The following is a 55,575-nucleotide window of genomic DNA, read 5'->3' as shown; positions in this document are numbered from 1 at the left end:
CAGAGTATGTTATGACTATGATCATGCGTACCAGCTGATTCATGATATTAAATCTAAGTACAGCGATTGCTGTATCGGTGGAGCTTGTTATCCAGAGGGCCACATTGAATGTGCCCGTCAGTCAGAAGATATCCTTCATCTCAAAGAAAAAGTGGATGCAGGCTGTGACTTCCTTACAACTCAGATGTTTTTTGATAATTCGACTTTATACCAGTTCCTCTATCGTATCAGAGAAAAAGGAATTGAGGTCCCTGTTCTTCCAGGCATCATGCCTATCACAAATGTGAAGCAGGTTTCACGAAGTGTGGCACTTTCTGGTTCAACCATTCCTCAGAAGATGAAGATAATGGTAGACAGATTTGCTGATGATCCTGACAAGCTTAGGGAAGCTGGAATCATATATGCAAGTGATCAGATCATTGATCTGATTTCAAATGGAGTAAGCCACATACACGTTTATTCTATGAACAAGCCGGAAATTGCTGCAGGAATTATGCGCAACCTGGCAACAATAATAAAGTAAAGGGAAAGATAAAATGGACGCAAAAAATAACATTAGTCAGGAAGATTTTAATTACTCACAAGAAGTGATCAAAAAGTTATCAGATTACTTCGATGCCAAAGTAGTTGGACAGAAGCAGCTTAAGTTCTCACTTATCGCTTCTATCATTGCTGATGGCCATATCTTGGTGGAGTCAGTTCCAGGACTTGCTAAGACAACAGCCGCCAAGGCTATTTCAGATGCTGTAGACGGAAAGTTTGCAAGAATTCAGTGTACACCAGATCTTTTACCTGGTGATATCGTAGGTACACAGATCTACAATCAGGCAACTAACAAGTTCGAGACAATCCTTGGACCTGTATTTGCTAACTTCGTACTCCTTGATGAGGTTAACCGTTCATCTGCCAAGACTCAGGCTGCTATGCTTGAGGCCATGCAGGAGAAACAGGTTACTATCGGCGGCGAGACATATCGTATGCCAGAAGATATCTTTATTGTAATCGCTACTCAGAACCCTATCGAGCAGGAGGGAACATATCCTCTTTCAGAGGCTCAGACAGATAGATTCCTTGTAAAAGAGGTTATTACATACCCTACAGCTGCAGAAGAGGTTGAAATCTTAAGCCGTATCGAGTCAGGTGTTATCTCAAGAGTTGATGATCCAGTTCTTACTATCAAGGACGTTGATAAGGTTCAGGATATCGTCGATCAGGTTTATGTAGATGATGCTGTTAAGTGGTACATCTCAAGCATCGTAGTTGCCAGCAGAAGAGCAAACCAGATTCCTGGCTTTGAACTTGGCAAGTATGTACGTATCGGTGTTTCACCTCGTGCATCTATTGCATTCCTTAAGATGGCTAAGGCAGCAGCTCTCATGCAGGGCAGAACTTATGCTACTCCAGAGGATGTCAAGCTCGTAAGACATCAGGTTCTCAGACATAGAATCGGTCTTAATTATTCTGCAGTTGCTGACAACATCACCATTGAACAGGTAATTGACGGAATCGTAAACTCTGTTAAGACACCTTGATGAGATGAAGCTATGAATATAGATTACGAGTATTTATCAAGAATTAGAAGAGCGGTGACTCTTTATACAAATAGAAAGACCTCTAATATTCTCGAAGGTGATTTCCACTCTATTCACAAAGGTAGGAGTATGGATTTTGAAGACCTCAAGGAATACACCCCTGGTGATGAGGTCCATGATATCGACTGGAAGTCTTCTTCCAGAATGGGAACAATCCTGGTTAGACGTTACATGACAGACAGAAGACACAACATGATGTTTGTATGCGACTGTGGTACCAAGATGACTGGTGATACTCCTTCAGGTGAGGCCAAAAAGGAACTTGCTCTTATGACTTTTGGAACAATGGCTTATATTGCAGGTAGAAACGGTGCGGATTACGCATTGTCTTTTCCAAATGCAAGCGGAGCCTTTATGAGCATGTTCAAGTCTGGGGCTGATCACCTTGAGAGGCTTCTCTATGAGTATCAGAAATGCGTAACAACTGACGGCGCTCAGGATATTACCAAGACTCTTAAGGACGTCATCAACAATGTTCATAAGAGAATGATCATTTTCCTTATTACTGATGTCAGCACTTTGGCTACCATCGACAAGAATCTCATCAGAGCTATTACCATGGACCATGATCTTGTGGCAATCGGAATTCAGGATGCTGGTCTTACTGGCCAGAGTGTATTTGACTTAGATGTTGGAAGATATGAGAGATTTTTCTTTTCACATAATGCTAAGTTAAGAGAGCTTGAACAGGGCATCAGAACTGAGGAAGCTGATATTATAAACGAAAACTGCAGACAGGGTAGGGCATCTGTCGTTTCCATTAAAAAGGAAAGCGAGATCATCGATAACATTATCCTTCTGCTAGAAAGGTACAGACATGGAAACTACGGTTACATTACAACCACCGTTTGAATTTTATCTGTGGGTATGGCTTTTTGCTATTGCAGCACTGCTCTTATCTGTGGCTTTTCTTTTGATAATGAGGCGTTTTTATAAAAAGGCTCAGACACAGGTAGAGGCTACAAAGGAAGGCCCAGTTTTCATCCAACCTTCACAGAGAGTTATCACAAACGCAAAGGGCAGATATGTTGGAATGATCCAGGCTGTTCTTGCGGATTATAATGCAAAGAAAATTACAAAAAGAGATGGCTATCAGAGGCTTAGTATCATAATTAGAGGATTTGTACAGGAAACTACAGGTATCAATGTGGAAAACTATACTCTCTATGAGATCAAGGGACTTGGGATTGAGAAGCTCAATAAGCTGATCGAGGAATACTATGTACCTGAATTTGCAGAAGATAACAGGGCTACCAAGATGAGCCTTGAGGCTTCATGCAATAGCGCTATGGGAGTGATAAAAACATGGAATTGATGCACAAAAGTGTTGTCATTATCGGCGGCATTATTCTTGCTGTGGTACTGTTTGCACTACTTGGTGTGCAGCGCCACAAGGCAAATTCATATTCCACAGGTATAAAGGCGGCAAACACTTCAAGAATCAGACAATCAGCTATTTATCAAAAGCTTGAGAAAAGATACAAGATCCTTAGATGCATTTTGGTAGCCAGTCTTGTGGGAAGTATCGTATCATCCCTTTTCCTTATAGCCAGGCCCTTTGAAACAAAAGAGATCGAGAGCACTATAAAGAAAAGAGATATTATCATTTGCTTGGATGTTTCTTATTCACTGTATGACCTCAACTACGAGGTTACAGATTACCTTGAGGAGCTTGTAAGGGGCCTTGAGGGAGATAGAATTGGAATCAATATATTCAATACTTCAACAGTTACCTATGTACCACTTACTGATGACTATGACTATGTTATAGACAAGCTTGATGAGCTCGAGCAGTACTTTGTTATGCAAAAAGAGTTTATGGAAACCTATAACGGTAAGAAATACTCTGATCTGACTGATGAAGAGTATGAAAAGTATGAGGAGATGGCAATCAAGCTGTCATACTTTGATGCTGGTACAGTTTATAATTCTGACACTAAGGGCTCATCACTTATTGGTGAAGGCCTTGCTACAGCTCTATATTCATTCCCATATCTTGGGGAATCAGAGAGAACAAGAGTTATCATCATGTGTACTGACAATGAGCTTAGTAACATTGCTCCACAGATCGTTGATGTGGAGAAGGCAGCAGAGGCTTGCGCTGTTAATGATGTAACTGTTTATGGCATTTATCCTAGAGAAGAGGTTTTCTATATGCCTGATCTCTATGATTACGAAGAGTGCAAGAGTGAGTTTGAGAACGCCATTAAGATAACAGGCGGTAAGCTCTATATCAGAACTACTGATAATTCAGTAAAAGATATTGTTGGAAACATTCAGAAGGAGGACGCACTCCTTGTTAAGACTGTTGCTTCCAAAGAATATACAGACATGCCATTTATACCATTTGTCACATTGCTTATGTGCCTTGTGGCTTCAATAACGGCAGGATTGGTGTTACAAAGATGAGACTATTACCTATTTTACCTATATTTTCACTGCTTGCTATATTCATCATTTTGATGACGGCAACGGTGATCATAATATGGAGAAATCAGTTAAAACTTAAAGAAAAGATCTTTTCGATAGCAAGATTATCCATCATCTACATTCTTGTGCTGTGCATAGGTCTTAGACCAGTTACAGTAGATGATAATGTTGAATTTGCTACCAAGAATCTGGATGTTCTCTTTGTTGTAGATACTACTCTTAGTATGTGGGCAGAAGACTACAGCGGCAAAAATACCAGAATGAGTGGCGCGCTTAAGGATGTTCAATATATTATCGATGAACTTGCAGGAAGTAACTTTGCTATCGTTACTTTTGATAACAAGTCAAAGGTAGTAAGCCCATTTACTCAGGATGTTAGATATATCGAAGATCTTATGGCTACCATAACTCAGATCGATTCATACGATGCAGCTGGAAGTAGTCTAAATCTTCCTTATTACGATATGAGATCACTTCTTTCATCATCTAGGAAAAAAGAGAACAGAAGGACAGTAGTTTTTTATATCAGTGATGGTGAGATCACAAATGGAGAAGAACTTCAGTCTTATGCAGAGCTTGCTGAATTTGTAGATACAGGTGCTGTTTTGGGATATGGTTCAGAAAAAGGTGGCAAGATGAAGGACGGCAGCTGGGGCTACGTATATGACAGTACAACTCACCAGGATGCTATTTCTATTATCAATGAAGAGAATCTTCAGCAGGTGGCTACAGACCTTAATCTCAGCTATCTTAACATGAACTCTGGACATGACCCTATCAAGGGAATCATCGAAGAGGTCAAGAATCAGTGCAAGACTGTTATGGATAAAGAGACAGGCGCTGAGAGATATATAGACATGTATTATTACTTTGCTATTCCACTGGCTCTTATGATGTTACTTGAACTGTACATAATAATAAGGAAGGGGAGATTATAATTTATGAAGAAGACACCTTTAAAGGTTATGATACCCTTTATTATTTCTATCGTACTTGTTGTAGCTTCAGGTTTTTTTGTGCTGAAGGTACTTTTAAACCATTTCTTTATTGTAGCATATGCTTCAGAAACTTATGCACCTCCAGTACAGAAATTCGAGGTTTTATTCAATCACCCTGAGAGTTACCTTCCTTATTACAATCTTGGTAATTGCTATTACCAGGGAGGAGACTATTCTACTGCAGCAGCTTATTATTATCAGGCTCTCTCATATGAGAATGTTCCAGAAGACAGGGATATTCCTATCAGAATAAACCTGGCGCTGGCTCTTTGCTATAGTATTGATTTTGATAATCTGAAAACTGATACGGATATTCAAGGGGCGCTTCAGATATTGTACAGTGCTAGAGATATCCTTATGGAAAAAGGGTATGCCAATGATGAAGGAACTGGAACAGATGCAACTGCTCAGCAGCTTAAGGAAGATATCGATAAGATGATCGAGAAACTCCAGCAACAGCAGAATAATAATGATAATTCTGATGATCAGGAGCAGCAACAACAGCAAGAGCAGCAGGAAGAACAAGATCAAGATGACCAGCAAAAGCAAGAACAGCCACAACCTATGACTCAGGAAGAAATTCAGGAGATTCAGGATAATAGAACTAAATCAGCTAGCGAAAGAGTTGAGGAACAGGAATATTACGGCAAATATGATGAAGATGGTGAGGAAACCGCTGGTGGTTCCGGGCCAGAACATCCATGGTAATCAGAAGCTCGCACATTGTGCGGGCTTCTTTTTTCTTGATAATTTGAGATACTATGCAACCTCTACTATATGATGTATAATAGAGTGTGGAAAAAGGAAGATGTTGTATGAAAGGGGTAAAAATATTATGAAAAAACGAATATCAATGATATTAAGCGTACTGTTGACGCTTCTACTGATATTAACTACAGCATTTACATATTCTGTTGATACTAAGGCGGCAGAGACCACCTTCTCAGGAACGGTTTCAGATAAAACAACTTCAGATATCCTGTATCTGTCCACAAGCGGCGGAACAATGGAGATCAAGATCGACAGCTCAACCCAGGTAAGCGGAACCAAGCTTATTCTTCCAGGAAGCAGTATTACAGCTTCATGTTATAGAGGAAGCGATGAGTACTGGCATGCATCTACTCTTACAGGAACAGCAAAGGTTGGTAAGGTTACAATTGATACAGGCAACAAAGCAACAGTAAAAGGTACTATTGCTAAAGGTACATCAGAAGAACTTCTATATTTAAATACAGACAACGGAACAATGCAGATCAAGATGGATGATGAGACAGATCTTTCAGGTGTTACAATGCTCATCATCGGTAAGAGTGTTCAGGTTGTAGTTGCACGAGGATCAGATGCATATATGCATGCTCTTTCAATTTCAAGTAACGGCGGTGCTTCTGCTACATCAAGTTCAGCAGCTGGTACTTCATCAGGAAGCGGTGTAACAGGAACAGTAGAGAAGGGTACTACTTCTTCAATCCTTTACCTCTCAACTTCAGCAGGAACAATGGAGTTTGTTCTTGACCTTGCAACAGATGCAAGTGCTTGCCGAGTGCTTATGCCAGGCGAGAGCATTACAGTTAACTTCTATAGAGGAAGCGATGCATGGAATCACACATCCAAGCTTGTAAATAATTCAGCTAGTGCTGCTTCTGAAGTTACACTTGATGCTTCATCCAAGACTACAGTTTCTGGTAAGGTAAGCTCAAGCACAACAGAGAATACTCTTTATCTTGAGACAAGCGGCGGAACAATGCAGATAAGACTTGATGCAGCTACAAACTTCTCAAGATGTCCAGTAATCCTTCAGGACAAGAACATATCAGTAGTAATTGAGCGTGGATCAGATGAATATTATCATGCAGTTTCAGTAAGTCTTAACTAAGGAATGATAAATAAAATGAAGGTTGGAAAATTCTAACCTTCATTTTTTATATATAGAAATATATTTTTATTTTGCTGTCCAGCGTCCACTTGCTCCGCATGGAAGTACAAGACCATTTCCTTTAACTGGAAGTCCAATCTCATTGGCCTCTACATTTCCTTCGTGAATAGGATCAAGAACTGTATGAAGCATATAAGAAAGTACTGCAGGCTGTAGACCTGTTGTGTATGAGTTGATAAGGAAGAACAGTGGGTTATCTGAAAGAAGCTTAGCAGATAACTGGATAAATGGGAAAACAGATTCCTCGATCTTCCAGATCTCACCCTTAGGACCTCTTCCATATGAAGGAGGATCCATGATGATGGCATCATATTTATTGCCACGTCTTATTTCTCTTTCAACAAACTTAACGCAGTCATCAACAAGATATCTGATAGGTGCATCAGCAAGTCCTGATGAAGCAGCATTCTCTTTTGCCCAAGCAACCATACCCTTAGCGGCATCAACGTGAGTTACACTTGCCCCAGCCTTAGCTGCTGAAACAGTAGCACCACCTGTATAAGCAAAGAGGTTAAGAACTTTAATTGGACGATCAGCTTCCTTTATTAATGAAGAGAACCAATCCCAGTTAGCTGCCTGCTCAGGGAAAAGACCTGTGTGCTTGAAGCTAAATGGTTTAAGATTAAATGTAAGTTCCTTATAATTAATAGTCCATTCTTCTGGAAGCTTATGGAACTCCCACTCACCGCCGCCTTTATTGCTGCGATGATAGTGTCCGTTGAACTTCTTCCATCCGTAATGCTTTTTTTCTGTATTCCAAATAACCTGTGGGTCTGGTCTTACGAGTAAATAGTCGCCCCAACGTTCAAGCTTCTCACCGCTTGAGGTGTCTAGTACTTCGTAGTCTTTCCATCCGTCTGCAATCCACATAGATTTAATTCCTTCCATATAATATATTCTTTATAATAGTTTAAACTCTGATAATAGTTTTTTCTATTAATAAATGCTATTATTTGCGTTGATGTGCAGGTCACATTGTACTACAGCACATGTTTATAGTCATCTAAATGAATAAAAAGATTAATTTTGATCAAGAAAAATAGCTAAAAAAGGCTGATTTTACCATAAAAGAGATTAATTTTTAAAAAGGTGTTGCATTAAATATCAAAATGTTTTATACTCATAAACGCTGTGACATGATAGCTATGAAGCGTGAGGTTGCTGCTTTATCCAGTTAAGCAGGTTTTCCGTGGAGCGAATGTCTAGAGGCCGAACCAAGGCCAACCAAACTGACGACAAGTCACTGTACAGTAATTAAAGAGTCTGCCGACTAACCCAAGGCAGAAACGACGTGTAGTAAAACTATGACCTTATTATGTATTAAGGTTTAGGACACACACGGGAGAGTGTACAGTCACCGCTTGTCGTACTTCATTAAAAGTGCGAAAAGGAGGCGACTTTTTTTATGGCAAATCAGGTAATGAGAATTACACTTAAGGCTTATGATCATCAGCTTGTTGATGCATCTGCCAAGAAGATTATCGAGACAGTCAAGAAGAACGGTTCTCAGGTAAGTGGACCAGTACCTCTTCCTACTAAGAAGGAAGTTGTTACTATCTTAAGAGCAGTTCACAAGTACAAAGATTCTAGAGAACAGTTCGAGCAGAGAACACATAAGAGACTTATCGATATCATCACACCTACATCAAAGACAGTTGAGGCTCTTCAGAGACTCGAGATGCCAGCTGGTGTAAACATAAACATCAAGATGAAATAATTTAAGTAACATTGACCTCTACTAGTATGATGCGAGACGCATGATGCCGTGAAAACTGGAGAATTGTCACGTTGCAGACAATTAAAGCGACATTGCGAACGAACCAAGCATCCGCTGTAGACGTAATAGGAGGTAAAAAACATGAAGAAGGCTATTTTAGCTACTAAAGTCGGAATGACTCAGATCTTCAAAGAAGATGGTTCACTTGTTCCTGTAACTGTTCTTCAGGCAGGACCATGTGTAGTAACACAGATCAAAACTGTAGAGAACGACGGTTATAGCGCTGTTCAGGTTGGATATGTTGACAAGAAGGAAAAGGTTGTTAACAAGGACAAGAACGGTAGCAAGACAATCTACCACCGTCATGGCGCTACAAAGGCTGAGCAGGGACATTTCAAGAAGGCTGGAGTTTCTTGCAAGAGATATGTAAGAGAGTTCAAGCTTGAGAATGCTGCAGAGTATGCTCTTGGCGCTGAGATCAAGGCTGATATCTTCGCAGAAGGCGACAAGATTGATGCTACAGCAGTTTCAAAGGGAAAAGGATTCCAGGGTGCTATTAAGAAGAATGGTCAGCACAGAGGACCTATGGCACACGGTTCCAAGTTCCACCGTCATCAGGGTTCTAATGGTTCAAGTTCAGATCCTAGCCGCGTATTCAAGGGCAAGGGAATGCCTGGTCACATGGGCAGTGTAAAAGTAACAGTTCAGAATCTTGAGGTTGTTAGAGTAGATGCTGACAAGAATCTTATTCTTGTTAAGGGTGCTATTCCAGGACCTAAGAAGGGACTTGTTGCTATCAAAGAAACAGTTAAGGCAATAGGCTAATAAGAACGCGAAAGGAGGACCATACAGATGGCTAATGTATCTGTTTACAATATGGAAGGCAAAGAAGTTGGCAAGATCGATTTAAACGATGCTATCTTCGGAGTTGAAGTAAATGAACATCTTGTGCACATGGCAGTTCTTCAGCAGCTCGCTGACAAGCGCCAGGGTACACAGAAAGCTAAGACACGTTCTGAAGTTTCAGGAGGCGGAAGAAAGCCTTGGAGACAGAAGGGAACAGGTCATGCAAGACAGGGATCTATCAGAGCTCCTCAGTGGAAGGGCGGCGGAGTTGTATTCGCTCCAGTTCCAAGAGATTATTCTTTCAAGATGAACAAGAAAGAGAAGAGAGCTGCTCTTAAGTCTGCTCTTACAGATAAGGTTCAGAACAACAACATCATCGTTGTTGACGAGCTTAAGTTCGACGAGATCAAGACAAAGAGATTTGCAGAGGTTATGAACAACCTTAAGGCTACTCGTAAGGCTCTTGTAGTACTTGCAGATAATGATAAGAATGTTGTTCTTTCAGCTAGAAACCTTGCTGAAGCAAACACAACACTTACAAACACACTTAATGTGTATGATATCGTAAACGCTAGAACACTCGTCCTTACAAAGGATGCAGTTGCTAAGATAGAGGAGGTGTATTGCTAATGGCAGCATTACAGTATTATGACGTAATCCTTAAGCCAGTTCTCACAGAGAAGAGCATGGCTGGCATGAGCGAGAAGAAGTACACTTTCCTTGTTAATCCAGAAGCTAACAAGACTCAGATCAAGGAAGCTGTAGAGAAGATGTTCGAGGGAGCTAAGGTTGCTAAGGTTAACACAATCAATGCTAACGGCAAGATGAAGAGACGTGGCATGACTGTTGGTTTCACAGCTAAGACTAAGAAAGCAATCGTTCAGCTTACAGCTGATAGCAAGGACATCGAGATTTTCCAGGGACTCTAATTTATAACTAATAATTATACGTGCGAATCCAAGAAGAGCCCGGGATTCAAGTGAGTAATCACTAGACGCGTGATAAAACAAAAGGAGAAAATATCATGGGAATTAAGAAATACGGCCCATATACCCCATCCAGAAGAAACATGACTGGATCAGATTTCTCAGAGATTACAAAGTCTACACCAGAGAAGTCACTCGTTGTTTCTAAGAACAGCAAGGCTGGTCGTAACAACCAGGGTAAGATCACAGTAAGACATCGCGGATGCGGCGGCAGAGTTAAGTACAGAATTATCGATTTCAGAAGAAACAAGGATGATATGCCTGCAAAGGTTATCGGAATTGAGTATGATCCTAACAGATCAGCAAATATCGCACTTATCCAGTACGAGGATGGCACAAAGGCTTATATCCTTGCACCTAACGGTTTAACAGATGGCATGACAGTTATGAACGGTGCTAACGCTGAGATCCGTGTTGGTAACTGCCTCCCACTTTCACAGATTCCTGTCGGTGAAAACGTACACAACATTGAGCTTTATCCTGGTAAGGGCGGACAGATGGTTCGTTCAGCAGGAAACGCTGCACAGCTCATGGCCAAAGAAGGTAAGTACGCTACACTTCGTCTTCCTTCAGGTGAGATGAGAATGGTTCCTATCGAGTGCAGAGCTACAATCGGTGTTGTTGGAAATGGTGATCACAACCTTATCAACTATGGTAAAGCTGGAAGAATTCGTCACATGGGCATCAGACCTACAGTTCGTGGTTCTGTTATGAACCCTAACGACCATCCACACGGTGGTGGTGAAGGTAGAGCTCCTATCGGACGTTCTGGTCCTAGCACACCTTGGGGCAAGCCAGCTCTTGGTTATAAGACACGTAAGGCTAAGAAGGCTTCTAACAAGCTCATCGTAAGAAGAAGAAACGGTAAAGCCATCAAATAAGGAGGAATAAAATGTCTAGATCACTTAAAAAGGGACCTTTTGCAGACGCAAGCCTGCTTAAGAAGATAGATGCTATGAACGCAGAGGGCCAGAAGCAGATTATTAAGACATGGTCACGTCGTTCTACAATTTTCCCATCTTTTGTTGGACACACAATTGCTGTTCATGATGGAAGAAAGCATATTCCTGTATATGTTACTGAAGATATGGTTGGACACAAGCTTGGTGAGTTTGTTCCTACAAGAACATTCAGAGGACATGCTGGAAACTCTCCTGCAGAGAGAAAGAGCAGCGTAAACTAAGAAGTGTTTTAACGAAAGGAGGTTATATCCATGGAAATGGAGATCAAGCATAGATCAAAAATCAAAAGAGAAAGAAATCGTGACAATAAAGAAACAAGACCTTTTGCAAAGTTATCTTACGCAAGAATACCAGTTCAGAAGGCATGCTTTGTCATGGATGCTATCAGAGGAAAGGACGTTGAGACTGCACTTGCAATCCTTCAGTACAATCCTAGATATGCTTCAAGCGTAATCTACAAGCTTCTTGCAAGCGCTGTAGCTAACGCTGAGAACAACAAGGGTATGAACAGATCAAATCTCTATATTGCTGAGTGCACTGCTAGCAACGGCCCTATCATGAAGAGAATTCAGCCTAGAGCACAGGGTAGAGCATACAGAATCAATAAGAGAATGAGCCATCTCACTGTTATTTTGGACGAGAGATAATTGAAAGGAGAACCTAAGAATGGGACAGAAAGTTAATCCTCATGGCCTCAGAGTCGGTGTTATCGCTGACTGGGATTCCAAGTGGTATGCTGAATCTGGCGATTTCGCCAATAATCTTGTAGAAGATTATAATATCAGAAAATTTCTGAAGAAGAAGTTATATGCAGCTGGTGTTTCTAAGATCGAGATCGAGAGAGCATCAGATAGAGTTAAGGTTATCGTTTATACAGCTAAGCCTGGTGTCGTAATCGGTAAGGGCGGTGCTGAAATCGAAGTAACCAAGAAGGAGCTTTCAAAGCTCACAGACAAGAAAGTTCTTGTTGATATCAAAGAAATCAAGAAGCCTGATAAGGATGCACAGCTTGTTGCAGAGAATATCGCTCAGCAGCTCGAGAACCGTGTATCATTCAGAAGAGCAATGAAGTCATGCATGAGCAGAACAATGAAGACAGATGCACTTGGTATCAAGGCATGCTGCTCAGGCCGTCTCGGCGGTGCTGATATCGCTCGTTCAGAGTTCTACAGCGAGGGAACAATTCCTCTTCAGACTCTTAGAGCAGACATCGATTATGGTTTTGCTGAAGCAGATACAACCTATGGTAAGGTTGGTGTAAAGGTATGGATCTATAAGGGTGAAGTACTTCCAACTAAAGCAGGTGAGAATTCAGATAAGGAAGGGAGCGATAAATAATGTTAATGCCAAAGAGAGTTAAGCACCGCAAGCAGTTCCGCGGTTCAATGGCTCATAAAATTACTCGTGGTACTACAATCACTTATGGTGATTTCGGTATTGTTGCGCTTGAGCCTTGCTGGATCAATTCAAATCAGATTGAGGCAGCCCGTGTTGCTATGACACGTTTCATCAAGCGTGGTGGTCAGGTTTGGATCAAAATTTTCCCTGACAAGCCTATTACATTGAAGCCTCTTGGAACTCGTATGGGTTCTGGTAAGGGTGCCGTAGATAGATGGGTAGCTGTTGTTAAGCCTGGTCGTGTAATGTTCGAAATCGGTGGTGTTGCCGAGGCCGACGCAAGAGAAGCTCTTCGTCTTGCTATGCATAAGCTTCCTTGTAAGTGCAAGATCGTTTCAAAGGCTGATTTGGAAGGCGGTGTATCTAATGAAAACTAATAAGTATGTAGATGAGTTGAAGGCTAAGTCAGCTGATGAGCTTCAGACTGAGCTTGTATCAGCTAAGAAAGAACTTTTCAACTTAAAATTCCAGAACGCTACAAACCAGTTGGATAATACAGCAAGAATTAAAGAAGTAAGAAGAAATATTGCAAGAATCCAGACTGTAATCACACAGAACGCAAAGGCAGCTAACTAATACCTTTGTCTAATCTAAAAGGAGAAAAGATCGTGGAAAGAAATTTAAGAAAAACGCGTGTTGGAAAAGTAACAAGCGATAAGATGGACAAGACCATCACAGTTTCCATTGAGGACCATGTTAAGCATCCTCTTTACAAGAAGATCGTAAAGAGAACTTACAAGCTTAAGGCTCATGACGAGAACAATGAGTGCCGTATTGGTGACACAGTTAAGGTAATGGAGACAAAGCCTATCTCCAAGGATAAGAGATGGAGACTTGTATCCATAATTGAACGTGCAAAGTAATACAAAAAAAGGAGAAATATCATGATTCAGCAGGAAAGTAGACTTAGAGTCGCTGATAACACAGGTGCTAAAGAGCTTCTTACAATTCGTGTTATGGGTGGATCTACAAGAAGATATGCGAGAATCGGCGACACAATCGTTGCTTCAGTTAAAGAAGCAACACCCGGTGGAGTTGTAAAGAAGGGTGACGTTGTTAAGGCTGTTGTCGTTCGTACTGTTAAAGAGACACGTCGTAAGGACGGTTCCTACATCAGATTTGATGAGAACGCTGCTGTTGTTATCAATGAAGATGGTACGCCTAAGGGAACACGTATTTTTGGACCAGTAGCTAGAGAGCTTCGTGAGAAGAAATTCATGAAGATTCTTTCTCTTGCTCCTGAAGTATTATAAGGAGGCGCCCAGATGTCAACTAGTAAGATTAAGAAGGGTGATATGGTAAGAGTTATCGCCGGAAGAGAAATCGATAAAGAAGGAAAAGTTCTTTCTGTTGATGTAAAGAACGGAAAGGTAGTTGTTGAGGGCCTTAACAAGGTTACAAAGCACGAGAAGCCTTCTGCAAAGAATCCTAATGGCGGTATTGTAGAGCGCGAAGCTGCTCTTGATATCTCAAACGTTGTGTATCTTCATAACGGACAGCCTACTAAAATCGGTTTCAAGGTTGAAAAGGATGATAATGGTAAGGTTGTAAAGAAGAACCGCATCGCTAAAAAGACTGGTGAGGTTATCGACTAATTTAGGAAGGAGGTATTAAGCGTTGAGTAGATATAAGGATTTATACAAAAACGAGATCGTTGATGCTATGACAAAGAAGTTCGGTTACAAGAACGTAATGGAAGTTCCAAAGCTCGACAAGATCGTTATCAATATGGCAGTTGGAGAAGCTAAGGAGAATGCTAAGCTTCTTGAGAACGCTGCAAACGATATGGCTATTATTTCAGGCCAGAAGCCTGTTTACACAAAGGCTAAGAAGTCAATCGCTAACTTCAAGTTAAGAGAGGGTATGCCAATCGGATGTAAAGTAACACTCCGTGGCGACAAGATGTACGATTTCCTTGATCGTCTTGTAAACCTTGCTCTTCCTCGTGTACGTGACTTCAGAGGAATCAATCCTAACTCATTCGATGGTAGAGGTAACTACGCTCTTGGTATCAAAGAGCAGCTTATCTTCCCTGAGATCGAGTATGATAAGATTGACAAAACAAGAGGTATGGACATCATTTTCACAACAACAGCTAAGACAGATGAAGAGGCTCGTGAGCTTCTCACACTGTTCAATATGCCTTTTGCAAAGTAATAGGAGGGAATAAGACACATGGCTAAATTATCCATGAAGGTTAAACAGCAGATGAAACCAAAGTTCTCTACACGTGCTTATAATCGTTGTAAGATCTGCGGTCGTCCTCATGCATATCTTAGAAAGTACGGAATCTGCAGAATTTGCTTCCGTGAACTTGCATACAAGGGCGAGATTCCTGGTGTTCGTAAGGCATCATGGTAATCTGCGAGAGCAGAACTATCATTTAAGTGGTTCAGGATGGGGACCACTAAATAACAATTAAACACATTGCGGCTTCGTGTCTCTGCTCAATTCGGGGAGTAGTAAGGCGAAGCAATAATAATTAAGGAGGCAATTTTAAAATGGCAATGAACGATCCTATTGCAGATATGCTTACAAGAATTCGTAACGCAAACACTGCTAAGCATGACACTGTTGATGTTCCTTCTTCAAAGATGAAGCTTGCTATCGCAAACATTCTTCTTGAGGAAGGTTATATTAAGAAGCTTGATGTAGTAGAAGATGGAGCATTCAAGAATCTTCACATCACTCTTAAGTATGGTGCTGACAGAAACGATAAGGTTATCACTGGTCTTAAGAGAATCTCAAAGCCTGGTCTTCGTGTATACGCAGGCAAGGATGAGCTTCCTAGAGTATTAGGCGGACTTGGTATTGCAATCATTTCAACAAACCAGGGCGTTGTAACTGATAAAAAAGCAAGAGAGCTCCAGGTTGGTGGCGAAGTTCTTGCATTCATTTGGTAAATTGGAGGTACGGGCATGTCACGAATTGGAAAAATGCCAATCGCAGTTCCTGCTGGTGTAACAGTAGAAGTTGCAGAAAATAATAAGGTGACTGTAAAGGGACCTAAGGGTACTCTTACAAGAGTTTTCCCAGCTGAGATTTCTTTCTCACAGGAAGACGGACAGATCGAGGTTAAAAGACCTGACGATCAGAAGAAGACAAAGGCTTTACATGGTCTTTCAAGAAGCCTTCTTAACAACATGGTTGTTGGTGTTACAGATGGCTACGAAAAGAAGCTTGAGGTTAACGGTGTAGGTTACAGAGCTGCTAAGAATGGTAAGACACTCTCTCTCACACTTGGTTATTCTCACCCTGTAGAACTTGTTGATCCAGAAGGAATCGAGACAGTTGTTGAGGGTCAGGTAATTACAGTTAAGGGAATTGATAAGGAAGCAGTTGGACAGCACGCTGCAATCATCAGAGAAAAGAGAGCTCCAGAGCCATATAAGGGCAAGGGTATCAAGTATGCTGATGAGGTTATCAGACGTAAAGTTGGTAAGACTGGTAAGAAATAATTAAGAAGGAGAGTGCAAAATGGTTAGTAAGGAATCAAGACAGAAAATTCGTGTTAAAAAGCACATGAAGATTCGTAATCGTTTCAGCGGAACAGCTGAGAGACCACGTTTAGCAGTATTTAGAAGCAATAATCACGTATATGCACAGGTTATTGATGATGTAGCTGGTAAGACACTTGTATCTGCTTCAACTCTTGAAAAAGATATCAAGGCTGAGCTTAAGAATACAGATGACATTGATGCAGCTTCAAAGATCGGTGATGTAGTTGCTAAGAGAGCAATTGAAAAAGGTATCAAGGCCGTAGTATTCGATAGAGGCGGTTATATTTATCACGGTAAGGTTAAAGCCCTTGCTGATGCTGCCAGAGAAGCTGGCTTGGAATTCTAAGAAGGGAGAAAACACAATATGAAGCGTACAATCGTAGATGCTAGTCAGCTCGAATTGACAGATAAAGTTGTAACCATCAAGCGTGTTACTAAGGTTGTTAAGGGTGGACGTAACATGAAGTTCACAGCACTTGTTGTAGTAGGTGATAACAACGGACACGTTGGTGTTGGTCTGGGCAAGTCAACAGAAATCCCAGATGCTATCCGTAAGGGTAAAGAGGATGCTACTAAGAACCTCATTACTGTACCTCTTGACGAGAATAACAGTATTACACATGATTTCGTAGGTAAGTTCGGCTCTGCTGAAGTTTTACTTAAGAGATCTCCAGAAGGTACTGGTATCATCGCTGGTGGCCCTGCTCGTTCAGTATGTGAGCTTGCAGGTATCAGAAATATCAGAACAAAGTCACTTGGTTCTAACAACAAGCAGAACGTTGTTTATGCAACAATCAACGGTCTTGCTCAGTTAAAGACACCTGAAGAAGTTGCTGCTAAGCGCGGCAAGTCTGTTGCAGAAGTAACAGCATAATAGGAGGATATTATCAATGGCAAGCGAAAAGAAACTCAAGATCACATTGGTTAAGTCCACAATTGGCGCTGTACCTAAGCAGGTAGCAACAGTAAAATCAATGGGATTCAAGAAACTTAACAGTTCTGTTGAACTTCCTGATAACTCAGCAACAAGAGGACAGATTCAGCAGATCAGACACCTTGTAAAGGTTGAAGAGATCTAATCTCGACATAATTGAAACATTAATTGTAACTGGGGCTGTTCTAAGTGTACGCGAGTGGTATATAATGTATATTGTGTACTGCGCTGAGCGGCATAAGCCCCAGTATGTATAAGGAGGAATATCATGGAATTATCCAACTTAAGACCTGCTGAAGGTTCAGTACAGAGCGATAATTTTAGAAGAGGCCGTGGACATGGTTCAGGAAACGGCAAGACTGCTGGTAAGGGACATAAGGGTCAGAAGGCTCGTTCAGGAGCACCAAGACTTGGTTTCGAAGGTGGTCAGATGCCATTGTTCAGAAGACTTCCTAAGAGAGGCTTCAAGAACATCAACCACAAGAACATCGTTGGTATCAACTTAAGCGCACTTGAAGCATTTGACAACGGTGCAGTTGTTGACATTCAGGCACTTAAAGATGCTGGAATCATCAAGAAAGAGCTTGATGGTGTTAAGATTCTTGGAAACGGCGAATTTACTAAGAAGCTTACGGTTAAAGCAAATGCGTTCAGCGCATCAGCTAAAGAGAAGATCGAGGCACTTGGTGGAACAACAGAGGTGATCTAATGTTTAAGTCCCTAATGAATGCATTAAAAGTCAAAGAAATTAGAATGAAGATTCTATTTACTCTTGCGATGCTCGCCCTTATCAGACTTGGATCTGCTATTCCAGTTCCAGGTATGAATACAGCAGTTTTTAAGAACTGGTTTCAGGGTTTGACAGAGAGTGATGCATTTGGTTTTATGAATCGATTCACTGGTGGATCATTTGAGAACATGTCAATCTTGGCACTCAATATCACGCCATACATCACATCTTCCATTATCATTCAGCTCCTTACAATTGCTATTCCTAAGTTTGAGGAGTGGCAGAAGGATGGCGAAGATGGAAGAAAGAAGCTTACAAAGCTTACAAGATATATCACTGTAGCTTTAGCTCTTATCGAATCAATAGCCATGGCAGTCGGCTTTTACAGGAACACAGGATTCCTTACTTCACAGAATCCATTCCTTGTAGTTCAGATTGTTGCAGCACTCACAGCTGGTAGTGCATTCCTGATGTGGATTGGTGAAAGAATCACAGAAAATGGGGTTGGAAACGGTATATCAATAGTTCTGACTATCAACATTCTTTCAAGAATGCCGTCAGATATCAGCTCACTATTCGGTCAGTTTGTGAGCGGAAAGCCTATTGCAAGGGGAGTAGTATCAGCAATAGTTATTATTGCGGTTATTATCTTTATGGTTTTATTGGTCGTTCTTCTTAACGGCGCTGAGCGTAGAATTCCTGTTCAGTATGCTAAGAAGATCCAGGGAAGAAAGACATACGGTGGAAACCGTTCTGAAATTCCTCTCAAGGTCAATACAGCCGGCGTTATGCCAATTATTTTTGCAATGTCACTTTTCCAGTTCCCGATCATTATTACACAGCTTGTTGGATATAATGGATCAGGATTCTGGGGCAAGGCAGTTGCATTTTTAAATCAGAGTAACTGGTGCAATCCAAATCACCCTGTATATACACTTGGTTTGGTTGTATACATACTCTTGCTCATCTTCTTCGCATATTTCTACACATCAATTACATTTAATCCAATTGAGATTGCAGACAATATGAAGAAGCAGGGTGGATTTATTCCTGGAATCAGGCCAGGTAAGCCAACTAGCGATTACCTTACAAGCATTTTGAACTACATCATTTTCATAGGTGCATGCGGCCTGATCATCATCGGCGTATTACCTATCGTATTCAATGGTTTGTTCGGTGCAAAGGTTTCATTTGGTGGAACCAGCCTTATCATCGTGGTAAGCGTTATACTTGAGACAATCAAGCAGATTGAATCACAGATGCTTGTACGTAATTACAAAGGTTTCCTGGAAGATTGATTTTATGAAAAAAAGAGGTCACAGGGCTTCTAATAGCCCTGGAGCCTCTTCTTTCTAGTTTAAGTGTATTTTTTAAAGGGGAAGCAAAGTATGAAGATAATTATGTTGGGTGCACCTGGTGCTGGAAAAGGCACACAGGCACAGATGATCGCGGATAAGTATAATATCCCACATATCTCTACAGGAGATATTTTCAGAGCTAATATCAAGAATGGTACAGAACTTGGTAAGAAAGCAAAAGAGTATATGGATAAAGGACAGCTTGTTCCAGACGAACTCACAGTAGAGCTTCTCTTGGACAGAGTTGCAAATGAAGATTGCAAGAACGGATATGTTCTTGATGGATTCCCACGTACTATACCACAGGCAGACGTATTAGATAGCGAGCTCACAAAGCTTGGGGATAAGGTTGATTATGCTATCAACGTTGACGTTCCTGATGAGAACATTGTAAACAGAATGTCAGGAAGAAGAGCATGCCTTAAATGTGGTGCTACTTATCATATCAAACATATTCCACCAAAGACTGAGGGAATATGCGATAAATGTGGAAGCGAGCTTGTTCTTAGGGATGATGATAAGCCTGAGACAGTTCAGAATAGATTATCTGTATATCATGAGCAGACACAGCCACTTATCGATTACTATGATAAGAAGAATATCTTAAAGACTGTTGACGGTACTAAGGATATGCAGGAAGTATTTGATAATATTGTAGGTATTTTGAATGCGTAAAGTTATCTCAATTAAGACAGATGAAGAAATAAATCTTATGAGAGAATCAGGGCATCTTTTAGCTAAGGTTCATGACGAGCTTCATGCTGCAGTCAGACCTGGAATCTCTACTTTAGAACTTGATGAGATTGGCGAAAAGACTATTAGAGCGCTAGGCGGGATACCAAATTGTAAGAATTATGAAGGATTTCCTGCTTCTGTGTGCATATCAGTTAATGATGAAGTAGTTCACGGAATACCAAGTGCTGATAAGATCCTTAAAGAAGGTGATATAGTTACCTTTGATACAGGATTAATATATAAAGGTTATCATTCAGACGCTGCAAGAACTTGGGGCGTTGGTAAGATCAGCGATGAAGCTCAACAGCTGATCGATGTAACCAGAGAAAGCTTTTTTGAAGGTATTAAGATGGCCAAAGCTGGAAATAGGCTTTACGATATATCCAAAGCGATAGATAATTATATTAAGCCCTATGGATATGGTATAGTTAGAGAGCTTACAGGTCATGGAATAGGCACAAGCCTTCATGAAGAACCTATGGTTCCAAACTTTAAACAGTGGCGCAGAGGTGTTAAACTACAAAAGGGAATGACAATCTGTGTGGAACCAATGATAGCAATGGGCCAAAGGTATGTTGGCTGGCTGGATGATGACTGGACAGTGGTAACCGTAGATGGTTCCCTAGCCGCACATTATGAAAATACGATCGCCATAACTGATGGTGAACCAGAAATATTGACAATCATTTGATAGTTAAGTAGGAGGATAAAGATGTCAAAGGCTGATGTAATTGAAATTGAAGGAAAGGTTATTGAGAAGCTTCCTAACACAATGTTCCAGGTAGAGCTTGAGAATGGACACGTTGTTCTTGCTCATATCAGTGGTAAGCTTCGTCAGAACTTCATTAGAATTTTACCAGGAGATAAGGTTACTCTTGAGCTTTCACCTTATGATCTCACAAAGGGTAGAATCATCTGGAGAGATAAGTAATTAAGATCTTACGGACTGTCGTATATAGCATACGGCAGTCTTTTTTTACGATATTATGTGTGTTAAAAATGTGCTATGCCATGCTAAATATGTCCGATTTTATGTGGTCTAACGCTAATTTATAATGACATTGTCGATAAGACAATTGTCATTATTTATTTAATTCAAAAGGGAGGTTATTTGAAAAATGAAAAAAAGATTTGTATCAGTACTAATGACAGCAGCTGTTGTTCTTTCAATGACAGCATGTGGCGTTCAGGCTCCTGAGACTCCTGCAGAGACACCTGCAGCTGAGACACAGGAAGAGACAGCAGAAGCTCCTGCAGCTGATTCAGCTGAGGAAGTTACTCCTGCAGCAGATGCTATTACTCTTGTAATGGCTGAGGTTAACCCTCTTGATACTATTGTTGGTATGACAGATCAGAAGTTCAAGGAAGAAGTTGAGGCTAGATCAAATGGATCTATCATCATTGACCTTCAGGCAAGTGGTGTTCTTGGTTCAGAGAACGACGTACTTGACACAATGCTTGGTGGCGGCGGCACAATCGATATGTCTCGTATCTCTGCTTTCGCTCTTACACCATACGGCGGACAGAAGTCAATGCTTCTTTCACTTCCATACATCTTCACAAGCCGTGATCATTTCTGGAACTTCGCTACATCAGACCTTGCTCAGGAATTCCTTCAGGAATCATCAGAGAATGGTAGTGGTGTAAGAGGTCTCTTCTATGGTGAGGAAGGTTTCCGTCATTTCTTCACAGTTAATGAGATCACAGGTATCGAGTCATTCAAGGGCATGAAGATCCGTGTATCTAACGACCCTGTTATGAATGGTCTTGTTGAAGGTCTTGGCGCTAACCCTACAGTAGTTGCTTTCGGTGAGCTTTACAGCGCACTTCAGACTGGTGTAGTTGATGCAGCTGAGCAGCCAATCGCTAACTACAAGTCAAACGCATTCCCAGAAGTTGCTCCATACATGATCCTTGACGGACACACACTTGGTGCTATCCAGGTTGTTATCACAGATGAGGCTTGGAACAAGCTTACACCTGAGCAGCAGGATATCCTCGTTGAGGCTGGTAAGGCAGCATCTGAGTACAACCGTTCAATCTCAGAAGAGAAAGAGAACGAAGTACTTGAGCAGCTCAAGGCTGATGGTGTTACAATCATCGAAGTTGATGACATCACACCTTGGCAGGAAGCTGTTAAGCCTGTAATCGAAGAGAACATTAAGGGTCTTGAGGATTACTACCAGAAGATCGTTGACATGAAATAATTAAACTTTATCAAACCGTTTTATAGAAAAGAGGTACTATGAATTCTTTCTTCAAAGCGGTAGATAAGATCAAACCTGTATACGATATTACTTATAAAGTAATGCTATTTGTATGTAAACTCTTGCTGGTGACAGATATTCTGATCACCAGCATGAGTGTTCTTGGAAGATATGTTTCTTTCGTTCCAGATCCATCTTGGAGTGAAGAAGTTGTCCTTACACTTATGGCTTACATGGCTGTTATTTCAGCCGCACTTGCAATCAGACGCGGTGCTCATATTCGTATGACTGCATTTGATAGATATCTACCTAAACAAGTAATCAAGATTTTAGATTTGCTTTCAGACTTATGTATTTTATTCCTTGCATTTGTAATGCTCATTGTTGGTTGGAAGTATGCTTCAACAATCGGTAGCAAGGGTACTTACGTTTCTCTTCCAAAGTTATCAAGGTTTTGGATGTATTTCCCAATTCCTGTGGCTGGATTTGCCATGATCGTTTTTCAGCTTGAGGCAATCTATAACCACATCAAAGGTTTCTTTATAAAGGAGGAGGATAAATAATGACCGTTAATTCTACTGCTATTGCTATTTTGCTTATTAGCTTCTTAGTAATGATATTTTTAAGATTCCAGATTGCTTACGCGGTTGCTTTATCATCTATCCTCTGTCTTCTTTATCAGGGACTTCCACTTACAACAGTTTGTCAGCAGATGGTTAAGGGTATCAGTTCTTTCTCTCTTATGGCCGTTCCATTCTTTATTACGATGGGATGTCTCATGGGACAGGGTGGTATCTCTGAAAAACTTATTGCATTGGCGGATGCTTGTGTAGGTTGGATGACAGGTGGTATGGCCATGGTTAACATTGTGGCATCCTACTTCTTTGGTGGAATTTCAGGATCTGCAGCTGCAGATACTGCTTCACTTGGAAGTATCCTTATTCCTATGATGGTTGAGCAGGGTTACGACGATGATTTCTCAACAGCCGTAACAATTACATCTTCTTGCGAAGGACTCCTTGTTCCTCCTTCTCATAACATGGTAATCTATGCTATGAGTGCTGGTGGAGTTTCTGTAGGAAGCCTGTTCCTGGCTGGATATGTTCCAGGAGCACTCCTTGCACTTTCTCTTATGGTCGGCTCTTATATTATTTCTAAGAAGCGCAATTATCCTAAGGGAAAACCATTCAGCTTCAAAGCATTTGTTAAGCAGCTCGGTACTTCATTCTGGGCTCTTGCAGCAGTTATCATCGTAGTAGTAGGCGTAGTAGGTGGTGTATTCACAGCAACTGAGTCAGCTGCCGTAGCCGTTATCTATAGCCTTATCGTAAGCGTATTCATCTATAAGGGACTTGATTGGAAGGGTGTATGGAAAACACTTGAGTCATGCGTTGACACACTATCAATCGTGCTTATCCTTATCTCTACATCAAGTATCTTTGGATATTGCCTTACAACACTTCATGTTCCAGATATTGCTGCTAATGCTATAATTGGACTTACAAGAAATCCAATTCTTATTGCACTTTTACTTAACCTTATTCTTTTAGTACTTGGATGTATCATGGATATGGCTCCAATCATCCTGATTGCAACACCTATCCTTCTTCCAATTGCAACATCAATTGGTATTAATCCAATTCAGTTTGGTATAATGATCATACTTAACTGTGGTATCGGACTTCTTACACCTCCTGTAGGTGCAGTTCTTTTCATTGGATCTGCAGTTGGTAAGGTTAAGATGGAAAAAGTAGTAAAGGCAACATTACCATTTTATCTTTGCATGATCTTAGTTCTTTTACTGCTTACATTTATACCTGAAATAAGCATGTTCCTTCCAAACCTGCTTATGAAGTAATATTTGCTGAAAGGTCTTTTTATGGATTATAAGTTTAAATGTGACGTTAAAGCATCAGACCTGTGGAAAATGGCTATGAAGCGCACTTACAAGTCAATCGTTGGAGTAGTAAATGTAGTATTTACAGTTGCTATGATAGCCCTTGTGATCAGATTTTGGGGAGAAGCCTCCTCATTTATGAGAAGTGTGATGGTCATAGGATGTCTCCTTTTTCCAGTTATTCAGCCTCTGGCAACATATGGCAAGAGTGCCAAGCAGCTCGAGGACATGCCAAAGGACATGGAGCTGTCATTTGATGACAGGGGAGTACATGTTGAGACAGGCGGTAAGTCTGAGGATATCAGATGGAAAAAGATCTCTAACGCCATTAAACGCAGCAATATGATCATCGTAATGTCAGATGACAGACATGGTTATATGCTCACAAACAGAGTCCTTGGAGACCAGAAAGAGAGCTTTTATCAGTATCTCTGTAGCAAAATTAAAGGTTAGTTTCAAATAGTAATTTAAAAGAGGCAGCGCTATAATTATTCCTATAACAAACGCGGCCTCTTTTTTTTAAGCATATGATAAAAATACGTAATTTTTGGAAAAACCTAACAATAAAAAATAAGATAAGAGCTTTTACTAGCAGTGTATTCATCGCTATTTTGGCAGCTCTTTTATTTGATGTGTGGATAATTAAGCTCTTCATGATGGACTTTAATGATATCATGGAGGACAATTCCCACAGCGGAGAGCTGGTTGCAGCCATATCAAGCGAGATAGATACTTTTGATTCCTATGTTCACGGTTCAGACCCAATAGATACCAGTGAGTGGGAAAAGAGTGTTGCTGCTACCCAAAAGGCCTTTGACAAGAATCCTTTGGTCTATAAGAGGCTTGGAGAGGAGAGATATGCTCTTTTATCATCTCTTAGGACAGCTTATTCAAGCTATAGTGAGGCTCGAAACGAGGTAATAGATCAGTATCAGTCAGGACACCTTGATATAGACAAGCTTTATGACGTGTATAGCATGCAAAAATACCTAAATGTCTATGCTCAGAGATTTGTGGATAAGACCATGCGTGAGGGCAATTTTAGTTATAAAGAGCTGATGCCTGTTATTGTCAGTGTGCCATTTCTTGTTGCAGCTCTTGGAGTGATCATCATTCTTGTGATCTACAAGATGTCTAAGGTCATGGACAATTCTATCAGTGTGCCAGTTTTAAAGCTTGCAAATGCTTCCAGAAAGATTGCAGCCAATGACTTCTTTATTGATGACGTTGAGGCTGATAACAAGGATGAAATGGGAGAACTGGTAACAGCCTTTAACAAGATGAAATATGCTACCGGCGAGTATATCCGAGGTATGGAAGATAGGCGAATAGTACTTGATCAGCTCCACGCCAAGGAACTTGAGAATCTTGAAATTGAGAAGCAGATGGAGACCATGAATCTAGAGCTTTTGAAGAGCCAGATCAATCCACACTTCCTTTTTAATACCTTGAATGTTATTAAAGGTACTGCAAATCTCGAAGATGCCCCAACTACTGAGCAGATGATAGAGGCCCTTAGTTCCCTCTTTAGATATAACTTGAAGAACCAGGCAAAAGAGGCACTTCTTGCCCAGGAGCTTAAGATTTCCAGAGACTATATGTATCTTCAGAAGATGAGGTTTGGAGACAGGGTGTCTTTTGAAGTTGATTCTGATGTGGATGAAAACAAGGTCATTGTGCCTACATTCACATTCCAGCCACTTCTTGAAAATGCCATTATCCATGGAATTTCTCATAAGGTCGAGGGTGGAAAGATTCTTATCAAGATCAGACAAAATGAAGATATGCTTCATATCGAAGTATCTGATACTGGAGAAGGCATGGATGAAGAGCTTCTTGAGAAAGTAAGAGCTCAGCTTGAGATTGGAAATGAGAAGGTCATTGACAAGGATATTATTGGAATTGGCCTTGGAAACATTAACCGAAGGATCAGAACTATGTACAAAGGCGGAAGCCTTAGAATTGAAAGCACTAAAAATGTTGGCACAACCATTATCATTGATATTCCAATGCAGGGAGATGTAGTCTAGGAGAAATACATATGTACAGAATACTTGTAGCAGATGATGAACCTATTGAGAGACAGGTTATAAATAAAAAGATAGCAGGCTTTTTTCCTGGACAGGTGGAGATACACATGGCTGAAAATGGCTTGGAAGCTGTTAAGACCTTTGAAGATAATTCATGCCAGATTGCCATACTTGATATTGAGATGCCAGGAATGAACGGCCTTGAGGCGGCTGAGGAGATCAGGAAAAAAGACAAAAACTGCAGCATTATCTTTTTGACTGCCTTTGACGAATTCAGTTATGCAAAAAAAGCTATTGGAGTAAGGGCGTTAGATTATCTTTTAAAGCCTGGGGCAGATGAAGATCTTATAAATGTTCTTGAAGAAGCTTTTGATATTTGTGACAAAGAGACCACCATTCCAGCTAGTGTAAATAATTTTAATGACAAAGATATTGAACATTATAAAGTTTACGGAAGCGGAAATATGTCGAACAAACTGATAAGTGATATCACTACGTTTATTGACGAGCACTACAGCGAAGATATTGCCCTTCAGGACATTGCGAGTGTGCTCGGATATTCAGATGTGTATTTCTGCAAGCTTTTTAAACAGAACTTTGGAAAGAACTTTATTACATATCTGAATGAATATAGAATGGCAAAGGCCAAAGAGCTTCTTGCCAATCCACTTATAAACATTAAAGATGTTGGACAAAAAGCAGGTTATAGAGACGCTAATTATTTTACAAGAGTTTTTAAGCGCATGGTAGGCATGACACCTAGTGAGTACAGAATCGGAGTTTTGGGATCATGAAAAAGAAATGGGCATATGGAATAATTTTCATAATGGCTTTGATCGTCTTTTGTGTTGTAGGAAACAGGATATATCTGTGGAAGACAGGAAGTTCCAAGAAAGGATCTCCTGACTTTGTACTTCTTTATGCTGAAAACCAGACAGCCGATTATCCAACAACTTTGGGAGCAGAGAGATTTGCTGAACTTGTCTATGAGCGCACAGACGGAAGGATAAAGATACTAGTAAAACATGGAGCTGAGCTAGGAAGCGAGATGGAAGTCATTAAACAGCTTAGCTACGGTGGTATTGCTTTTGCCAGAGTATCAATTTCACAGATTGCTGAGTATGTTCCTGATATGAACATTCTTCAGATGCCTTATCTTTATTCAAGCTCTGAGCACATGTGGAGAGTCTTGGATGGAGAAATAGGAGATGAGTTCCTTGCTAAGGCCTCAGAGTACAATCTGGTAGGACTATCCTGGTACGATGCTGGAGCTAGAAACTTCTATAGCACCAAGCCTATCACATGTCTTGAAGACCTTCAGGGAATGAACATCAGAATTCAGGAATCAGATATGATGGCAGATATGGTATCAGCTCTTGGTGCCAATCCTGTTAAGATCGTGTACTCTGATGTTTACTCAGCTCTTGAGCAGGGTATCGTAGACTGCGCTGAGAATAACTGGCCATCCTATGAAGCTATGAAGCACTACAATGTAGCAAGATACTATACTATAGATGAACATACCAGAGTTCCTGAAATTCAGCTATGTTCAAGTGAGATCTGGAATCAGCTAAGTGAATCTGATCAGCAGATAATCATGGATTGTGCAAAAGAGTCAGCGCTTTACGAAAGACAGCTTTGGCACGAAAGAGAAAAAACATCCAGAGAGATAGCAGAAAAGAGCGGAGTTACAGTTATTGATATTACAGCCGCAGAAAAACAACGCTTTAGAAGAGCAATGTCTTCCGTATATGAAAAATACTGTGAAAATCAGATGGAAATTTTAGAAAAGATCATGGAATATTGATAGAAAATAACTATATTTTATAATAATAAAGAAAATATTAAATAACGCTATATCGCTTGTTTTGGCACATGTATTAGTCTACAATTTTATGTATGGAACGCGCATTTTTATATGTTTATATATATTAAGGAGGCTTATATATGGCTAAGAAACGTGGTTCTTTGATGACTGTTATAGTTGGAGCGATTCTTTTGGCGGTTGTTATTACTACGCTATCTATCGAGATTTTTTCAATCAATAGTACCATGAGTACTAATGTCAAGATGACCAATGAGTATAGAACCAGACTTGAAGAAGATATCAAAGCTGAGCTTAAAAATGAGACTCAGTGTGCCATGAGTGTTTGCGCTTATAATTATTCAAGATATCAGAATGGTGAGATAACGCTGGATGAAGCAAAAGAGCTGTCAGCAAATATCATCAGAGAAATGAAATATAACGAGGGATCAGGATATTTCTGGATCGATACTTCTCAAGGTATCAACGTAGTACTTCTTGGAAGAGATACAGAAGGTCAATCCAGATGGGACGCAAAGGACCCTAATGGAACATATTTCATTCAGGAAATGATCAAAAATGGTATGCAGGATGGCGGCGGATATACAAACCTCATGTTTGCTAAGCCAAATGAAACAGAGCCTCTTCCAAAGGTTAATTACACAGCATACTATGAGCCATTTGACTGGGTCATGGGTACCGGTGTATGGGTAGACTATATTGACTCTCTTGAAGCTGATTACAGTAAAGCAGCTAGCCTTGCTCTTAAATATAATATCTGGAATTCATTAGTAGTTGTTTTCATACTTATCATAGTAGGTACTATAATTGCAATTTACATCGGTAAGAGAATTACTAAGCCTATCATTCTTGTAACTGATCAGATGACCAAGATGTCCAACAGTGATTTTACTGACAGTGAAGAGATGGAGGAAGTTCGTAAGCTTAGTAATGAGAGAAATGAGATCGGACAGATTTCTGAGGCTCTTGATACCATGCATACAAGTATCAGAGATCTTATGATGAAGATCTACGATACTACATCTTATGTTGCATCAGCTTCTGAAGAGCTTTCAGCTAGTGCTTCTCAGTCAGCAGATGCCAGTGAAATGGTTGCTAACTCCTGTACAAGTGTTGCTGATTCCTGCAATGGACAGATCACAGCAGTTGCTGGAGCAAGTGATGAGACCAAGCACTTTATCGAGAATATGCAGGAGTTCAAGGATGCTATCAACAGAACTACTGAAATGATCAAGAATACAAACGAAGCAGCTACCAAGGGTGCTGATGATATGACTAATGCAACAAACATGATGGGATCTATCAAAGAGTCCGTTGAAAATACAGCATCAGTTGTAGATGCTCTTGGTGAACAGCTCAAGAATATTGACAGCTTTGTTGAGACAATTTCTGAGATCGCCAGCCAGACAAACCTCCTTTCACTGAATGCTTCTATCGAGGCTGCTAGAGCAGGTGAGATGGGTAAAGGCTTTGCGGTTGTTGCCAGTGAGATCAGTAAGCTTGCAGATCAGTCAAATGAAGCTGCAGCCAAGATCACAGTACTTATCGAAGATATCATGAAGAACTCTGAAGAAGCAGTTGAGGCTATGAGAGAAGGTGCTCAGAGCGTTGTAGAGGGTACAGAGACTGTTAATGAAGCTGGTAATACATTCAGCAATATCGTTGACATGGTATATTCAATCTCTGAGCAGTCAGAGAGAATGAGCGAGATCGTTGGTCAGCTTTCAGCTGGTACTGACACTATCGCTGAGAATATCAGAATGATCGAAGACATGAGTACAAGCGTAGCTGATGAGACTCAGAACGTATCTGCAGCATCCCAGCAGCAGACAGCTTCTACTCACGAAGTTGCCGAAGCTTCCGACAAGCTTGCTGAGAACGCTCAGGAGCTTCAGAAGTTTGTTTCCAAATTCGAACTGTGATGTGAAACCATATATAAGAGGGTGGTGATCTTCGGATCACCACCCTCTTTTTGCGTGTAAAAAAGTAATTAAAAATGAGGACACTTTCCAAAAATCAGGGTATGTTTTGTCAAAATAATGTTTCCTATAATCATCCTATATCAATTGATTTACATAAAACAAAACCTATAGATTGAGAGGAAACAAAAGATGAAAGGCGAAAAAGATAAGGGAAAGTATTTGCAGCCAAAACGAAGCTGGAAGCAGGAAATTCAAAGAAACTGGGCATTATATGTTCTGATCATGCCAGCTTTTGTCCTTGCAATTATCTTTTGCTACGTGCCTATGGGCGGACTTATTATGGCATTCCAGAACTACAAGCCATGGCTTGGAATAACAGGTTCTGAGTTTGTTGGAATGGAGAACTTCAAGCAGATCTTTGTTTTCCAGGAATCATATCAGGCAATAATCAATACTTTGATAATTGCGGTCAGCAAGATAATATTGGGACTTATCGTTCCGATCGTCATAGCTCTTTTGCTGAATGAAGTAAGTAACGTAGGACTAAAGAAAGGTATTCAGACGCTTGTATATCTGCCTCACTTCCTGTCATGGGTAACAGTTGCTGGAATGATGCGTGATGTTCTTGGTCTTGACGGTATCGTGAATTCAGCGATCCAGAGACTTGGTATGGAGCCAATCTTCTTTTTGGGTGAAGCAGGTATGTACAGGCAGATCATCGTATTGTCTGACCTTTGGAAGGGGTTTGGATTTGGAATGATCGTTTATCTTGCAGCTATCTCCAATATTGATCAGAGCCTTTATGAGGCAGCACAGATGGATGGTGCCAACAGATTCCAGCAGACACTTCACATCACACTTCCGGGAATTGCTCCAATGATCATCGTTATGGCAACACTTAGTCTTGGAAATGTACTTAACGCAGGATTTGACCAGATCTATAACACATATTCTCCACTGACTTACAGCACCGGAGATATTATTGATACCTATGTTTACAGGCAGTCACTTATCAACGGCCAGTACAGCTTTGGTACAGCAGTTGGACTTTTTAAGTCAGGAATCAGCTTCATGCTGACAGTAATAGCCTATAAGCTTGCATACAAGTTTGCCGGCTACAGAATTTTCTAAGACCTAAGGAGAATATCATGAGGAGAGTTTCATTTAGTAGAAAGATATTTGTTGTAATAAATACTATTTTTTTGGTATCACTTGCGCTTTTATGCGTACTTCCACTTGTTAACCTTCTTGCTATTTCATTTAGCGGCAAGGCAGCAGCTAACAGCGGAATCGTAACATTTTGGCCAGTTGATCCAACAATACTTGCATATCAAAAAACACTTCAAAACAGCAACTTCGTAAGATCACTTGAGATCTCTTTTGCAAGAACTATCCTTGGAACCTTGCTTTCTATGTTCGTTATTACAACAGCTGGTTACGCACTTTCAAAGGATTTTAGAGGCAGAACACCTCTTATGTGGTTTTTCGTGTTTACCATGCTCTTTGGAGGCGGACTTATTCCTTCATATATGGTAAATACCTCTTTGGGACTTAAGAATAACTTCCTGGTATATATTCTTCCAGGAGCATTTAGCTGTTACAACCTGATACTTATCATGAACTTCTTTAGGTCAATACCAAAGGCCTTGGAAGAAGCAGCGCTTATAGATGGTGCAAGCTTTTTTGATGTACTTTTAAAGATTTTTTTACCGCTTTCAAAGGCAGGACTTGCCACTGTAGCTCTTTTCACAATGGTAGGTCACTGGAATGAGTGGTTTACTGGAATCCTGTATATGTCAGATACCAAAAACTACCCACTGGCTTCATTCCTACAGGTAATCGTAGTTCAGGGCAATCAGCAGGATCTTGCACTTGATCCAACATCGGCAGCAGCAATGTCAGAGAGAACCATCAAGGCTTCTCAGATATTTATCGGTGTTCTGCCAATCCTGCTTGTTTATCCTTTCCTGCAAAAATACTTTGTAAAAGGAATGATAGTTGGAGCAGTAAAAGAATAATATAATGTTTACGGAGGAAGAAACAATGAAAAAGAGAAGGGCATTAATTGCAACACTTCTGACAGCGTCTATGCTCCTTGCTGCATGCGGAAGTGCAGATCAGAAGAAAAACAGTGTGCAGAGCACAAAGAATGCAGATGGTAAGTATGAACCAACACTTACAATTACCATTGCAAAACAGCTTGATGAGAATGCTGGTAAATACGCTGAGGGTGACGACATCAACAAGAACCCAATGGTAGAACTTACTGAAGAAAAGCTCGGAATCAAGATGGAGACAACACTTCTTGGTGGAGATGCTGGCAACTATGATACAAAGCTCAGACTTGCACTTACAGGTTCTGAGGAGCTTCCAGATGTATTCCCTGTATATGGAACACAGATGATCGCAGATATGATCGAGTCTGGAAGAGTAAAGGCAATCGATGAAGATATCGAGAAATACATGCCTGAGAGATTAAAAGAGATTTATGACAAGTATCCAGAGACTTTTTACCCTGTTATGAAGGATGGCAAGACATACGGTATTGCCTGCGCACCAACCCTTACAGAGGGACAGGTTATGATCATCAGACAGGACTGGCTTGATAACCTTGGCCTTAAGGCTCCTACAAATCTTGAGGAGTTTGAAGCAGTCATCAAGGCATTCACAGAAGATGATCCAGATGGAAACGGCAAGAAGGATACATATGGATTCACATATTCAGGATCTGGTGTATACAACACAGGATGGGTTTCAGATCCAGTAGCTCTTTTCTCAGCTAACTCTGGTAAGCACATTCCAGGAAGCTGGCAGGAAGATGAGAATGGTAACCTTGTTTATGGCTCTATCGATGAGGGCAACAGAAAGACACTTGAGCTTCTTGCTAAGTGGCATGCAAATGGCTGGATATTCCAGGAAGCTGCAGCAACAGGCGCTTGGGATGCTATGGGCCAGTTCACAGAAGGTAAAGCAGGCATCTTCATTGGAAGACCATGGGCAGTTGGTTCAGTAAGAGATGTTACTTCAGTTGATCCTAACGCAGTAATTGCTTGCTATCCAAATATCAAGCAGGACAACGGTGAGTGCACATATCAGTCAGCTCAGACAACAGATGGATGGCTCATGTTCAACAAAGACTTTGACAACATGGAAGCATTCTTCACATATTACGATTGGATCTACGATGTAGCATTTGGTACAGGCGACTTCCAGTATGGCTTCATGGAAGACTACGATTATGACATCGTTAACGGCGAAGTTGTATTTGACACAGCTAAGTTTGATCCAGCAGTTACAGATCCATTCCTTCCAGGTAAGTCAACAGTACTTAAGAACACTCCTATGATCGACAGAATGCAGGAGTACGCTGATGCTAAGGCTGGTAAGGTTGAAACTGGTGCGCAGATCAGAGCAGCTGCTGATTTTGAGTCAGCTCCTGATATGGCAGAAGGCTATGTAATTGCTAACGACAACAGAGAAGAGCTCATTCCTAACCTCTACAACGCAGAGCCAACACCTACAATGAAAAAGTGCTGGGAACAGTTGCAGACAATGGAGGCTCAGGTTTACACTAATATAATCTACGGAAAAGAACCTATTGAGTCATTTGATAAGTTTGTTGAAGACTGGAAGACTCAGGGTGGAGAACAGATTACACAGGAAGTAAACGAATGGTACAAAACCATGAAGTAAAAAAGATTCGTTCTATATATATAACCTTCATCATTTTCTTGATGATGGTGGTGCTGAGCTTTAGTTTTATCTATCTCTACAGCACCAGCACGTTGCAGGAATCTCTTACAAGTGTTGCTATTAGTCAGATGGAGCATTCCACTCTTTTGATCGGTAACAAGGTAAAAGAAATTGAGATTGAGGCTGATGGTATATTACACAGCGGAAATCTCAAGACCCTGCAGCTTGCATTGACAGAAGGAACGGACGTATATGATTTCGTCACTGCAGCAAGCACAATGAAGGAATATCTGAATGACAGACAATCAAGTAATGTTGGCATGGCATTCTTTGTCCTTTATTGGCCTCGCTCAGGACGTATCATCTCAAATGTGGCTGGGGCGAGTATAAGCTCTGGCCTTTTTGATGATTTAGATGATAACAAATGGGTAATATATGGCAACGAGATATATTACTTTAGAAAATATACTACAAGCTGGGATAAGTACGATGATGAGCCCTATCTTATAATCAAGATGGACGGAGACTACCTTTACAAGATAAAGAACATGACTGTTAATCTTGGTAATGGCGGAACAATGCTACTTTACGGCGATTGTAACAGTATCTTTTCAACTTCAGAAAAAGAGAAGACTCTTCTATCAGAGCTGTCTCATCAAAAGCTTGATATTCAGTACTATATCATCAAGATTGATGGTCAGAATTATAGAGTTGTTAAGTCAAAAGAGTCTGCAAATGGGCTGTATCTTATTTCATATTATCCTATCAATGAAATGAACAAGCCTATAAATTCTATTACCTGGATAATTGGTATATCTCTTTTGGCTGTACTGATAGTAGGAACTTTCATCATGCTTCAGTATTACAGGCACATATTGTTGCAGCTAAATGTGGTAACTGAAAAGCTAAAGCAGCTTGAGAATGGTGATCTAAGCGTTCAGATAGATAAGGATAAGCTTCCGGATAATGAGTTCTCCTATGTATTTGAGCAGTTTAACAGCATGGTAAATAAGATAAGAGAGCTCCTTGCTTCTAGTATCAAGGAACAGCAGCTCAGAAATCAGGCGGAGGTAAGGCAACTGCAGCTTCAGATAAATCCGCACTTTTTGTACAACTCTTTGTCCTATATAGTTACAGTTGCAGATAAGCCAAAGGCTGTGACTGAAATGGCAGCACACCTTGCAAATTACTATAGATACTGCACCAAGAATAAGACACAGGCTACCATTGGCGAAGAGATAGGCTATGCCAAGTCATATCTTTCCATAATTGCCATGAGAAAAAATATTGAGTATTATCTGGATGTTCCAGATAGCCTTTACAACGTGCGGATAATTCCACTTATATTGCAGCCGCTTATAGAAAATGCTATTGAGCATGGTATAGAGGAAAGAGAGTATGCCAAGCATATTCAGGTTAAGATGTATATGCTGGGAACAGGCGAGATCAGGACAGAAGTTTCTGATGATGGTGATGGTCTTAGCGATGAAGCTATAGAAAAGCTTGAAAAACAGATCGGCAAAAAAACGCGAGATGCTGAAGAAAGTGTTGGGCTTTGGAATGTGAATCAGCGTCTTATAAACTATTACGATGAAACCGCAAGACTACAGTTTACAAAGAGTCAGTGGGGCGGACTCAGAGTCTATTTCACATTTAGACCGGAGGATGGAAATGACAGTACTTATAGTTGATGATGAACCATATATGGTTGATTATATTGCAGGGCTGTTAGACTGGCAGCAGATTGGATTTGATAAGGTACTGACAGCAGGAGGCGGGTCTTTAGCTCTTGATCTTATCAAACAGCATAGCCCGGATCTCTTGATAACAGATATCAAGATGCCGAGGATCTCTGGCCTTGATCTTGCAGAGTATATAGATGAAAATAAGTTAAATACTAAGGTTGTGATACTTACTGGCTATAGTGATTTTGAGTATGCACAAAAGTCAGTGCACTATGGAGTTACAGATTATCTTGTAAAACCTATCTTGAAGGATGATTTTCAGGAGACTATTAATAGGATCATGGAAAAGCATTTTTCAAAAGAATGCAAAGCTGCTGATACTAGCGGAGTTCTAAAGGACAAGAAGGATGTGATCTCTTTTGTCCAAAAATACGTAATGGATAATTGTGAAGAAGAACTTTCGCTTGAGATGCTAAGTGGAATAGTACATCTTCATCCGGCGTATCTATCCAAGATTTTTAAAGAAGTTTCGGGAGTTGGACTACTTTGCTATATAACTGATGCAAAGATGCAAAGAGCAGCAAAGCTCCTAGAGGAAACAGATATGAAGGTTGCAGATATAGTGACTAAACTTGGTTATCACAAGTATCAGTACTTTTCAAAACTCTTTAGAGACAAGTATGGTATTTCACCTAAGGTATACAGATTAGAAAAAAGATTTGTTTTGGAGAAGTAAACATGAGCGTATTAAAAAATGGAGAACTGTGGCTTGATACAGAGGGAAATCCTATTCATGCCCACGGAGGATATATTATTTCTTTTAACGGATATTACTATTGGTACGGTGAGGACAGGAGAGATAACAAGTATGTCAGCTGCTACCGCTCAACAAACCTCACAGATTGGGAATTTAGAAATCATGTGCTTACTACTGATTCCAAGATGGAAGGGTACAGAGTAAGAACAAAGATGATGCTTGCGAATGAAGATGGAAGCAAGGTTAATCTTGAAAGACCAAAGGTTCTTTATAATGAAAAGACAGGAAAATTTGTCCTTTGGGTACATTTCGAAAATGGAAAAAACTATCATGATGCAGCAATAGGAATAGCAAGTTGTGATACACCTGATGGAGACTTTACATATCATGGACACTTTAATCCATATGGATATATGTCCAGAGACTGCACATTGTTTAAAGATGATGATGGCTCGGCTTACTTTATTTCAGCAGCCAGAGACAATGCAGACCTTCATGTGTACAGATTGTCAGAGGATTATATGAATGTTGAAAGTCTTGTTCATAAGTTATGGCAAGGCGAATACAGAGAAGCTCCAGCAGTTATGAAGATGAATGGAAAATACTATATGCTCTCATCCTTCTGCACAGGATGGGCACCTAATCAGTGCAAGTACGCTGTGGCAGATTCTATAGAGGGTAGATGGAGAGACCTGATGGAAATCGGAGATGAGACAACTTATCAGAGCCAGGCGGCATTTATCTTGGAAAAGAATGGAAAATTCTACTACGTTGGTGATAGATGGGGCGGAGATGGAGCAAAGTATTTTGAGTCTTCATACGTTGTTTACCCACTAGAACTTAACGGTGAAAAGCTCGATATGAAATATGTAGATGAGATCAATCTTTGATCAATAAAAAACCTTAATTGCAGCTATCCAATACTGCAATTAAGGTTTTTATTTGTTTAAGATCAGATAGAATACTTGTCTATCTCTTTGATCTCTTCTTCTGTAAATACTGTATTCTCAATAGCTTTGACGTTATCAAGGATCTGTGATGGCTTGGATGCACCGATGATTACTGAAGTGATGTAGTCATCCTTGAGGTTCCATGCCAGTGCCATCTCTGCAAGAGTCTGGCCACGTCTCTTAGCAATTTCGTTGAGAGCCCTAATGCATTCAAGTTTGTGATCATCAAGCTGACTTTCCTTGAGGAAACGACCGTCTGTGCGGATTCTGCTGTCCTCTGGAATGCCGTTTAGGTATCTGTCTGTCAAAAGCCCCTGTTCAAGAGGTGAGAAGCAGATGATTCCCTTTCCAAGTTCTTTTGCCTTTTCTTTGAGACCATTCTTTTCAATAGTTCTATCAAAAATATTGTAGCGGTTCTGATTGATGATAAATGGAGTCTTTAGCTCTTTTAATATGGCAGTTGCCTTCTCGAGAGTAGGACCGTCATAGTTAGAAATACCAACATAAAGAGCCTTACCGCTTCTAACTATCTGATCAAGAGCTTCCATAGTCTCCTCAAGTGGAGTGTTAGGGTCCATTCTGTGATGATAGAAGATATCAACGTATTCAATCCCCATTCTCTTAAGGGACTGATCAAGACTGGATATAAGGTATTTGCGGCTACCCCAGTCTCCATAAGGGCCGGGCCACATGTAGTAACCAGCCTTGGTAGAAATGATCATCTCATCGCGGTAAGGAGCAAGCTCCTCTCTTAGGATCTTGCCAAAGTTTATCTCTGCGGCGCCTTCTGATGGGCCGTAGTTATTAGCAAGGTCAAAATGTGTGATCCCGTTATCGAAAGCTGTAAAGCACATAGCTTTCATGTTCTCATAGTCGCTATTGTCACCAAAGTTGTGCCAAAGGCCCAGAGAAACTGCTGGAAGCAGAAGACCGCTTTGGCCGCATCTGTTGTATTTCATAGTGTCATATCTTTTGCTGTTTGCGGTATACATAATAGCCCTCCAAAAAGAAATTTCTTTCCAATATTTTACATTGTTATGCTACTAGAATAAAGCAAAAAAATATATCAAAAAAATAGTGAAAAAATTCATGACGGACGAGGTCTGTTGTGATATAATCCATATGGCGATTTTGAGAAAATCGTAAAATCATTTTAATCTTTTTTGAAAATCAAATATGGAGGAGAGACATGGGAGAGAAAAGACAGGCTATTTATGACGCCACAACGTTGGGCAAGCCAAAAATGGCGCTTCTAGGATTGCAGCATATGTTTGCAATGTTCGGAGCAACTATTTTAGTTCCAATTTTGGTCAACGGCTATTTTAACGGGGAAGGACTTTCAGTCCAAGTAACACTATTTTTTGCAGGTGTTGGTACACTTCTATTTCATCTATTTTCTAAGTTCAAGGTTCCCGCATTTCTGGGTTCATCATTCGCATTCCTTGGTGGTTTTGCCACTGTTGCTAATTTAAATACTGGTAAATATGCAGACATGACTTATGGAGAGAAGCTTCCATATGCGTGCGGCGGTATTGTTGTTGCTGGACTTTTATATCTGGTTCTTGCAGTTATCATCAAGCTTGTAGGTGTCAAGAAGGTTATGCACTTCCTTCCACCAGTAGTAACTGGACCTATCATCATCTGCATAGGCCTTTCACTTGCACCATCAGCAGTTTCTAATGCATCTGCTAACTGGCCACTTGCTATCGTAGCACTTGCTGTTGTTATCGGATTTAACATCTGGGGCAAAGGAATGTTCAAGATCATTCCTATCCTCATGGGCGTAGTTATTTCTTATGTAGTAGCACTCTTTATGAATGCTGCAGGCATCACAAATGTAGATGGATCTCCAATTCTTAACTTTGCACCAGTTGCAGAGGCAAGTTGGGTAGGACTTCCTCCTTTCGTTATTGCTAAGTTCGATATCACTGCTATTCTTGTTATGGCTCCTATCGCTATTGCAACAATGATGGAGCACGTTGGAGATATTTCAGCTATCTCAGCTACAACAGGCAAGAACTTCATCGAAGATCCAGGTCTTCACAGAACACTCTTCGGAGATGGTCTTGCAACAGCTTTTGCTGGACTCTTTGGTGGTCCTGCAAACACAACATACGGCGAGAACACAGGTGTTCTCGAGCTTTCAAAGGTTTATGATCCTAAGGTGGTAGAGATTGCAGCTGTATATGCGATCGTAGTAAGCTTCATTCCTAAGGTTGCCGATGTTATCGGAACAATGCCAACAGCTATCATAGGTGGTATCAGCTTTGTGCTCTACGGAATGATCTCAGCTATCGGTGTTAGAAACGTAGTTGAGAATAAGGTAGACTTCACAAAGTCAAGAAACCTCATTGTTGCAGCTGTAATCCTTGTTTCAGGTCTTGGCTTTTCAGATGGTATCACATTTACAATCGGAAACACACCTGTAACTCTTACATCACTTGCAATTGCAGCTCTTCTTGGTATCATCCTCAATGCAGTTCTTCCTGGAAATGATTACAACTTCGGTGAGAACCACAAGGGCGACATCAACAGAGGCGTAAGCTTCAACAACCACGAGGCAGTTTGATCGCTTCTATATAATAGGTAAAAGAAATAAGGCAGTTCCTAGGATTTAGGAGCTGCCTTATTTTACATGATTTGGGAAATAGCTACAGCTTTTTTGCAGAGTATAAGGTTTATCCAAGTATTAGTTGCATGTAATATGAATTTAATAGTACAATGTTACAGAAATTTTAACAAAGAGGTGGAAATATGAAAAAGTTTGGTAAAATCTTGTGCGTTCTGCTTGCAGTTACATGCCTTGCAGGATGCGGATCAAGCTCATCAAAAGAGCCAGTAGCACCTGATACAGAATTTCAGGGCGGAAGAAATTCTAATGTAGAAGATACTAAGGAAGAAGTTAGTGTAGAAGAGACTACAGAAGATGTTACTACAGAGGCGACTTCAGAAGAAGTAGCAGAAGATACGCAGTCTGAAGATGGCCTTTCATTAGAAAGTGATGGAACAAGCACTGTTAACAGCACAACTATTGATGGCACAGCTTATTATCTTACAGATGGAGCAATGAAAGCTCTTGATAGTCTTGAGACAGATTATCACAAGATCAAATGGGGAGTTGTTTATTCTCCTGATGGAATGGATGGCTTTGTAATCTCTATCGCTCCTTACATGGATGGTGATACAGTTCGTCTACTTATTGCTTTCACAAACCTTTATAATGAAGAGGTCTTTGTAAATGCTAGAGGAGATGCTCTGGACGCAAATGGAAACAAGATCGGCAGTGTAAGTGGCTATGAGCTTACAATTGGTTCTGGTAACTCAGTTCTTTACGATGTTGAGTGTAAGGGAACTCCTACAGGTGAGATCCACTGGGATACCATCGAGGTAAAAGAGGCAAGAAGAGAGTATGTGCCTTGGGAAGGCGATTGGCAAATTGGAACAGATGCAAGCGGTAACTATGCTGTTCAGTGGAGTCTTACAGGTGACAAAAACATGGAATTAGGCTTTGTAAGGCTTATCGCTGTAGATGCTAACGGATATATCTGTGGATGTGCACAGGGATATGGCGGAGATCCAGCAACAAGCTTTTCTGGAACAGAAGACTTCTATTCAGGAATGAGCGGAACTCCTGCAGATCTTGCAATGTTCGCTAATCCATTCTTTAAAGAGTGATCTTTATTTTATGTGAGAATTTAGGTATCAGGATTTTGGTAAAAAGATTTATCGAAATCCTGATATTTTTTTGTAAAAACATGTTGATTATTGATTTTACATATGCTATGATGTTAAATGGTCTTTTTAGGAAAAGGGGTAATTATGCCCTTTTTCAGGCATTATTCTGTTACCATGCAGGAAAGGAGAAACAATGAAAGTTAGGTCTTCTGTTAAGCCTATGTGCGAGAAGTGCAAGGTTATTAAGAGAAAGGGCGTTATCAGAGTAATCTGTGACAACCCTAAGCACAAACAGAGACAGGGATAATTCGAGCCGTTTCGGATTACTTTTTGATACCAATGTGTATTGGAAAGATCGGATTATACTTTGTCCGATTGGGTCGATGAAATGTGACCCCAATCAAACAAGTAACATAAGTGAGATAGGAAATCTTTGATTTCCGTGATCGAACTTAGTTCTGGCGAAGGCTGAAAGCCTGAGAGCAGAACTTCATTATTAATCATTTTTACATTATGGAGGAATTAGAATGGCTCGTATTGCAGGTGTAGATTTACCTAGAGATAAGCGAGTAGAGATCGGTTTGACATATATCTACGGTATCGGTAGAACAAGCTCAAACAAGATTCTTGAAGCAGCAAAAGTAAATCCGGACACACGTGTTCGTGATCTTACAGATGAAGAAGTAAAGAGAATTGCCGAGATTATCGGTAATGACTACGATGTAGAAGGTGACCTCAGAAGAGAAGTTGCTATGAACATCAAGAGACTCACAGAGATCGGATGTTTCAGAGGAATGCGTCATAGAAGAGGACTTCCTTGCCGTGGTCAGAGAACTAAGACAAATGCAAGAACAAGAAAAGGACCAAAGAGAACAATCGCTAATAAGAAGAAGTAATTCTTTCCGCTAAGCTATTGGGACCAATTGAATCTGGCATGGCAGGTTCAGACAGTAACTATATTAAAAGTAATAATAGGAAGAAAGTAGGTTAGTTTAAAATGGCAAATCAGAAATCAGCAGTAGCTGCAAAGAAGGCAGCTGCTAAGAAACGTGTCAAGAAAAACGTTGAACACGGACAGGCACACATCCAGTCATCTTTCAATAACACAATCGTTACATTGACAGATGCTGCAGGTAACGCTCTTAGCTGGGCAAGTGCTGGCGGTCTGGGATTTAAGGGTTCAAGGAAATCTACTCCTTATGCTGCACAGGTAGCTGCAGAGACAGCAACTAAGGCTGCACTTATTCACGGCCTTAAGACTGTTGATGTATTCGTTAAGGGACCAGGATCAGGAAGAGAAGCTGCAATCAGAGCTCTTGCTGCAAGTGGCCTTACAGTTACATCTATCACAGACGTAACACCTGTACCACATAACGGATGCAGACCACCTAAGCGTCGTAGAGTTTGAGCGATAGTAGGGACGAAAATTCATAAATTTGCCTGCTTGCATGGCAAGATTTATGTATTTGCGGACCATAACGTACATGAGAAAGTAGCATGATAATGCGGATTTCGAATGGACGTAGGATTGCGAAAACATGGTGAAGCAATCCGTAATATCGCGATATGTTGCGAGTTACATGTGCAAATATAATTTTCAATTTAACTCGTTGGACGAAGGTGCAAATGCTGAACAGTTTTCAGCAAACATTGTAAACAACATCAGAATGAAATTTATCTGATAAAAATGAAAGGAGCCAAAAAATGGCAGTAAACAGAGTTCCAGTATTAAAGAGATGCAGATCACTTGATTTGGATCCAACATTCCTTGGATATGACAAGAAGTCAAAGAGAACATCAGCTAGAGCTGGTAAGAAGATGAGCGAGTACGGACTTCAGCTCCGTGAGAAGCAGAAGGCTAAGTTCATCTACGGCGTTCTTGAGAAGCCTTTCAGAAACTACTATGAGAGAGCAGACAGAATGAAGGGTCAGACAGGTGCAAACCTTATGACAATTCTTGAGTCAAGACTTGACAACGTAGTATTCAGAATGGGATTCGCTAGAACAAGAAGAGAAGCTAGACAGATCGTTCTTCACAAGTTCATCACAGTTAATGGAAAGGCAATCAACGTTCCTTCATACCTTATCAAGGCTGGCGATGTAGTAGAAGTTAAAGAAGCAGCTAAGAATATCCAGAGATTTAAGGATATCGCTGAGATCACAGCAGGTAGACTTGTTCCTGAATGGCTTGATGTTAACAAGGATGGCCTTAAGGGTACAATCAAGGAACTTCCATCAAGAGAAGTTATCGACGTACCAGTAGACGAAATGCTTATCGTCGAGTTGTATTCTAAATAATGATATAATTAACTTGTTAACAAACCACTTAAGGAGGGTATATCAGTGTTTGATTTTGAAAGACCAAATATTGAAGTTGCTGAAATCTCAGATGATAAGAAATATGGTAAATTCGTAGTTGAGCCTCTTGAGAGAGGTTACGGTATTACACTGGGCAATTCCCTTCGCAGGATTATGCTCTCTTCATTACCTGGTGCAGCAGTAAGCCAGGTTAAGATTGAAGGCGTTCTGCATGAGTTCAGTTCAATTCCTGGTGTTAAGGAAGATGTAACTGAGATCATTATGAATATCAAGAATCTTTCTATTAAGAATTCTTCTGACACAAATGAGCCAAAGACAGCTTATATCGAGTTCAATGGCGAAGGTGTTGTTAGAGCTTCTGATATTCAGGTAGATCAGGATATCGAGATCATGAATCCTGATCAGGTAATCGCTACACTTTCTGGAAAGGATGCTAAGCTCTACATGGAGCTTACTATCACAAAGGGAAGAGGTTACGTAAGCTCAGACAAGAATAAGTCAAACGATCTCCCAATCGGAGTTATCGCTATCGATTCTATCTACACACCTGTAGAGAGAGTAAACGTAACTGTTGAGAATACTCGTGTAGGTCAGGTTACTGATTTTGATAAGCTTACACTTGATGTTCACACAAACGGAACACTTGCTCCAGACGAGGCTGTAAGCCTTGCAGCAAAGGTTCTTTCAGAGCATCTTAGCCTGTTCATTGATCTTTCAGAAAATGCCAAGACTGCAGAAGTTATGGTAGAGAAGGAAGATGATGAGAAGGGCAAGGTTCTTGAGATGTCTATTGATGAGCTTGAACTTTCAGTTCGTTCATTCAACTGCCTCAAGAGAGCTGGAATCAACACAGTTCAGGAACTTGCAAACAAGACTCCTGACGACATGATGAAGGTTCGTAACCTCGGCCGTAAGTCACTTGAGGAAGTTCTTGCAAAGCTTGACGAGCTTGGACTTTCACTCAGAGCAGATGGCGAATAAGTAATATCTTTAAATGAATATCCGCGGAGGGTAAATCCGATGTGTACCGATGCGGATTCTCATAGTAATTATTAACAGCATTTGGAGAGTAAGTCCGATGGGCATTTCCTTATGTTAACATGCAGGGGAAACCTGCTGATGAGAAAGGAATTAAAATCATGGCAATGTACAGAAAGCTTGGAAAAGCAACAAAACCTAGAAGAGCACTTCTTCGTAACCAGGTAACAGCACTTCTTTACAACGGAAAGATCGTTACTACAGAGGCAAGAGCAAAGGAAATCAAGAAGATCGTAGAGCCTATGATCACTCTTGCAGCTAAGGAGAAGGACAACTACGAGACACTTACAGTAGATTGCAAGGTTCCTGAGAAGGACAAAGATGGCAAGAGAGTAAAGGAAGTAGTTGACGGCAAGAAGGTTACTAAGTATACAACTGTTAAGAAGGAAATCAAGAAGGATATGCCTTCACGTATGCACGCAAGAAGACAGCTTCTTAAGACTCTTTACCCAGTTCTTGATGTTCCACAGGAGAACAAGGGCAAGAAGAGAAACACAAAGGAAGTTGACCTTGTAGCAAAGCTTTTCGATGAGTACGGTCCTAAGTATGCAGATCGTAAGGGTGGTTACACTCGTATGATCAAGATCGGCCAGAGAAAAGGCGATGCAGCTATGATGGTTGTACTTGAGTTAGTTTAATTCTGACTTTACTTAAAGGGATGAGCAAATGCTCATCCCTTTTTTTCTGGCTTCACGGACGCAATAGTGGGAAATGAAAGTATTCTTCACTTGGTATTTTTCTCAGTGATACATAAGACAATATAAAAGCCTGAACTGATAAGTTTCACCTTGTTCAAAGCACTTATCAGTTCAGGCATATATATTGCCATGTATCATCTTCAAAAAATAAATCGTTCAGAATACTTTCATTTCCTCACTATAGCTGGCTGTGGAGTCAATAAATATGGATTTGTTGCATGATATATCTATATAGTAGAAGCAATTATTAAAGCACTAAATTATATGCTAATAGTTTGTTTCTAGGATAATTTAGATGATGAGAACTTTTGATGTGAGCATGTCTAATTGGCATAAATTGAAAAAAGACATGCTAATTTTGGATATGTCTAGAAATATTGGCATGACTAAATAGAAGAAACTAGAAAAAGACATGCCGGATTTGAATAAACAAGTAAAAAATGGCATGCCTATTGCGGAAAAAACAACAAAAGACATGCCCAAGTTTAAACATTATCCTATTTTCTTTTCAAAATGCTGATAATCCTTAACTGAGTTCCAGTTGCCGCCCCAGGTAAAGCCATGCTCTTTAAAGAGCTTATAGGCGAGATCATTTTCATCAATCTTATAAGGGAAGGAAGCATTTCTGTCAGCGTAGGCTTCACTGCCTTCAGGAGAGATGTTAGTGCTTCCATCTTTGTTATAGGTGATATAAGGGTTATAGAAGGGGTTAAGGTCAATTGCAAGTCCCTTAGCGTGGTTTGAAAGTCTTGTGGTTCCTTCTACTACTCTGTAGTTAAAGCAAGATGTGTTATTAGCAAGCATCGATGCTGTATCGTCACCGTCAAATTCATCTATGAGCTTGATACTTTCAATCTGATATCTGTTATCGTAAAGCTCTGAGAATATCTCTAGGATGTCCTGCGCAATAGCTTTATTGCAGATCATCTCGCCGCTTTGAGTGTTTCCATCAAAATCAACATATAAGAGACTGACATATCTAAGGTCATCAAGGGAAATTGTACAGTCTACGGGATAAGATACACCGGAGATACGCTTGAATACATCATTTGAAATCGGTTCATAATAGAAGCCATCTACATAGGTCACTCGCTCAGTTGAGACTGCTGCAAGATCATTTGCGTCCTTGTTAGATGATACAGAAGAACTGGCATCCTCTGATGAACCTGAATTTGAAGTAGTAGCTGTCCCAGAAACCGATGATTCTACCGTAGCAGAAGCTGTGCCCCCTGCTGTGTCAGGATTATTTGATGCGTACTGCTCAAGCGTTTCGCCACCTGCTAGTAGTCTTGCCGCAACGGCACATATTATGATAACTGCCCCCAATAGAGCAAAATCTTTAAAATACTTTTTATTCATGATCATTCCCCGAAAATATTGATATATTAACGATAACATAAATTTAGCATAAGTGCAGAAGATATTATACCTACGGCGCTCATATGTGGTATACTGAATCGGAATGATTAGAGGTAAAACATATGATTCGTACAGATAAACTTGTATTTGAATATATTAGAAGAGACGAAGAAGGTAATGTTGAAGGAATCACAAGAGCGGTTGATGATGTCAATCTTGATGTGAAGCCTGGCCAGTTCATTGCTATTCTGGGTCATAACGGCTCAGGCAAGTCTACTCTTGCCAAGCATTTCAATGCCCTTTTATACCCTACAGAAGGACATGTTTTTGTAGATGGCATGGATACTGAAGATGATTCGCATCTTTGGGATATCAGGCAGGAAGCAGGTATGATCTTCCAGAACCCTGACAACCAGATAATCGGTCAGGTTGTTGAGGAGGATGTTGGATTTGGCCCAGAGAATATGGGCGTTCCAACCAAGGAAATATGGGATAGAGTAGAAGAGAGTCTCAAGGCAGTCAATATGCTCAGCTTCAGAAAGTCTTCGCCTAATCATTTATCAGGTGGTCAGAAGCAGAGAGTCTCTATTGCAGGAGTTATTGCTATGCATCCTAAGTGCATCATCATGGATGAACCTACAGCTATGCTTGATCCTAATGGTAGAAAAGACGTCATCAGAGCTGCTAGAGCGCTGAATGATGTTGAGGGCATCACGGTTATCCTGATCACTCATTACATGGAAGAGGTTATCCATGCAGATAAGGTCTTTGTTATGGACAAGGGCCATATCGAGATGCAGGGCACACCTAGAGAGATCTTTTCACAGGTTGATAGGTTAAAAGAGCTAAGACTTGGCGTTCCACAGGTGACACTCCTGGCGCATGAGCTCAAAAAGAGCGGACTTCCACTTCCAGATGGAATCCTCACAAGAGAAGAATTTGTAGAAGAACTTAAAAAGCTTAAGAAATAAAGCTTTGGAGAATAGAAATGTCAATCATACTTGATCATGTCAATTACATATATGATGAAGATACAGCAATGGCCCATGCTGCCCTTATCGATGTCAATCTTGAGATACCAAAGGGGCAGTTTATAGGCCTTATTGGACATACAGGATCTGGAAAGTCTACACTTATCCAGCATATGAACGGCCTTGTTAAGCCAACAAGCGGAAATGTTTATTTTGAGGGCAAGGATATAAATGATCCTGATTTTAACAAAAAAGAGCTAAGAGCCAAGGTGGGACTTGTTTTCCAGTATCCTGAGCATCAGCTTTTTGAAACAGACTGCTTTAAAGATGTTTGCTTTGGACCAAAGAACCTTGGACTTCCACAAAAGGAAGTTGAACTCAGAGCATATGAGGCTTTGAAACAAGTTGGCTTTGATGATGACTATTTTTACCAGTCTCCATTTGATCTTTCAGGTGGTCAAAAAAGACGTGTGGCAATAGCGGGTGTTCTAGCTATGAAGCCAGAAGTTTTGATCCTTGATGAGCCTACAGCAGGTCTTGACCCTAAAGGACGAGAAGATATCCTCAATCTTATCGCATCTCTTCATAGAGAAATGGGCATTACTATCATATTGGTAAGCCATAGTATGGATGATGTAGCCGATTATGTTCAGAGGATCATCGTTATGAATAAGGGCAGAGTTGCCTTTGATAATGAGCCAAAAGAGGTGTTCAAGCACTACAAAGAGCTTGAGGAGATTGGACTTGCTGCACCTCAGGTTACATACGTTATGCAGGAATTATCTGCTGCAGGATTTAATGTTGATCCTGGAGCTACTACTTTGGAAGAAGCCAAGAACGAGATCCTCAAATGCTTTGGGATCTAACGAAGGATAAATAGATATGCTAAGAGACATTACATTAGGACAATATTATAGGACTGATTCAGTTATACACAGGCTTGATCCAAGGGTTAAGCTAGCTACAACTTTTATTTTTATCATATCTCTTTTTGTAGTTAACAATTTCGTTGGATATTTGCTGGCGACTCTGTTTTTGGTAATGTGTATCAAGCTTTCAAATGTGCCTCCTAAGTTCATTTTTAGGGGCATGAAGACTATTTTCTTTTTGCTACTTATTACTATGGTCTTCAACCTCTTTTTGACACCAGGTAGGGCAATTTTTACTCTTTGGAAAATATCGATCACTTATGAAGGTCTTTTCCTTGCAATTAAGATGGCATTTAGGTTGATACTGCTTATTTCTGGTTCATCTATCATGACACTTACTACAACGCCCAATAACCTTACTGATGGCCTTGAAAGTCTTTTAAAGCCACTTAAGATATTCCACGTGCCAGTTCATGAGATATCAATGATGATGTCCATTGCACTTAGATTTATACCAATTTTGTTAGAAGAAACTGACAAGATCATGAAGGCACAGATGGCCAGATGTGCAGATTTTGAGAGCGGATCATTGATAAATAGGGCAAAGAGCTTAGTTCCACTTTTGGTGCCTCTTTTCATATCTGCATTTAGAAGGGCCCTGGAGCTTGCTATGGCTATGGAAGCCAGATGTTATCGCGGCGGCGAAGGCAGAACCAAGATGAAACCACTTATCTATCAGAACAGAGATAGGATAGCTTATGCTGTAGTATTTGGATACTTTGTCCTTGCGATAGTTGTTGGAAGAATTATTTTTTGATCATTTATAAGGAGCGCAGCGTTGGCTGAAAAGAAACGAGTAATGCTGGTAGTCTCTTATGATGGAACAGCCTACAATGGATGGGCTTTCCAAAAGAGCACCCACAACACAATTGAAGAGATGCTTGCCAGAGCAGTTCATGGACTTACAGGCGAAGATGTAGAGATTATCGGTGCAAGCCGCACAGATGCTGGGGTTCATGCCTATGGCAATATAGCAGTTTTTGATACCTTCTCCACAATTCCAGGAGACAGGTTCTCCTATGCTTTGAATCATATATTGCCAGAAGATATCTGTGTTGTAGAATCCAGAGAAGTTCACAAGGATTTTCATCCAAGACACTGTGATACGCTTAAAACCTATGAATATCGAGTTCTAAATACCAAAATGCCAGTTCCAACAAGACGTTTTTATACATATCATTTCAGTATGCCCTTAGATATTGACAAGATGAATGAGGCAGCCAAGCTTCTTGAGGGAGAGCATGATTTTACAAGCTTTTGCAATGTGGAATCTCAGGCTCTTAGCCATGTCAGAACTATCAAGGAAGTAAATGTAAAGCGCCATTGGGATGAAGTTATCATAAGTGTCACTGGTAACGGATTTCTCTATAATATGGTCAGGATCATTGCAGGAACTCTTTTGCAGATAGGAAGGGGAAAAGGCCAGCCTTCTGACATAACCGCGATGCTTGAAAAGAAGGATAGGAGCGCAGCAGGACCAACAGCTCCAGCTCAAGGGCTATTCCTTATTAAATATAAGTTCCTTGATGGAATTCCAGGCCCATCAGATACGTAATTTTTTGATGATTTTTTATTGACAAATTCGGTAAAAAAGTCATATAATATCTTACTGTGTGACAAAGTTTATTCTATAACTATGCCCACATGAATTATTAGTACATGACATGTTGATGTCCCGGTAAGCTTCAATATGTTCATATATTTACTGATTGGATCAGGTGAAGGGTTCATTCAGAGGTAACAAATATTTAAAATGCACCTAGTTTTGCTATGTGCCGAATTATTTGGAGGAAACATAATGAAAACTTATATGCCTAGTGCAACTACAGTTGAGAAGAAGTGGTATGTAGTTGATGCTACAGATATGACACTTGGACGTCTTGCTTCTAACGTTGCAAACGTACTTAGAGGAAAGAACAAGCCTATTTACACACCTAACATCGACACAGGTGATTATGTAATCGTTATCAATGCAGAGAAGATTAAGGTTTCTGGTAAGAAGCTTGATCAGAAGATGTATTGGCACCACACAGATTATGTTGGACATCACAAAGAGTTCTCACTTCGTCAGATGCTTAATGATAAGCCTGAGAGAGTTATCGAGCATGCTGTAAAGGGAATGCTTCCAAAGGGATCTCTTGGTAGAGAGATGTACACAAAGCTTCACGTATATGCTGGTTCAGAGCATCCACATGCAGCTCAGAAGCCTGAAGTATTAACATTTTAATCTGGTAAGTGAAGGAGAATAATAAAATGGCAAAGTCAGCTAATTATTACGGAACAGGTAGAAGAAAGAAGTCAGTTGCAAGAGTATACCTTAAATCCGGAAATGGTAATATTACAATCAACAAGAGACCTATCGATGAGTATTTCGGACTTGAGACACTCAAGGTTATCGTTAGACAGCCTCTCGTAGCTACAGAGACAACAGATAAGTTTGACGTAGTTGTTACTGTAAGAGGTGGCGGCACAACAGGTCAGGCTGGTGCAATCAGACACGGTATTTCAAGAGCACTTCTTCAGGCTGATTCAGATGAATACAGACCAACACTTAAGAAGGCTGGATACCTTACAAGAGATCCTCGTATGAAGGAAAGAAAGAAGTACGGCTTAAAGAAAGCTCGTCGTGCTCCACAGTTCTCAAAGAGATAATCACTGCTTCGGCAGATTTCAAAAGACTCGGTACAATGTACCGGGTCTTTTTTGTATGCCGAAAGCCTTCAAAACATTCTAATCTTAATAGGAATAATCTAAGACCTGAGAGATGAATAACTGATAGTGCAATAGGCAGGGGCGTGAAAACGCCCTTGTTTTATGTGGGTACATTGGATAGAATAAGGAATAGTGGTTATAAATTCAATCATACCAAAGAAGTAATGATTATATTACAGTTTTAATGACGAAAGAAGAAAGAGAGATTTTTATGGAAAAGTATATGCCCACGTAATTGCCATGTAGTTGTTTATAACGGCTATGTGGTTTTTTTATATTATAAATTGGTTGACAAATAAAACTAATGATTTTATCATTTAAATTTATAGGAGGGCATTCGATGGATAAGGTAAAACTATTTCGAGAAAGTACCAGAGAATTAGAACGTAATCTTGAGAAGCTAAACAGTTCTGATTGCTGTCAATGTAACGTTAATACATCTCAATGCTTTCTGCTTGTTGAAATAGGCAGAAAACCTGGAATATGTGTAAAGGAACTTGCTGAACTTCTTAAGATGGATAAAAGTGCTGTAAGCAGATCTGTAGAAGAGCTTGTTCAAAAAGGATATGTTTTGCGAGAACCTTCAACAAGGGATCGCAGGTGCGTAGTGCTTAATCTGACTGATGAAGGAATGGCAAGATTCAATACAATAGAAAAAGATATGAATATGAAGTTTAAGAGAGTTTTTTCTATGATTCCAAAGGAAAAGCAGAGTCAGGTTTTAGAGGCATTAAATATTTATAATGATGCGATAAAAAAATCGGAGGTGGAATGCTGTGATTAGAGAAATGAGAGATGAAGACTGGGGGACAGTAGCAGAGATTTACAAGCAGGGATTAGAAGAGGGAACATCTACTTTTAATACAGAGTGTCCTAGTTTTGCTGAGTGGAATGAAGGACATTTAAGGAATTGCAGGTTTGTTTTTGAGGAAGAAGGGAAGGTAGTAGGCTGGATTGCGCTTAGTCCTACTTCAAGTAGATGCGCATATAAAGGCTGCGTTGAAATGAGTGTATATGTTGATAGAAACTATAGAGGTCATGGGATAGGAACAGCTTTGGTAAATACGATTATCCGAGAAGCTGAGAAAGATGGATATTGGAGCATATATTCTGCAATATTTTCAATTAATAAAGCAAGTATAGCCTTACACAAAAAATGTGGTTTCAGGGAAATTGGCTATAGGGAAAGAATAGCTAAAGATCGATTTGGAAAATGGCAGAACACAACTCTTATGGAGTACAGAGCTTCATAATTAGTTTATAGGAGCAGCTCTTTCTATTATTGATGGTACAGGACCACTTTCTGAGGATCACACATGTGGAGATCACATGGCACTTACTTGAAATGATACATTGACAGACATCTATGTATATGTTACTATTAACACATAGACGAATATCAATGTAAGGAGGAGATTATGGCTAAATTAGACGAAGTATTGGTATGCAAGGCTCTTGGTGATCCCAACAGAATGGAAATCGTTAAGATGCTTTCTGATCAGGAGAAGTGCGGGTGTAAGCTTCTTGAAAAGTTTGATATTACACAGCCGACTCTTTCCCATCACATGAAGATACTGGTGGATTCGGGTCTGGTTAACGACAGAAAAGAAGGCAAGTGGCACTACTATTCAATAAACACTGACATTATGAAAGAATTCTGTGGATTTATTAAAACTCTCTGTAATGAAACCACCGGCAAATGCTGTAAGGAGAAAGTATGATGTGGGACTTTATTCAAACACAGATCCTGGGGATGAAGTGGCTGAACATTTTGATCGGAGAACTCCTGTCTGCATTAGGATTGGATATAGATAGCAGGATTGGCTCCGGTATACATTTTTTTATCTATGATGATATAAAGATCACGATACTTCTTTGTTTGCTGATCTTTGTGATCTCATATATCCAGAGTTTCTTTCCGCCGGAGCGTAGCAGGAAGATAATGGGCAGATTTCACGGAATCGGAGCAAATATCGTAGGAGCCTTGCTTGGAACCGTGACACCATTCTGCTCGTGCTCATCCATCCCGATATTTATGGGATTTACGAGTGCCGGATTACCGCTTGGAGTAACATTCTCTTTTTTGATCTCATCACCGATGGTGGATCTGGGGAGCCTCGTACTGCTTATGAGCATCTTTGGGGCAAGGATAGCCATCGTTTATGTTGTGATGGGACTTATGATCGCTGTTGCAGGTGGTACATTGATTGAGAGACTTCATATGGAAGATCAGGTCGCGGATTTTATCAGGAATGCAAACAGCAGCGTTGAAATAGAAACTCCGAGCCTCCCTGTTAAAGAGCGTTTAATATACGCAAAGGACCAAGTAGTATCTACATTTAAGAAAGTGTTTCCATACATTCTGATAGGAGTCGGGATAGGGGCTGTGATACATAACTGGATTCCGGAAAGCTGGATCAGGGCAGTGCTTGGGGGAAGAAATCCCTTTGGAGTGATACTTGCAACAATCCTGGGTATTCCGATGTATGCTGATATCTTTGGTGTGATCCCTATAGCCGAGGCACTCCTGTCCAAGGGCGCTTTGCTTGGTACGATCTTAAGCTTTATGATGGCAGTGACTACACTCAGTCTTCCGTCGCTCATTATGCTGAAGAAAGCTATCAAGCCAAAACTGTTAGGAACATTTATAGCCATCTGTACAGTGGGTATCATCATTGTCGGGTATGTTTTCAACTTATTTCAATATTTATTCATCTGAAGGAGGATATGGTCATGAATATCAAGGTATTAGGCGGAGGATGCAAAAGCTGTGAGGCTCTCCTTGCATCTGCAAAAGAAGCAGTAGCGAAAAAAGGGATCGATGCGGAGATAGAGTATATCACGGATATGGAAAAAATCATGGGTTTTGGAGTGATGAGTATGCCGGCTCTTATGATCGACGGAAAAGTTGTTTCAGCCGGAAAGGTTCTTAAGGCTAAGGAAGTTGAAAAATTCTTATAGGAGATGTCAGGGATATGGAGGAGAATATTATGCTTTTTGAAACGAAAGAGTGTACTAGTCCTGATATTGTGAAAGAGCTTTTCGTTGAGTATTCGCATATCAAAGGGGCAGAAAGCTGTTTTGTTTCCTTTGATAAGGAATTGAATGATCTGCTTGGGTATTATTCAGGTGGAGCGATAATAGTAGGATATGAAGAAGATAAACCCATTGCCTGTGTTGCCATAAAGAAAATAAGCGACGAAACCTGTGAAGGAAAGCGTCTGTTTATCAGACCGGAATACAGAGGAAAAGGATATGCAAGGATAATGCTCAAAGCAATGACGGATAAGGCTTTTGAACTTGGGTTTAAGGAATTGATTTTCACAACGAAACCGGAAGTTATGAGAATTGGATATAGCCTATATAAACGTTTGGGATACGAGGAATTATCAGAGGAAAATGGTATTGTATCAATGAGGATAGATCTTAGCAAGGAATATCCGTATGGGTGATTACTAATTGTCTTTGGAGATAATATGGAAAGAGAACTGTTTATAAGGGACGCTGATCCCGAAGATGCTAAAAAACTGGTGGAGATATATTCATATTATGTTCTGAATACCGCTGTTTCTTTTGAATATGAAGCTCCGTCAGTTGAAGAATTTAAAAACAGGATTAAGACAACAAAAGAAAAATATCCATATATGGTGTGCTTATTAAAAGACAGGATCGTCGGCTATGCGTATGCGGGACCATATAGTTCTAGAGAAGCTTATAGCTGGACAGCAACAACATCTATCTATGTTGATAAGGATTATCGCAGACAGGGTATCGGTTCGTTGTTGTACAAAGAGCTGGAAAAAAGGCTTAAAGAACAGGACATAGTCAACCTGCTTGCAGGAGCCGCCTATAGTGATGAAGAGGATGAATATCTCACACATGACAGCTATAAGTTTCATATACGATCGGGATATACAAAAGTAGCTCACATGCAGACTATAGGTAAGAAATTTGACAGATGGTATGATCTGTTATGGATGCAGAAAAAACTATAGTAAGCGGAGTCAAGATCTATGACACACAAAGAAAAAGCAATGAAAATATTTTATGAAAAATTCAATTGCTCGCAGGCAGTTCTTGGAGCATACACGGATGATTATGGGCTGACGGTAGATCAGGCTATGAAAGTGGCAGCATGTTTTAGCGGGGGCGTGAGAAAAGGTGAAGTGTGTGGTGCTGTATCCGGGGCAATCATGGTGATCGGGTTGAAATACGGAGACGGCCCCGACTATAAAACAACTGCTTACCCCAAGGCTGCTGAGTTTATGGACAGATTCAAAGAAAAAGAATGCTTCATATGTCTGTAGAGATATACTTGGCTGTGACATATCCTCCGAAGAATTTGATAGTTTTGATGACAAGGCTTTGATTGTGGAACTGTTGAATGGTATGTATGCTGAACTTCCGGAGAAGAAACCAAAGAAAGCAAAATGAGACAGAAAACTTCTTAATTATCAGGATGGATGGTGGAACGTTATATAGTAACGTGAACAATCGGTGTAAGACCAAACAAAAAAACAGACTTCATATATCCTAAATCTGTCCTTTTGTTTGGGCTTCAGACCGATTTTCATCAGAGTGAACTAAGTCGCGTCCGGGTGGCTGTGGAATTTCAATCTGCCACCATTTATACAAATCTTATCATTGTTTCCGGCTAAAAGACATCAGCCATTCTCAAATACAGTCTTTATTCCACGCAAAATAAGCCTTCGTGAAAAGGCTTGTCTATCGATATGAGATTCACTTACTCAACAAAGCATATATCTGCCGTCCATGCGAAAAGTGATGA

The 55,575-nt window shown here is 40.4% G+C and carries 72 protein-coding genes (1 of these 72 only partly in view); 69 read left to right on the top strand and 3 right to left on the bottom strand.

The window, feature by feature from the left end; all coding sequences use genetic code 11:
- From metF to BLS24_RS03065, 8 genes are all read left to right on the top strand, one after another.
- A protein-coding gene (gene metF, locus BLS24_RS03100; RefSeq protein WP_091756041.1) for a methylenetetrahydrofolate reductase [NAD(P)H] crosses the window boundary here: on the top strand, positions 1-523 show its 3' portion. 341 nt of this gene lie to the left of the window's left edge; only the last 523 of its 864 coding nucleotides appear in the window; the start codon falls outside the window, past its left edge; its stop codon occupies positions 521-523.
- A 13-nt stretch (positions 524-536) separates the two neighbouring features.
- On the top strand, positions 537-1,532 hold the full coding sequence (locus BLS24_RS03095) for an AAA family ATPase (RefSeq protein WP_071176739.1): 996 nt from the start codon (positions 537-539) through the stop codon (positions 1,530-1,532).
- A gap of 12 nt (positions 1,533-1,544) precedes the next feature.
- Positions 1,545-2,444, top strand: a complete 900-nt coding sequence (locus BLS24_RS03090) for a DUF58 domain-containing protein (RefSeq protein WP_091756039.1) — start codon at positions 1,545-1,547, stop codon at positions 2,442-2,444.
- Entirely contained in the window at positions 2,410-2,907 is a 498-nt protein-coding gene (locus BLS24_RS03085; protein WP_091756037.1) for a hypothetical protein, read from the top strand. Before BLS24_RS03090 ends, BLS24_RS03085 begins: the two co-directional genes overlap by 35 nt.
- Positions 2,898-4,001 (top strand): VWA domain-containing protein, encoded by a 1,104-nt coding sequence (locus BLS24_RS03080; protein ID WP_091756035.1) that lies wholly within the window; start codon positions 2,898-2,900, stop codon positions 3,999-4,001. The genes BLS24_RS03085 and BLS24_RS03080 overlap by 10 nt, the downstream gene beginning before the upstream one ends.
- A complete protein-coding gene (locus tag BLS24_RS03075) occupies positions 3,998-4,960 on the top strand; it encodes a vWA domain-containing protein (protein ID WP_091756033.1) in 963 nt (320 codons plus the stop codon). Before BLS24_RS03080 ends, BLS24_RS03075 begins: the two co-directional genes overlap by 4 nt.
- Before the next feature lie 3 nt (positions 4,961-4,963).
- The gene (locus BLS24_RS03070) at positions 4,964-5,728 is read left to right on the top strand and encodes a tetratricopeptide repeat protein (protein ID WP_091756031.1); all 765 of its coding nucleotides are present in this window, start codon (positions 4,964-4,966) and stop codon (positions 5,726-5,728) included.
- A gap of 127 nt (positions 5,729-5,855) precedes the next feature.
- Positions 5,856-6,893, top strand: a complete 1,038-nt coding sequence (locus tag BLS24_RS03065; RefSeq protein ID WP_143015140.1) for a hypothetical protein — start codon at positions 5,856-5,858, stop codon at positions 6,891-6,893.
- Positions 6,894-6,959: 66 nt separating this feature from the next.
- Here the strand turns inward: BLS24_RS03065 and BLS24_RS03060 are convergent, their stop codons facing one another.
- Positions 6,960-7,823, bottom strand: coding sequence for a class I SAM-dependent methyltransferase (locus BLS24_RS03060; protein ID WP_091756027.1), 864 nt, complete (start codon positions 7,821-7,823; stop codon positions 6,960-6,962).
- A gap of 535 nt (positions 7,824-8,358) precedes the next feature.
- Between BLS24_RS03060 and rpsJ the strand changes: the two genes are divergently transcribed.
- The 39 genes from rpsJ to BLS24_RS02865 all read left to right on the top strand — a co-directional run bounded on the left by rpsJ (position 8,359) and on the right by BLS24_RS02865 (position 37,025).
- Positions 8,359-8,670 (top strand): 30S ribosomal protein S10, encoded by a 312-nt coding sequence (rpsJ, locus tag BLS24_RS03055; RefSeq protein ID WP_013279995.1) that lies wholly within the window; start codon positions 8,359-8,361, stop codon positions 8,668-8,670.
- A gap of 141 nt (positions 8,671-8,811) precedes the next feature.
- Complete coding sequence (gene rplC, locus BLS24_RS03050; RefSeq protein ID WP_071176731.1) at positions 8,812-9,495, top strand: 50S ribosomal protein L3; 684 nt, start codon at positions 8,812-8,814, stop codon at positions 9,493-9,495.
- Positions 9,496-9,522: 27 nt separating this feature from the next.
- Positions 9,523-10,146: a 50S ribosomal protein L4 gene (gene rplD, locus BLS24_RS03045; protein ID WP_072700559.1), complete on the top strand. Its 624-nt coding sequence runs from the start codon at positions 9,523-9,525 to the stop codon at positions 10,144-10,146.
- The gene (rplW, locus tag BLS24_RS03040; protein ID WP_091756025.1) at positions 10,146-10,445 is read left to right on the top strand and encodes a 50S ribosomal protein L23; all 300 of its coding nucleotides are present in this window, start codon (positions 10,146-10,148) and stop codon (positions 10,443-10,445) included. Before rplD ends, rplW begins: the two co-directional genes overlap by 1 nt.
- A gap of 95 nt (positions 10,446-10,540) precedes the next feature.
- On the top strand, positions 10,541-11,383 hold the full coding sequence (gene rplB / locus BLS24_RS03035) for a 50S ribosomal protein L2 (RefSeq protein ID WP_071176728.1): 843 nt from the start codon (positions 10,541-10,543) through the stop codon (positions 11,381-11,383).
- A gap of 11 nt (positions 11,384-11,394) precedes the next feature.
- Entirely contained in the window at positions 11,395-11,685 is a 291-nt protein-coding gene (gene rpsS / locus BLS24_RS03030) for a 30S ribosomal protein S19 (RefSeq protein ID WP_026652528.1), read from the top strand.
- A 36-nt stretch (positions 11,686-11,721) separates the two neighbouring features.
- Positions 11,722-12,111, top strand: coding sequence for a 50S ribosomal protein L22 (gene rplV / locus BLS24_RS03025; RefSeq protein ID WP_071177512.1), 390 nt, complete (start codon positions 11,722-11,724; stop codon positions 12,109-12,111).
- Between the two features lie 19 nt (positions 12,112-12,130).
- Entirely contained in the window at positions 12,131-12,802 is a 672-nt protein-coding gene (gene rpsC, locus BLS24_RS03020; protein ID WP_022778093.1) for a 30S ribosomal protein S3, read from the top strand.
- Positions 12,802-13,239, top strand: a complete 438-nt coding sequence (rplP, locus tag BLS24_RS03015) for a 50S ribosomal protein L16 (protein ID WP_091756023.1) — start codon at positions 12,802-12,804, stop codon at positions 13,237-13,239. The genes rpsC and rplP overlap by 1 nt, the downstream gene beginning before the upstream one ends.
- Positions 13,229-13,438, top strand: coding sequence for a 50S ribosomal protein L29 (gene rpmC / locus BLS24_RS03010; RefSeq protein ID WP_024865221.1), 210 nt, complete (start codon positions 13,229-13,231; stop codon positions 13,436-13,438). Before rplP ends, rpmC begins: the two co-directional genes overlap by 11 nt.
- 32 nt (positions 13,439-13,470) lie before the next feature.
- On the top strand, positions 13,471-13,725 hold the full coding sequence (gene rpsQ, locus BLS24_RS03005) for a 30S ribosomal protein S17 (RefSeq protein WP_013280005.1): 255 nt from the start codon (positions 13,471-13,473) through the stop codon (positions 13,723-13,725).
- A gap of 21 nt (positions 13,726-13,746) precedes the next feature.
- Positions 13,747-14,115: a 50S ribosomal protein L14 gene (rplN, locus tag BLS24_RS03000; RefSeq protein WP_022764361.1), complete on the top strand. Its 369-nt coding sequence runs from the start codon at positions 13,747-13,749 to the stop codon at positions 14,113-14,115.
- A 12-nt stretch (positions 14,116-14,127) separates the two neighbouring features.
- On the top strand, positions 14,128-14,457 hold the full coding sequence (rplX, locus tag BLS24_RS02995; RefSeq protein ID WP_071176726.1) for a 50S ribosomal protein L24: 330 nt from the start codon (positions 14,128-14,130) through the stop codon (positions 14,455-14,457).
- A gap of 22 nt (positions 14,458-14,479) precedes the next feature.
- Positions 14,480-15,019, top strand: a complete 540-nt coding sequence (gene rplE / locus BLS24_RS02990; RefSeq protein ID WP_022772938.1) for a 50S ribosomal protein L5 — start codon at positions 14,480-14,482, stop codon at positions 15,017-15,019.
- A gap of 18 nt (positions 15,020-15,037) precedes the next feature.
- Positions 15,038-15,223 carry a type Z 30S ribosomal protein S14 gene (locus tag BLS24_RS02985; RefSeq protein WP_071176725.1) on the top strand — a complete coding sequence of 62 codons (186 nt, stop codon included), beginning with the start codon at positions 15,038-15,040 and terminating at the stop codon, positions 15,221-15,223.
- 140 nt (positions 15,224-15,363) lie between these two features.
- Positions 15,364-15,765, top strand: a complete 402-nt coding sequence (gene rpsH / locus BLS24_RS02980) for a 30S ribosomal protein S8 (RefSeq protein ID WP_013280010.1) — start codon at positions 15,364-15,366, stop codon at positions 15,763-15,765.
- A 15-nt stretch (positions 15,766-15,780) separates the two neighbouring features.
- The gene (gene rplF / locus BLS24_RS02975) at positions 15,781-16,320 is read left to right on the top strand and encodes a 50S ribosomal protein L6 (RefSeq protein ID WP_071176724.1); all 540 of its coding nucleotides are present in this window, start codon (positions 15,781-15,783) and stop codon (positions 16,318-16,320) included.
- A gap of 19 nt (positions 16,321-16,339) precedes the next feature.
- Positions 16,340-16,708 (top strand): 50S ribosomal protein L18, encoded by a 369-nt coding sequence (rplR, locus tag BLS24_RS02970; RefSeq protein WP_071176723.1) that lies wholly within the window; start codon positions 16,340-16,342, stop codon positions 16,706-16,708.
- An 18-nt stretch (positions 16,709-16,726) separates the two neighbouring features.
- Positions 16,727-17,236 (top strand): 30S ribosomal protein S5, encoded by a 510-nt coding sequence (rpsE, locus tag BLS24_RS02965; protein ID WP_026515602.1) that lies wholly within the window; start codon positions 16,727-16,729, stop codon positions 17,234-17,236.
- A gap of 16 nt (positions 17,237-17,252) precedes the next feature.
- Complete coding sequence (rpmD, locus tag BLS24_RS02960) at positions 17,253-17,441, top strand: 50S ribosomal protein L30 (RefSeq protein WP_022764368.1); 189 nt, start codon at positions 17,253-17,255, stop codon at positions 17,439-17,441.
- A 123-nt stretch (positions 17,442-17,564) separates the two neighbouring features.
- Positions 17,565-18,005 carry a 50S ribosomal protein L15 gene (gene rplO, locus BLS24_RS02955; RefSeq protein ID WP_091756021.1) on the top strand — a complete coding sequence of 147 codons (441 nt, stop codon included), beginning with the start codon at positions 17,565-17,567 and terminating at the stop codon, positions 18,003-18,005.
- The gene (gene secY / locus BLS24_RS02950) at positions 18,005-19,324 is read left to right on the top strand and encodes a preprotein translocase subunit SecY (RefSeq protein WP_091756019.1); all 1,320 of its coding nucleotides are present in this window, start codon (positions 18,005-18,007) and stop codon (positions 19,322-19,324) included. The genes rplO and secY overlap by 1 nt, the downstream gene beginning before the upstream one ends.
- Positions 19,325-19,414: 90 nt before the next feature.
- Entirely contained in the window at positions 19,415-20,059 is a 645-nt protein-coding gene (locus BLS24_RS02945; RefSeq protein ID WP_071176720.1) for an adenylate kinase, read from the top strand.
- Complete coding sequence (gene map, locus BLS24_RS02940) at positions 20,052-20,810, top strand: type I methionyl aminopeptidase (RefSeq protein WP_091756017.1); 759 nt, start codon at positions 20,052-20,054, stop codon at positions 20,808-20,810. Before BLS24_RS02945 ends, map begins: the two co-directional genes overlap by 8 nt.
- A 21-nt stretch (positions 20,811-20,831) precedes the next feature.
- On the top strand, positions 20,832-21,050 hold the full coding sequence (gene infA, locus BLS24_RS02935; protein ID WP_013280019.1) for a translation initiation factor IF-1: 219 nt from the start codon (positions 20,832-20,834) through the stop codon (positions 21,048-21,050).
- A gap of 187 nt (positions 21,051-21,237) precedes the next feature.
- Positions 21,238-22,326: a TRAP transporter substrate-binding protein gene (locus tag BLS24_RS02930; protein ID WP_091756015.1), complete on the top strand. Its 1,089-nt coding sequence runs from the start codon at positions 21,238-21,240 to the stop codon at positions 22,324-22,326.
- A 38-nt stretch (positions 22,327-22,364) separates the two neighbouring features.
- Positions 22,365-22,889, top strand: a complete 525-nt coding sequence (locus BLS24_RS02925) for a TRAP transporter small permease (RefSeq protein WP_091756013.1) — start codon at positions 22,365-22,367, stop codon at positions 22,887-22,889.
- The gene (locus BLS24_RS02920; RefSeq protein ID WP_091756011.1) at positions 22,889-24,184 is read left to right on the top strand and encodes a TRAP transporter large permease; all 1,296 of its coding nucleotides are present in this window, start codon (positions 22,889-22,891) and stop codon (positions 24,182-24,184) included. The genes BLS24_RS02925 and BLS24_RS02920 overlap by 1 nt, the downstream gene beginning before the upstream one ends.
- 21 nt (positions 24,185-24,205) lie before the next feature.
- Positions 24,206-24,676, top strand: coding sequence for a YcxB family protein (locus tag BLS24_RS02915; protein WP_091756009.1), 471 nt, complete (start codon positions 24,206-24,208; stop codon positions 24,674-24,676).
- Positions 24,677-24,876: 200 nt separating this feature from the next.
- Entirely contained in the window at positions 24,877-26,253 is a 1,377-nt protein-coding gene (locus BLS24_RS02910) for a sensor histidine kinase (protein ID WP_242872218.1), read from the top strand.
- An 11-nt stretch (positions 26,254-26,264) separates the two neighbouring features.
- Positions 26,265-27,047, top strand: coding sequence for a response regulator transcription factor (locus BLS24_RS02905; RefSeq protein WP_091756005.1), 783 nt, complete (start codon positions 26,265-26,267; stop codon positions 27,045-27,047).
- Positions 27,044-28,060, top strand: a complete 1,017-nt coding sequence (locus BLS24_RS02900; RefSeq protein ID WP_091756003.1) for a TRAP transporter substrate-binding protein — start codon at positions 27,044-27,046, stop codon at positions 28,058-28,060. The genes BLS24_RS02905 and BLS24_RS02900 overlap by 4 nt, the downstream gene beginning before the upstream one ends.
- Before the next feature lie 140 nt (positions 28,061-28,200).
- Positions 28,201-30,000, top strand: coding sequence for a methyl-accepting chemotaxis protein (locus BLS24_RS02895; RefSeq protein WP_091756001.1), 1,800 nt, complete (start codon positions 28,201-28,203; stop codon positions 29,998-30,000).
- Positions 30,001-30,189: 189 nt separating this feature from the next.
- A complete protein-coding gene (locus BLS24_RS02890) occupies positions 30,190-31,131 on the top strand; it encodes an ABC transporter permease (RefSeq protein WP_091755999.1) in 942 nt (313 codons plus the stop codon).
- A gap of 17 nt (positions 31,132-31,148) precedes the next feature.
- Positions 31,149-32,018 (top strand): carbohydrate ABC transporter permease, encoded by an 870-nt coding sequence (locus tag BLS24_RS02885; RefSeq protein ID WP_091755997.1) that lies wholly within the window; start codon positions 31,149-31,151, stop codon positions 32,016-32,018.
- Positions 32,019-32,043: 25 nt separating this feature from the next.
- The gene (locus tag BLS24_RS02880) at positions 32,044-33,693 is read left to right on the top strand and encodes a type 2 periplasmic-binding domain-containing protein (RefSeq protein WP_091755995.1); all 1,650 of its coding nucleotides are present in this window, start codon (positions 32,044-32,046) and stop codon (positions 33,691-33,693) included.
- A complete protein-coding gene (locus BLS24_RS02875; protein ID WP_091755993.1) occupies positions 33,672-35,384 on the top strand; it encodes a sensor histidine kinase in 1,713 nt (570 codons plus the stop codon). Before BLS24_RS02880 ends, BLS24_RS02875 begins: the two co-directional genes overlap by 22 nt.
- A complete protein-coding gene (locus tag BLS24_RS02870; RefSeq protein ID WP_176764313.1) occupies positions 35,365-36,114 on the top strand; it encodes a response regulator transcription factor in 750 nt (249 codons plus the stop codon). Before BLS24_RS02875 ends, BLS24_RS02870 begins: the two co-directional genes overlap by 20 nt.
- 2 nt (positions 36,115-36,116) lie before the next feature.
- Complete coding sequence (locus BLS24_RS02865) at positions 36,117-37,025, top strand: family 43 glycosylhydrolase (RefSeq protein ID WP_091755989.1); 909 nt, start codon at positions 36,117-36,119, stop codon at positions 37,023-37,025.
- Between the two features lie 62 nt (positions 37,026-37,087).
- On the opposite strand, the gene BLS24_RS02860 is transcribed toward BLS24_RS02865, so the two are convergent.
- The gene (locus BLS24_RS02860) at positions 37,088-38,077 is read right to left on the bottom strand and encodes an aldo/keto reductase (protein WP_091755987.1); all 990 of its coding nucleotides are present in this window, start codon (positions 38,075-38,077) and stop codon (positions 37,088-37,090) included.
- 197 nt (positions 38,078-38,274) lie between these two features.
- Between BLS24_RS02860 and BLS24_RS02855 the strand changes: the two genes are divergently transcribed.
- From BLS24_RS02855 to rplQ, 8 genes are all read left to right on the top strand, one after another.
- Positions 38,275-39,654 (top strand): uracil-xanthine permease family protein, encoded by a 1,380-nt coding sequence (locus tag BLS24_RS02855; RefSeq protein WP_091755985.1) that lies wholly within the window; start codon positions 38,275-38,277, stop codon positions 39,652-39,654.
- 185 nt (positions 39,655-39,839) lie between these two features.
- Positions 39,840-40,760, top strand: a complete 921-nt coding sequence (locus BLS24_RS02850; protein WP_091755983.1) for a hypothetical protein — start codon at positions 39,840-39,842, stop codon at positions 40,758-40,760.
- Positions 40,761-40,953: 193 nt separating this feature from the next.
- Complete coding sequence (gene rpmJ, locus BLS24_RS02845) at positions 40,954-41,067, top strand: 50S ribosomal protein L36 (RefSeq protein WP_013280022.1); 114 nt, start codon at positions 40,954-40,956, stop codon at positions 41,065-41,067.
- 220 nt (positions 41,068-41,287) lie between these two features.
- Positions 41,288-41,656, top strand: a complete 369-nt coding sequence (gene rpsM, locus BLS24_RS02840; RefSeq protein ID WP_071176703.1) for a 30S ribosomal protein S13 — start codon at positions 41,288-41,290, stop codon at positions 41,654-41,656.
- Positions 41,657-41,757: 101 nt separating this feature from the next.
- Positions 41,758-42,168: a 30S ribosomal protein S11 gene (gene rpsK, locus BLS24_RS02835; RefSeq protein ID WP_071176702.1), complete on the top strand. Its 411-nt coding sequence runs from the start codon at positions 41,758-41,760 to the stop codon at positions 42,166-42,168.
- A gap of 296 nt (positions 42,169-42,464) precedes the next feature.
- The gene (gene rpsD / locus BLS24_RS02830) at positions 42,465-43,058 is read left to right on the top strand and encodes a 30S ribosomal protein S4 (protein ID WP_071176701.1); all 594 of its coding nucleotides are present in this window, start codon (positions 42,465-42,467) and stop codon (positions 43,056-43,058) included.
- 45 nt (positions 43,059-43,103) lie between these two features.
- Positions 43,104-44,060 (top strand): DNA-directed RNA polymerase subunit alpha, encoded by a 957-nt coding sequence (locus BLS24_RS02825; protein ID WP_091755981.1) that lies wholly within the window; start codon positions 43,104-43,106, stop codon positions 44,058-44,060.
- A gap of 158 nt (positions 44,061-44,218) precedes the next feature.
- Positions 44,219-44,755, top strand: a complete 537-nt coding sequence (rplQ, locus tag BLS24_RS02820; RefSeq protein WP_091756381.1) for a 50S ribosomal protein L17 — start codon at positions 44,219-44,221, stop codon at positions 44,753-44,755.
- A 552-nt stretch (positions 44,756-45,307) separates the two neighbouring features.
- On the opposite strand, the gene BLS24_RS02815 is transcribed toward rplQ, so the two are convergent.
- Positions 45,308-46,174: a M15 family metallopeptidase gene (locus tag BLS24_RS02815; protein WP_091755978.1), complete on the bottom strand. Its 867-nt coding sequence runs from the start codon at positions 46,172-46,174 to the stop codon at positions 45,308-45,310.
- A 122-nt stretch (positions 46,175-46,296) separates the two neighbouring features.
- On the opposite strand from BLS24_RS02815, the gene BLS24_RS02810 reads away from it, so the two are divergent.
- The 14 genes from BLS24_RS02810 to BLS24_RS02745 all read left to right on the top strand — a co-directional run bounded on the left by BLS24_RS02810 (position 46,297) and on the right by BLS24_RS02745 (position 55,093).
- Positions 46,297-47,145 (top strand): energy-coupling factor transporter ATPase, encoded by an 849-nt coding sequence (locus tag BLS24_RS02810; protein ID WP_071176698.1) that lies wholly within the window; start codon positions 46,297-46,299, stop codon positions 47,143-47,145.
- A 17-nt stretch (positions 47,146-47,162) separates the two neighbouring features.
- Entirely contained in the window at positions 47,163-48,011 is an 849-nt protein-coding gene (locus tag BLS24_RS02805; RefSeq protein ID WP_091755976.1) for an energy-coupling factor transporter ATPase, read from the top strand.
- A 16-nt stretch (positions 48,012-48,027) separates the two neighbouring features.
- On the top strand, positions 48,028-48,831 hold the full coding sequence (locus tag BLS24_RS02800) for an energy-coupling factor transporter transmembrane component T family protein (RefSeq protein ID WP_091755974.1): 804 nt from the start codon (positions 48,028-48,030) through the stop codon (positions 48,829-48,831).
- Between the two features lie 42 nt (positions 48,832-48,873).
- Positions 48,874-49,629, top strand: a complete 756-nt coding sequence (gene truA / locus BLS24_RS02795) for a tRNA pseudouridine(38-40) synthase TruA (protein WP_091756379.1) — start codon at positions 48,874-48,876, stop codon at positions 49,627-49,629.
- A gap of 243 nt (positions 49,630-49,872) precedes the next feature.
- Positions 49,873-50,301, top strand: coding sequence for a 50S ribosomal protein L13 (gene rplM, locus BLS24_RS02790; protein ID WP_022772976.1), 429 nt, complete (start codon positions 49,873-49,875; stop codon positions 50,299-50,301).
- 26 nt (positions 50,302-50,327) lie between these two features.
- Positions 50,328-50,726, top strand: a complete 399-nt coding sequence (gene rpsI / locus BLS24_RS02785) for a 30S ribosomal protein S9 (RefSeq protein WP_071176694.1) — start codon at positions 50,328-50,330, stop codon at positions 50,724-50,726.
- A 400-nt stretch (positions 50,727-51,126) separates the two neighbouring features.
- A complete protein-coding gene (locus BLS24_RS02780; protein WP_176764312.1) occupies positions 51,127-51,570 on the top strand; it encodes a MarR family winged helix-turn-helix transcriptional regulator in 444 nt (147 codons plus the stop codon).
- Entirely contained in the window at positions 51,563-52,039 is a 477-nt protein-coding gene (locus tag BLS24_RS02775; protein ID WP_242872216.1) for a GNAT family N-acetyltransferase, read from the top strand. Before BLS24_RS02780 ends, BLS24_RS02775 begins: the two co-directional genes overlap by 8 nt.
- A 165-nt stretch (positions 52,040-52,204) precedes the next feature.
- Positions 52,205-52,507: an ArsR/SmtB family transcription factor gene (locus tag BLS24_RS02770; RefSeq protein ID WP_091755970.1), complete on the top strand. Its 303-nt coding sequence runs from the start codon at positions 52,205-52,207 to the stop codon at positions 52,505-52,507.
- Positions 52,504-53,505 carry a permease gene (locus BLS24_RS02765; protein WP_330388174.1) on the top strand — a complete coding sequence of 334 codons (1,002 nt, stop codon included), beginning with the start codon at positions 52,504-52,506 and terminating at the stop codon, positions 53,503-53,505. Before BLS24_RS02770 ends, BLS24_RS02765 begins: the two co-directional genes overlap by 4 nt.
- Before the next feature lie 14 nt (positions 53,506-53,519).
- Entirely contained in the window at positions 53,520-53,747 is a 228-nt protein-coding gene (locus BLS24_RS02760) for a thioredoxin family protein (protein ID WP_026499327.1), read from the top strand.
- A gap of 14 nt (positions 53,748-53,761) precedes the next feature.
- Positions 53,762-54,238: a GNAT family N-acetyltransferase gene (locus tag BLS24_RS02755; protein WP_091755966.1), complete on the top strand. Its 477-nt coding sequence runs from the start codon at positions 53,762-53,764 to the stop codon at positions 54,236-54,238.
- A gap of 24 nt (positions 54,239-54,262) precedes the next feature.
- Positions 54,263-54,781, top strand: a complete 519-nt coding sequence (locus tag BLS24_RS02750; RefSeq protein WP_091755964.1) for a GNAT family N-acetyltransferase — start codon at positions 54,263-54,265, stop codon at positions 54,779-54,781.
- 18 nt (positions 54,782-54,799) lie between these two features.
- On the top strand, positions 54,800-55,093 hold the full coding sequence (locus BLS24_RS02745) for a C-GCAxxG-C-C family protein (protein WP_091755962.1): 294 nt from the start codon (positions 54,800-54,802) through the stop codon (positions 55,091-55,093).
- Positions 55,094-55,575: the final 482 nt, after the last annotated feature.

It is taken from the genome of Butyrivibrio sp. INlla18 (genome assembly GCF_900103635.1).
Classification (GTDB): Bacteria; Bacillota; Clostridia; order Lachnospirales; family Lachnospiraceae; genus Butyrivibrio.
This window is presented reverse-complemented; position numbering and strand designations above follow the sequence as displayed.

Excerpts from the sequence above, each read along its gene's own strand:
- BLS24_RS02915 (WP_091756009.1), top strand. The coding sequence starts at position 24,206 with ATGGATTATAAGTTTAAATGTGACGTTAAAGCATCAGACCTGTGGAAA.
- BLS24_RS03080 (WP_091756035.1), top strand. The coding sequence starts at position 2,898 with ATGGAATTGATGCACAAAAGTGTTGTCATTATCGGCGGCATTATTCTT.
- rpsK (WP_071176702.1), top strand. The coding sequence starts at position 41,758 with ATGGCAAATCAGAAATCAGCAGTAGCTGCAAAGAAGGCAGCTGCTAAG.
- rplB (WP_071176728.1), top strand. The coding sequence starts at position 10,541 with ATGGGAATTAAGAAATACGGCCCATATACCCCATCCAGAAGAAACATG.
- BLS24_RS03085 (WP_091756037.1), top strand. The coding sequence starts at position 2,410 with ATGGAAACTACGGTTACATTACAACCACCGTTTGAATTTTATCTGTGG.
- rplD (WP_072700559.1), top strand. The coding sequence starts at position 9,523 with ATGGCTAATGTATCTGTTTACAATATGGAAGGCAAAGAAGTTGGCAAG.
- rplW (WP_091756025.1), top strand. The coding sequence starts at position 10,146 with ATGGCAGCATTACAGTATTATGACGTAATCCTTAAGCCAGTTCTCACA.
- map (WP_091756017.1), top strand. The coding sequence starts at position 20,052 with ATGCGTAAAGTTATCTCAATTAAGACAGATGAAGAAATAAATCTTATG.
- BLS24_RS02870 (WP_176764313.1), top strand. The coding sequence starts at position 35,365 with ATGACAGTACTTATAGTTGATGATGAACCATATATGGTTGATTATATT.
- rpsS (WP_026652528.1), top strand. The coding sequence starts at position 11,395 with ATGTCTAGATCACTTAAAAAGGGACCTTTTGCAGACGCAAGCCTGCTT.
- infA (WP_013280019.1), top strand. The coding sequence starts at position 20,832 with ATGTCAAAGGCTGATGTAATTGAAATTGAAGGAAAGGTTATTGAGAAG.
- BLS24_RS02810 (WP_071176698.1), top strand. The coding sequence starts at position 46,297 with ATGATTCGTACAGATAAACTTGTATTTGAATATATTAGAAGAGACGAA.
- rpsI (WP_071176694.1), top strand. The coding sequence starts at position 50,328 with ATGGCAAAGTCAGCTAATTATTACGGAACAGGTAGAAGAAAGAAGTCA.
- BLS24_RS03065 (WP_143015140.1), top strand. The coding sequence starts at position 5,856 with ATGAAAAAACGAATATCAATGATATTAAGCGTACTGTTGACGCTTCTA.
- BLS24_RS02910 (WP_242872218.1), top strand. The coding sequence starts at position 24,877 with ATGATGGACTTTAATGATATCATGGAGGACAATTCCCACAGCGGAGAG.
- truA (WP_091756379.1), top strand. The coding sequence starts at position 48,874 with ATGCTGGTAGTCTCTTATGATGGAACAGCCTACAATGGATGGGCTTTC.
- BLS24_RS02860 (WP_091755987.1), bottom strand. The coding sequence starts at position 38,077 with ATGTATACCGCAAACAGCAAAAGATATGACACTATGAAATACAACAGA.
- BLS24_RS02800 (WP_091755974.1), top strand. The coding sequence starts at position 48,028 with ATGCTAAGAGACATTACATTAGGACAATATTATAGGACTGATTCAGTT.
- BLS24_RS02880 (WP_091755995.1), top strand. The coding sequence starts at position 32,044 with ATGAAAAAGAGAAGGGCATTAATTGCAACACTTCTGACAGCGTCTATG.
- rplV (WP_071177512.1), top strand. The coding sequence starts at position 11,722 with ATGGAGATCAAGCATAGATCAAAAATCAAAAGAGAAAGAAATCGTGAC.
- BLS24_RS02780 (WP_176764312.1), top strand. The coding sequence starts at position 51,127 with ATGGATAAGGTAAAACTATTTCGAGAAAGTACCAGAGAATTAGAACGT.
- rpsM (WP_071176703.1), top strand. The coding sequence starts at position 41,288 with ATGGCTCGTATTGCAGGTGTAGATTTACCTAGAGATAAGCGAGTAGAG.
- BLS24_RS02925 (WP_091756013.1), top strand. The coding sequence starts at position 22,365 with ATGAATTCTTTCTTCAAAGCGGTAGATAAGATCAAACCTGTATACGAT.
- BLS24_RS03095 (WP_071176739.1), top strand. The coding sequence starts at position 537 with ATGGACGCAAAAAATAACATTAGTCAGGAAGATTTTAATTACTCACAA.
- rplQ (WP_091756381.1), top strand. The coding sequence starts at position 44,219 with ATGGCAATGTACAGAAAGCTTGGAAAAGCAACAAAACCTAGAAGAGCA.
- BLS24_RS02805 (WP_091755976.1), top strand. The coding sequence starts at position 47,163 with ATGTCAATCATACTTGATCATGTCAATTACATATATGATGAAGATACA.
- BLS24_RS02745 (WP_091755962.1), top strand. The coding sequence starts at position 54,800 with ATGACACACAAAGAAAAAGCAATGAAAATATTTTATGAAAAATTCAAT.
- BLS24_RS02765 (WP_330388174.1), top strand. The coding sequence starts at position 52,504 with ATGATGTGGGACTTTATTCAAACACAGATCCTGGGGATGAAGTGGCTG.
- rplN (WP_022764361.1), top strand. The coding sequence starts at position 13,747 with ATGATTCAGCAGGAAAGTAGACTTAGAGTCGCTGATAACACAGGTGCT.
- rplR (WP_071176723.1), top strand. The coding sequence starts at position 16,340 with ATGGTTAGTAAGGAATCAAGACAGAAAATTCGTGTTAAAAAGCACATG.
- BLS24_RS02905 (WP_091756005.1), top strand. The coding sequence starts at position 26,265 with ATGTACAGAATACTTGTAGCAGATGATGAACCTATTGAGAGACAGGTT.
- rpsC (WP_022778093.1), top strand. The coding sequence starts at position 12,131 with ATGGGACAGAAAGTTAATCCTCATGGCCTCAGAGTCGGTGTTATCGCT.
- BLS24_RS02760 (WP_026499327.1), top strand. The coding sequence starts at position 53,520 with ATGAATATCAAGGTATTAGGCGGAGGATGCAAAAGCTGTGAGGCTCTC.
- rpsJ (WP_013279995.1), top strand. The coding sequence starts at position 8,359 with ATGGCAAATCAGGTAATGAGAATTACACTTAAGGCTTATGATCATCAG.
- BLS24_RS02770 (WP_091755970.1), top strand. The coding sequence starts at position 52,205 with ATGGCTAAATTAGACGAAGTATTGGTATGCAAGGCTCTTGGTGATCCC.
- BLS24_RS02875 (WP_091755993.1), top strand. The coding sequence starts at position 33,672 with ATGGTACAAAACCATGAAGTAAAAAAGATTCGTTCTATATATATAACC.
- BLS24_RS02895 (WP_091756001.1), top strand. The coding sequence starts at position 28,201 with ATGGCTAAGAAACGTGGTTCTTTGATGACTGTTATAGTTGGAGCGATT.
- BLS24_RS02890 (WP_091755999.1), top strand. The coding sequence starts at position 30,190 with ATGAAAGGCGAAAAAGATAAGGGAAAGTATTTGCAGCCAAAACGAAGC.
- rpmJ (WP_013280022.1), top strand. The coding sequence starts at position 40,954 with ATGAAAGTTAGGTCTTCTGTTAAGCCTATGTGCGAGAAGTGCAAGGTT.
- BLS24_RS02985 (WP_071176725.1), top strand. The coding sequence starts at position 15,038 with ATGGCTAAATTATCCATGAAGGTTAAACAGCAGATGAAACCAAAGTTC.
- BLS24_RS03090 (WP_091756039.1), top strand. The coding sequence starts at position 1,545 with ATGAATATAGATTACGAGTATTTATCAAGAATTAGAAGAGCGGTGACT.
- BLS24_RS02855 (WP_091755985.1), top strand. The coding sequence starts at position 38,275 with ATGGGAGAGAAAAGACAGGCTATTTATGACGCCACAACGTTGGGCAAG.
- rpsH (WP_013280010.1), top strand. The coding sequence starts at position 15,364 with ATGGCAATGAACGATCCTATTGCAGATATGCTTACAAGAATTCGTAAC.
- BLS24_RS02850 (WP_091755983.1), top strand. The coding sequence starts at position 39,840 with ATGAAAAAGTTTGGTAAAATCTTGTGCGTTCTGCTTGCAGTTACATGC.
- BLS24_RS02945 (WP_071176720.1), top strand. The coding sequence starts at position 19,415 with ATGAAGATAATTATGTTGGGTGCACCTGGTGCTGGAAAAGGCACACAG.
- BLS24_RS02900 (WP_091756003.1), top strand. The coding sequence starts at position 27,044 with ATGAAAAAGAAATGGGCATATGGAATAATTTTCATAATGGCTTTGATC.
- rplC (WP_071176731.1), top strand. The coding sequence starts at position 8,812 with ATGAAGAAGGCTATTTTAGCTACTAAAGTCGGAATGACTCAGATCTTC.
- BLS24_RS03070 (WP_091756031.1), top strand. The coding sequence starts at position 4,964 with ATGAAGAAGACACCTTTAAAGGTTATGATACCCTTTATTATTTCTATC.
- BLS24_RS02755 (WP_091755966.1), top strand. The coding sequence starts at position 53,762 with ATGGAGGAGAATATTATGCTTTTTGAAACGAAAGAGTGTACTAGTCCT.
- rpmC (WP_024865221.1), top strand. The coding sequence starts at position 13,229 with ATGAAAACTAATAAGTATGTAGATGAGTTGAAGGCTAAGTCAGCTGAT.
- BLS24_RS02865 (WP_091755989.1), top strand. The coding sequence starts at position 36,117 with ATGAGCGTATTAAAAAATGGAGAACTGTGGCTTGATACAGAGGGAAAT.
- BLS24_RS02920 (WP_091756011.1), top strand. The coding sequence starts at position 22,889 with ATGACCGTTAATTCTACTGCTATTGCTATTTTGCTTATTAGCTTCTTA.
- BLS24_RS02750 (WP_091755964.1), top strand. The coding sequence starts at position 54,263 with ATGGAAAGAGAACTGTTTATAAGGGACGCTGATCCCGAAGATGCTAAA.
- BLS24_RS02885 (WP_091755997.1), top strand. The coding sequence starts at position 31,149 with ATGAGGAGAGTTTCATTTAGTAGAAAGATATTTGTTGTAATAAATACT.
- rplF (WP_071176724.1), top strand. The coding sequence starts at position 15,781 with ATGTCACGAATTGGAAAAATGCCAATCGCAGTTCCTGCTGGTGTAACA.
- rplM (WP_022772976.1), top strand. The coding sequence starts at position 49,873 with ATGAAAACTTATATGCCTAGTGCAACTACAGTTGAGAAGAAGTGGTAT.
- BLS24_RS03075 (WP_091756033.1), top strand. The coding sequence starts at position 3,998 with ATGAGACTATTACCTATTTTACCTATATTTTCACTGCTTGCTATATTC.
- BLS24_RS03060 (WP_091756027.1), bottom strand. The coding sequence starts at position 7,823 with ATGTGGATTGCAGACGGATGGAAAGACTACGAAGTACTAGACACCTCA.
- rplP (WP_091756023.1), top strand. The coding sequence starts at position 12,802 with ATGTTAATGCCAAAGAGAGTTAAGCACCGCAAGCAGTTCCGCGGTTCA.
- rpmD (WP_022764368.1), top strand. The coding sequence starts at position 17,253 with ATGGCAAGCGAAAAGAAACTCAAGATCACATTGGTTAAGTCCACAATT.
- rpsD (WP_071176701.1), top strand. The coding sequence starts at position 42,465 with ATGGCAGTAAACAGAGTTCCAGTATTAAAGAGATGCAGATCACTTGAT.
- rplX (WP_071176726.1), top strand. The coding sequence starts at position 14,128 with ATGTCAACTAGTAAGATTAAGAAGGGTGATATGGTAAGAGTTATCGCC.
- BLS24_RS02930 (WP_091756015.1), top strand. The coding sequence starts at position 21,238 with ATGAAAAAAAGATTTGTATCAGTACTAATGACAGCAGCTGTTGTTCTT.
- rplO (WP_091756021.1), top strand. The coding sequence starts at position 17,565 with ATGGAATTATCCAACTTAAGACCTGCTGAAGGTTCAGTACAGAGCGAT.
- BLS24_RS02815 (WP_091755978.1), bottom strand. The coding sequence starts at position 46,174 with ATGAATAAAAAGTATTTTAAAGATTTTGCTCTATTGGGGGCAGTTATC.
- secY (WP_091756019.1), top strand. The coding sequence starts at position 18,005 with ATGTTTAAGTCCCTAATGAATGCATTAAAAGTCAAAGAAATTAGAATG.
- rpsE (WP_026515602.1), top strand. The coding sequence starts at position 16,727 with ATGAAGCGTACAATCGTAGATGCTAGTCAGCTCGAATTGACAGATAAA.